The 46,290-nt window shown below is 63.1% G+C and carries 42 protein-coding genes and 1 pseudogene; 20 read left to right on the plus strand and 23 right to left on the minus strand.

The features are described from left to right. Nucleotides 1-28 precede the first annotated feature (28 nt). The 6 genes from P8014_RS14150 to htpX all read left to right on the plus strand — a co-directional run bounded on the left by P8014_RS14150 (nucleotide 29) and on the right by htpX (nucleotide 6,777). Complete coding sequence (locus P8014_RS14150) at nucleotides 29-361, plus strand: DUF455 family protein (RefSeq protein ID WP_337818012.1); 333 nt, start codon at nucleotides 29-31, stop codon at nucleotides 359-361. Continuing rightward, a complete protein-coding gene (locus P8014_RS14155; protein WP_337818013.1) occupies nucleotides 262-471 on the plus strand; it encodes a DUF455 family protein in 210 nt (69 codons plus the stop codon). The genes P8014_RS14150 and P8014_RS14155 overlap by 100 nt, the downstream gene beginning before the upstream one ends. Nucleotides 472-504: 33 nt before the next feature. Next, nucleotides 505-2,391, plus strand: coding sequence for a DNA topoisomerase IV subunit B (parE, locus tag P8014_RS14160; protein WP_337817975.1), 1,887 nt, complete (start codon nucleotides 505-507; stop codon nucleotides 2,389-2,391). 193 nt (nucleotides 2,392-2,584) lie between these two features. Then, on the plus strand, nucleotides 2,585-3,517 hold the full coding sequence (locus P8014_RS14165; RefSeq protein ID WP_337817976.1) for an HAD family hydrolase: 933 nt from the start codon (nucleotides 2,585-2,587) through the stop codon (nucleotides 3,515-3,517). A gap of 16 nt (nucleotides 3,518-3,533) precedes the next feature. Then, on the plus strand, nucleotides 3,534-5,777 hold the full coding sequence (gene parC, locus P8014_RS14170) for a DNA topoisomerase IV subunit A (protein WP_337817977.1): 2,244 nt from the start codon (nucleotides 3,534-3,536) through the stop codon (nucleotides 5,775-5,777). 106 nt (nucleotides 5,778-5,883) lie between these two features. Next, nucleotides 5,884-6,777 carry a protease HtpX gene (htpX, locus tag P8014_RS14175; protein WP_337817978.1) on the plus strand — a complete coding sequence of 298 codons (894 nt, stop codon included), beginning with the start codon at nucleotides 5,884-5,886 and terminating at the stop codon, nucleotides 6,775-6,777. A gap of 104 nt (nucleotides 6,778-6,881) precedes the next feature. Here htpX and P8014_RS14180 read toward each other — a convergent pair whose 3' ends face one another. From P8014_RS14180 to epmB, 4 genes are all read right to left on the minus strand, one after another. After that, the gene (locus P8014_RS14180) at nucleotides 6,882-7,760 is read right to left on the minus strand and encodes an oxygenase MpaB family protein (protein ID WP_337817979.1); all 879 of its coding nucleotides are present in this window, start codon (nucleotides 7,758-7,760) and stop codon (nucleotides 6,882-6,884) included. A gap of 121 nt (nucleotides 7,761-7,881) precedes the next feature. Continuing rightward, complete coding sequence (locus P8014_RS14185; protein ID WP_337817980.1) at nucleotides 7,882-9,960, minus strand: EAL domain-containing protein; 2,079 nt, start codon at nucleotides 9,958-9,960, stop codon at nucleotides 7,882-7,884. A 75-nt stretch (nucleotides 9,961-10,035) separates the two neighbouring features. Further along, on the minus strand, nucleotides 10,036-11,841 hold the full coding sequence (locus P8014_RS14190; protein ID WP_337817981.1) for a hypothetical protein: 1,806 nt from the start codon (nucleotides 11,839-11,841) through the stop codon (nucleotides 10,036-10,038). 136 nt (nucleotides 11,842-11,977) lie between these two features. Next, nucleotides 11,978-12,991 carry an EF-P beta-lysylation protein EpmB gene (gene epmB / locus P8014_RS14195; RefSeq protein ID WP_337817982.1) on the minus strand — a complete coding sequence of 338 codons (1,014 nt, stop codon included), beginning with the start codon at nucleotides 12,989-12,991 and terminating at the stop codon, nucleotides 11,978-11,980. Between the two features lie 120 nt (nucleotides 12,992-13,111). Between epmB and efp the strand changes: the two genes are divergently transcribed. Both efp and epmA read left to right on the plus strand, forming a co-directional pair. Then, nucleotides 13,112-13,678: an elongation factor P gene (gene efp / locus P8014_RS14200; RefSeq protein ID WP_337818014.1), complete on the plus strand. Its 567-nt coding sequence runs from the start codon at nucleotides 13,112-13,114 to the stop codon at nucleotides 13,676-13,678. Nucleotides 13,679-13,690: 12 nt separating this feature from the next. Further along, a complete protein-coding gene (gene epmA, locus P8014_RS14205; protein ID WP_337817983.1) occupies nucleotides 13,691-14,662 on the plus strand; it encodes an EF-P lysine aminoacylase EpmA in 972 nt (323 codons plus the stop codon). Between the two features lie 170 nt (nucleotides 14,663-14,832). On the opposite strand, the gene asd is transcribed toward epmA, so the two are convergent. Next, nucleotides 14,833-15,780, minus strand: coding sequence for an archaetidylserine decarboxylase (gene asd / locus P8014_RS14210; protein ID WP_337817984.1), 948 nt, complete (start codon nucleotides 15,778-15,780; stop codon nucleotides 14,833-14,835). A 58-nt stretch (nucleotides 15,781-15,838) separates the two neighbouring features. On the opposite strand from asd, the gene prmB reads away from it, so the two are divergent. Beyond that, a complete protein-coding gene (gene prmB / locus P8014_RS14215) occupies nucleotides 15,839-16,741 on the plus strand; it encodes a 50S ribosomal protein L3 N(5)-glutamine methyltransferase (protein ID WP_337817985.1) in 903 nt (300 codons plus the stop codon). A gap of 55 nt (nucleotides 16,742-16,796) precedes the next feature. Here prmB and P8014_RS14220 read toward each other — a convergent pair whose 3' ends face one another. The 6 genes from P8014_RS14220 to purB form a co-directional block, all read right to left on the minus strand. Continuing rightward, nucleotides 16,797-17,072, minus strand: coding sequence for a hypothetical protein (locus P8014_RS14220; protein WP_337817986.1), 276 nt, complete (start codon nucleotides 17,070-17,072; stop codon nucleotides 16,797-16,799). 83 nt (nucleotides 17,073-17,155) lie between these two features. Beyond that, nucleotides 17,156-17,527, minus strand: coding sequence for a peptidylprolyl isomerase (locus tag P8014_RS14225; RefSeq protein WP_337818015.1), 372 nt, complete (start codon nucleotides 17,525-17,527; stop codon nucleotides 17,156-17,158). Further along, the gene (locus P8014_RS14230; RefSeq protein ID WP_337818016.1) at nucleotides 17,419-17,928 is read right to left on the minus strand and encodes a hypothetical protein; all 510 of its coding nucleotides are present in this window, start codon (nucleotides 17,926-17,928) and stop codon (nucleotides 17,419-17,421) included. The genes P8014_RS14225 and P8014_RS14230 overlap by 109 nt, the downstream gene beginning before the upstream one ends. 88 nt (nucleotides 17,929-18,016) lie before the next feature. Further along, a complete protein-coding gene (locus tag P8014_RS14235; protein ID WP_337817987.1) occupies nucleotides 18,017-18,460 on the minus strand; it encodes a GNAT family N-acetyltransferase in 444 nt (147 codons plus the stop codon). Next, nucleotides 18,453-19,628 carry a cupin domain-containing protein gene (locus tag P8014_RS14240; RefSeq protein WP_337817988.1) on the minus strand — a complete coding sequence of 392 codons (1,176 nt, stop codon included), beginning with the start codon at nucleotides 19,626-19,628 and terminating at the stop codon, nucleotides 18,453-18,455. The genes P8014_RS14235 and P8014_RS14240 overlap by 8 nt, the downstream gene beginning before the upstream one ends. After that, a complete protein-coding gene (gene purB / locus P8014_RS14245; protein ID WP_337817989.1) occupies nucleotides 19,628-20,995 on the minus strand; it encodes an adenylosuccinate lyase in 1,368 nt (455 codons plus the stop codon). The genes P8014_RS14240 and purB overlap by 1 nt, the downstream gene beginning before the upstream one ends. Nucleotides 20,996-21,228: 233 nt before the next feature. Between purB and P8014_RS14250 the strand changes: the two genes are divergently transcribed. The 6 genes from P8014_RS14250 to P8014_RS14275 all read left to right on the plus strand — a co-directional run bounded on the left by P8014_RS14250 (nucleotide 21,229) and on the right by P8014_RS14275 (nucleotide 26,912). Then, a complete protein-coding gene (locus tag P8014_RS14250; protein ID WP_337817990.1) occupies nucleotides 21,229-22,614 on the plus strand; it encodes a class II fumarate hydratase in 1,386 nt (461 codons plus the stop codon). Nucleotides 22,615-22,687: 73 nt separating this feature from the next. Further along, the gene (gene kch, locus P8014_RS14255; protein ID WP_337817991.1) at nucleotides 22,688-23,911 is read left to right on the plus strand and encodes a voltage-gated potassium channel protein; all 1,224 of its coding nucleotides are present in this window, start codon (nucleotides 22,688-22,690) and stop codon (nucleotides 23,909-23,911) included. 17 nt (nucleotides 23,912-23,928) lie between these two features. After that, nucleotides 23,929-25,020 (plus strand): magnesium/cobalt transporter CorA, encoded by a 1,092-nt coding sequence (gene corA / locus P8014_RS14260; RefSeq protein ID WP_337817992.1) that lies wholly within the window; start codon nucleotides 23,929-23,931, stop codon nucleotides 25,018-25,020. Nucleotides 25,021-25,278: 258 nt separating this feature from the next. Continuing rightward, nucleotides 25,279-25,713, plus strand: coding sequence for a TlpA disulfide reductase family protein (locus tag P8014_RS14265; RefSeq protein WP_337817993.1), 435 nt, complete (start codon nucleotides 25,279-25,281; stop codon nucleotides 25,711-25,713). Nucleotides 25,714-25,738: 25 nt separating this feature from the next. Then, nucleotides 25,739-26,389: an SCO family protein gene (locus P8014_RS14270; protein ID WP_337817994.1), complete on the plus strand. Its 651-nt coding sequence runs from the start codon at nucleotides 25,739-25,741 to the stop codon at nucleotides 26,387-26,389. Between the two features lie 82 nt (nucleotides 26,390-26,471). Beyond that, nucleotides 26,472-26,912 carry a copper chaperone PCu(A)C gene (locus tag P8014_RS14275; protein WP_337817995.1) on the plus strand — a complete coding sequence of 147 codons (441 nt, stop codon included), beginning with the start codon at nucleotides 26,472-26,474 and terminating at the stop codon, nucleotides 26,910-26,912. Nucleotides 26,913-27,163: 251 nt separating this feature from the next. Here the strand turns inward: P8014_RS14275 and P8014_RS14280 are convergent, their stop codons facing one another. The 10 genes from P8014_RS14280 to cyoA form a co-directional block, all read right to left on the minus strand. Beyond that, on the minus strand, nucleotides 27,164-28,135 hold the full coding sequence (locus P8014_RS14280) for a heme o synthase (protein ID WP_337817996.1): 972 nt from the start codon (nucleotides 28,133-28,135) through the stop codon (nucleotides 27,164-27,166). 57 nt (nucleotides 28,136-28,192) lie between these two features. Further along, on the minus strand, nucleotides 28,193-29,128 hold the full coding sequence (locus P8014_RS14285) for a cytochrome C oxidase assembly protein (RefSeq protein ID WP_337817997.1): 936 nt from the start codon (nucleotides 29,126-29,128) through the stop codon (nucleotides 28,193-28,195). A gap of 42 nt (nucleotides 29,129-29,170) precedes the next feature. Beyond that, nucleotides 29,171-29,527, minus strand: coding sequence for a hypothetical protein (locus tag P8014_RS14290; RefSeq protein ID WP_337817998.1), 357 nt, complete (start codon nucleotides 29,525-29,527; stop codon nucleotides 29,171-29,173). After that, nucleotides 29,527-30,156: a cytochrome c oxidase subunit 3 gene (locus P8014_RS14295; protein WP_337817999.1), complete on the minus strand. Its 630-nt coding sequence runs from the start codon at nucleotides 30,154-30,156 to the stop codon at nucleotides 29,527-29,529. The genes P8014_RS14290 and P8014_RS14295 overlap by 1 nt, the downstream gene beginning before the upstream one ends. A 78-nt stretch (nucleotides 30,157-30,234) precedes the next feature. Beyond that, on the minus strand, nucleotides 30,235-32,340 hold the full coding sequence (locus tag P8014_RS14300; RefSeq protein WP_337818000.1) for a cbb3-type cytochrome c oxidase subunit I: 2,106 nt from the start codon (nucleotides 32,338-32,340) through the stop codon (nucleotides 30,235-30,237). A gap of 18 nt (nucleotides 32,341-32,358) precedes the next feature. Next, nucleotides 32,359-33,312 carry a hypothetical protein gene (locus P8014_RS14305; protein WP_337818001.1) on the minus strand — a complete coding sequence of 318 codons (954 nt, stop codon included), beginning with the start codon at nucleotides 33,310-33,312 and terminating at the stop codon, nucleotides 32,359-32,361. 365 nt (nucleotides 33,313-33,677) lie between these two features. Next, nucleotides 33,678-34,004, minus strand: coding sequence for a cytochrome o ubiquinol oxidase subunit IV (gene cyoD / locus P8014_RS14310; RefSeq protein ID WP_337818002.1), 327 nt, complete (start codon nucleotides 34,002-34,004; stop codon nucleotides 33,678-33,680). After that, on the minus strand, nucleotides 34,004-34,621 hold the full coding sequence (gene cyoC, locus P8014_RS14315; protein WP_337818003.1) for a cytochrome o ubiquinol oxidase subunit III: 618 nt from the start codon (nucleotides 34,619-34,621) through the stop codon (nucleotides 34,004-34,006). Before cyoC ends, cyoD begins: the two co-directional genes overlap by 1 nt. Then, nucleotides 34,618-36,660 carry a cytochrome o ubiquinol oxidase subunit I gene (gene cyoB, locus P8014_RS14320; RefSeq protein WP_337818004.1) on the minus strand — a complete coding sequence of 681 codons (2,043 nt, stop codon included), beginning with the start codon at nucleotides 36,658-36,660 and terminating at the stop codon, nucleotides 34,618-34,620. Before cyoB ends, cyoC begins: the two co-directional genes overlap by 4 nt. 13 nt (nucleotides 36,661-36,673) lie before the next feature. Further along, on the minus strand, nucleotides 36,674-37,525 hold the full coding sequence (gene cyoA, locus P8014_RS14325; protein ID WP_337818005.1) for a ubiquinol oxidase subunit II: 852 nt from the start codon (nucleotides 37,523-37,525) through the stop codon (nucleotides 36,674-36,676). Nucleotides 37,526-38,183: 658 nt separating this feature from the next. On the opposite strand from cyoA, the gene P8014_RS14330 reads away from it, so the two are divergent. Next, nucleotides 38,184-39,254, plus strand: coding sequence for an HD domain-containing phosphohydrolase (locus tag P8014_RS14330; RefSeq protein ID WP_337818006.1), 1,071 nt, complete (start codon nucleotides 38,184-38,186; stop codon nucleotides 39,252-39,254). Nucleotides 39,255-39,320: 66 nt separating this feature from the next. Here P8014_RS14330 and P8014_RS14335 read toward each other — a convergent pair whose 3' ends face one another. After that, the gene (locus tag P8014_RS14335; protein ID WP_337818007.1) at nucleotides 39,321-40,319 is read right to left on the minus strand and encodes an aldo/keto reductase; all 999 of its coding nucleotides are present in this window, start codon (nucleotides 40,317-40,319) and stop codon (nucleotides 39,321-39,323) included. 218 nt (nucleotides 40,320-40,537) lie between these two features. Here P8014_RS14335 and P8014_RS14340 point away from each other — a divergent pair, with 218 nt between their 5' ends. Then, nucleotides 40,538-41,167 carry a MarC family protein gene (locus tag P8014_RS14340; RefSeq protein ID WP_337818008.1) on the plus strand — a complete coding sequence of 210 codons (630 nt, stop codon included), beginning with the start codon at nucleotides 40,538-40,540 and terminating at the stop codon, nucleotides 41,165-41,167. A 138-nt stretch (nucleotides 41,168-41,305) separates the two neighbouring features. Here P8014_RS14340 and P8014_RS14345 read toward each other — a convergent pair whose 3' ends face one another. Then, nucleotides 41,306-42,262 (minus strand): D-2-hydroxyacid dehydrogenase, encoded by a 957-nt coding sequence (locus P8014_RS14345; protein WP_337818009.1) that lies wholly within the window; start codon nucleotides 42,260-42,262, stop codon nucleotides 41,306-41,308. Nucleotides 42,263-42,508: 246 nt separating this feature from the next. Here P8014_RS14345 and P8014_RS14350 point away from each other — a divergent pair. From P8014_RS14350 to recJ, 3 genes and pseudogenes are all read left to right on the plus strand, one after another. Next, nucleotides 42,509-43,119: pseudogene (locus P8014_RS14350) on the plus strand (DUF72 domain-containing protein). A gap of 102 nt (nucleotides 43,120-43,221) precedes the next feature. Then, nucleotides 43,222-44,223, plus strand: coding sequence for a hypothetical protein (locus P8014_RS14355; protein ID WP_337818010.1), 1,002 nt, complete (start codon nucleotides 43,222-43,224; stop codon nucleotides 44,221-44,223). Then, nucleotides 44,223-45,974, plus strand: coding sequence for a single-stranded-DNA-specific exonuclease RecJ (gene recJ / locus P8014_RS14360; protein ID WP_337818011.1), 1,752 nt, complete (start codon nucleotides 44,223-44,225; stop codon nucleotides 45,972-45,974). The genes P8014_RS14355 and recJ overlap by 1 nt, the downstream gene beginning before the upstream one ends. The last annotated feature ends 316 nt before the right edge of the window (nucleotides 45,975-46,290 follow it).

The raw sequence follows: 46,290 nt of genomic DNA on the forward strand, positions 1-46,290 counted from the left end.
GGCGGGCCTGTTCGAATCGGCTCTGCAGGTGCTGCGTCTGAGCGACCCCGGCGAGAAAACGGCTGCCGCGCGGCGTTTGCGGCGTGATTGGCTCGACGGGCGCCTGGAATTGGATGAGATGACCCCGGTGGTTGCCCTGCCGATTCCGGGCCGACCGCCTCAGCCGCTTTTGGTGGCCCCGCGCGAGGTGCCGCGCCGCGGGTTGGGAACTCGGGAGGGACGCGCCGCACTGGTGCACGCGGTGAGGTCGGGCATGTGGCGATCGGTTCGCGCTGGTTCGAGGAAGCCTGCGCACAGCGCGGTCTCGAGCCCGAGGAGACGTTCAAGAGTCTTATCAGGGAGTATGCGCCGGGGCAGGTGATGGGTATGCTGCATCGCGAGGCACGCCTGGAGGCGGGTTTCAGCGTAAACGAACTGGACGCGCTGGAGGCGCTGGCGCGCGAGCGCAGGGCCGCCTCCCGCTCTGAGTGACAAGCACAGGAACAGGATGAGGGCAGGGCAAGGATGAGTACGGCCTACAACGCTTCCGACATCGAGGTATTGAGCGGGTTGGACCCGGTGCGCAAGCGCCCGGGTATGTATACCGACACCGCGCGGCCGAACCATCTGGCGCAGGAAGTCGTCGACAACAGCGTGGACGAGGCCATCGCCGGCCATGCCTCGCGCATCGAGGTGATACTGCACGCCGACGGCTCGCTGGAGGTCGCCGACGACGGCCGGGGCATGCCGGTCGACATCCATCCCGATCAGGGGCGGCCGGGCGTCGAGGTGATCCTGTCCACGCTGCACGCCGGCGGCAAGTTCTCCAACAAGAACTATCAGTTTTCCGGCGGGCTGCACGGCGTCGGTGTATCCGTGGTGAACGCGCTGTCCAAGCATCTGGAAATCTGGGTGCGGCGCGACGGGCACGAGTACAACATGGCCTTCGCCGGGGGCGAGAAGGTGTCCGACCTCGAGGTGATCGGCGACGTCGCCAAGCGGCGCACGGGCACCACGCTGCGCTTCTGGCCCGACGCGCAGTATTTCGATTCGGTGAAGTTCAGCGTACCGCGACTCAAGCACGTGCTGCGCGCCAAGGCGGTGCTATGTCCCGGCCTGCAGGTCACGCTGTTCGACGAGGCGGCCGACGAGCGCACCGAATGGTGCTACCAGGATGGTCTGCGTGATTACCTGATGGAGGCGGTGGCCGATGCCGAGCGTCTGCCCGCCGAACCCTTTCTGGGGCGCATGAGCGGCGAGCGCGAGGCGGTCGAGTGGGCGCTGGTGTGGCTGCCCGAGGGCGGCGAGGGCGTGACCGAGAGCTACGTCAACCTGATCCCCACCGCGCAGGGCGGCACGCACGTCAACGGCCTGCGTTCGGGCCTGACCGATGCGGTGCGCGAGTTCTGCGAGTTCCGCAACCTGCTGCCGCGCGGCGTCAAGCTCGCGCCGGAGGACGTCTGGGAGCGCGTCAGTTATGTGCTGTCTCTCAAACTCGGCGATCCTCAGTTCTCGGGGCAGACCAAGGAACGCCTGTCCTCGCGCGAGGCGGCGGTCTTCGTCTCGGGCGTGGTCAAGGACGCCTTCAGTCTGTGGCTCAACCAGCACGTTACCGAGGGCGAGCAACTCGCTGAATTGGTCATCAATGCGGCCACCCGCCGCTCGCGCGCGGGCAAGAAGGTGGTGCGCAAGAAGGTCACCAGCGGGCCGGCACTACCGGGTAAGCTTGCCGACTGCGCCTCGCAGGATCTTGTGCGCACCGAGCTGTTTTTGGTCGAGGGCGATTCGGCCGGCGGTTCGGCCAAGCAGGCGCGCGACCGTGAATTCCAGGCCATCCTGCCGCTGCGCGGCAAGATCCTGAACACCTGGGAGGTCGACTCGGCGCAGGTGCTGGGCTCGCAGGAGGTGCACGACATCGCCGTCGCACTGGGCGTCGAGCCCGGTTCGGGCAACCTCGGCGGACTGCGCTACGGCAAGGTGTGCATTCTGGCCGATGCCGATTCGGACGGCGCGCATATCGCCACGCTGCTGTGCGCGTTGTTCGTGCGCCACTTCCGGCCGCTGGTGGCGCAGGGGCATGTGTTCGTCGCCATGCCGCCGCTGTATCGCATCGATATCGGCAAGGAAGTCTATTACGCGCTGGACGAGGGCGAGCGCGAGGGTGTGATCGACCGGCTGCGCGCCGAGGGCAAGCGGGGCAAGATCGCGGTGACCCGCTTCAAGGGCTTGGGTGAAATGAATCCGCTGCAGCTGCGCGAGACCACCATGGCGCCCGATACGCGGCGTCTGGTGCAGCTCACCCTCGACGATGTCGAGGAGACCGACGGTCTGCTCGACATGCTGCTCGGCAAGCGCCGCGCCTCCGACCGGCGCACGTGGCTGGAGCGCAAGGGCAATCTGGCGGAGGTATGAGTGCCGTGACCCGGGTGTTCGTCACAGTTCAGCGCGCCCGAGCGGGTGGGCACGCGTGGAAAAGCGCGTTTTCTTCCGCTTCGCCTCGGTACTACCGAGCGTCGGCACAGCCGCGCCTACGGGGAGATTCGTACGCAGTTCAATGCTGCGTGCGAACCTCTGAAACGCAACGAACACCCGGATCACGACACTGATGTCCGTATCGCCGTTCACCCAGAACATCATTGCGGTGGTCTGGGATTTCGACAAGACGCTGATTCCCGGCTACATGCAGGCGCCGCTGTTTCGCCGCTACGGGGTGGACGAGAAAGGCTTCTGGAGCGAGGTCAACGCGCTGGAAGAGCAATACCGGGCGCGCGGCTGCGAGCAGGTGGCGGGCGAGATGGCCTATCTCAACCATGTGCTCGCCTACGTGCGCCGGGGCATCTTCAAGGAACTGAGCAATGCCGTGCTCGAGGAACTCGGCAGCGAACTCGAGTTCTATCCCGGCTTGCCGGATTTCTTCGCCGAGCTGCGCGCGCTGGTCAAGGACGATCCGCGTTTCGCGCAGCACGACATCACACTCGAGCACTACGTGGTCAGCACCGGCTTCACCCGCACCATCCGCGGCAGCGCCATCGCCGGCGAGCTGAGCGGCGTGTGGGGCTGCGAGTTCGTCGAAGACCTGGACAACGACAGCGACGAGATCGCGCAGATCGGTTACGTGCTGGACAACACCACCAAGACCCGCGCGCTGTTCGAGATCAACAAGGGCGTGAACAAGTATCCCGACGAAATCAAGGTCAACTCGAACATCGACGAGGCCGAGCGGCGCATACCGTTCCGCAACATCATCTACATCGCGGATGGGCCTTCCGACGTGCCGGTGTTCTCCGTGGTCAAGCGCAGCGGCGGACGCACCTACGGCGTGTACAACTCCGGGCACAAGGACGAATTCCGCCAGATCAACGAGCTGCAGCGCCAGGGGCGCGTGCAGTCCATCGGTCCGGCCGACTACAGGTCCGGTACGCAAACCCACATGTGGCTGAGCGAAGCGGTCAGCGAGATCGCAGACGCCATCGTGCGCGCCCGCGAGGCGGCTCTTGGCGACCGCGTCGGGCAGGCCCCGCGCCACATCAACGATTAGCTGAAGACGATCACGAATGGCTTACGCGAACCACGAAGGCGCAGAGCGCCAGCCGCTCTCGGCGTTCACCGAAAAGGCGTACCTGGACTACTCCATGTACGTCATTCTCGACCGCGCGCTGCCGCACATCGGCGACGGGCTCAAGCCGGTGCAGCGGCGCATCGTCTACGCGATGTCGGAGCTTGGGCTGGCGGCCACCGCCAAGTACAAGAAGTCCGCGCGCACCGTCGGCGACGTGCTCGGCAAGTTCCATCCGCACGGCGACACCGCCTGCTACGAGGCCATGGTGCTGATGGCGCAGCCCTTTTCCTACCGCTATCCGCTGGTCGACGGGCAGGGCAACTGGGGCTCGCAGGACGACCCCAAGAGCTTCGCCGCGATGCGTTATACCGAATCGCGTCTGGCGCCCTACGCGCAGTCGCTACTCTCGGAACTGGGGCAGGGCACGGTGGACTGGCAGCCCAACTTCGACGGCACGCTGGATGAGCCGGTGGTGCTGCCGGCCCGGCTGCCCAACGTACTGCTCAACGGCGGTACCGGCATTGCCGTGGGCATGGCCACGGACATCCCGCCGCACAATCTGCGCGAGGTGGCCGCGGCCTGCGTGCGTCTGCTGGACGAGCCCGATGCGCCGCTGGAGGCGCTGTGCGAGCACATCCAGGGCCCGGATTTCCCGACCGACGCTGAGATCATCACGCCGCGCGAGGAACTGCTGGCGATGTACCGCAGCGGCAACGGCTCGCTGCGCCAGCGCGCGCGCTGGCGGCGCGAGAACGGTGATCTTATCGTCGACGCACTGCCGTACCAGGTCTCGGGCGCCAAGGTGCTGGAGCAGATCGCCGGCCAGATGCAGGCCAAGAAGCTGCCGCTGGTCGAGGACCTGCGCGACGAGTCCGACCACGAACATCCCACGCGCCTGGTGATCACGCCGCGTTCGGCGCGGGTCGACGTCGAGGCCCTGATGGCGCATCTGTTCGCCACCACCGATCTGGAGCGCAGCTACCGCGTCAACCTCAACATGATCGGCCTGGACGGGCGGCCGCAGGTCAAGGTTCTGCGCGGCCTGCTGAGCGAATGGCTGAGTTTTCGCACCGAGACGGTGCGCCGGCGCCTGCAGTGGCGCCTGGACAAGGTCAACCGCCGCCTGCACCTGTTGGACGGCCTGCTGATCGCCTTCCTCAGCCTCGACGAGGTGATCCGCATCATCCGCACCGAGGATGAGCCCAAGCAGGTGCTGATGGCGCGTTTCGCGCTCAGCGAGGAACAGGCCGACTACATCCTCGATACCCGCCTGCGCCAGTTGGCGCGGCTGGAGGAGATGAAGATCCGCGCCGAGCAGGAAGCGCTGCAGAAGGAGCGCGCGGAACTGGAGCAGACGCTCGGCTCCAAGGCGCGGCTCAAGACCCTGATCAAGCGCGAGATCATGGCCGATGCGGAGACCTATGGCGACGAGCGCCGCTCGCCCATCGTCGCCCGCGCCGCTGCCCATGCGCTGGACGAAACCGCGCTGGTGCCGTCCGAGCCGGTGACCGTGGTGCTGTCGAAGATGGGGTGGGTGCGCGCCGCCAAGGGGCAAGACATCGATGCGGCCAATTTACAGTACAAAAGCGGTGACGGCTTCCTCGCTGCGATGCCAGGTCGCAGCAATCAGATGGTCGTGTTCATTGACTCGACCGGACGCTGCTACAGTCTCCAGGCGCACAGCCTGCCGTCGGCGCGTGGTCAGGGCGAACCGCTGACGGGCCGCTTCACGCCACCTTCCGGGGCGCAGTTCGTGGGTATGGTGCTGGGATCCGACGATGATCGCTTCCTGCTCGGCACCGACCAGGGGTATGGTTTCGTGTGTCGTTTCGCCGATCTGGTGTCGCGTAACAAGGCCGGCAAAGCCGTGCTCAGCGTGCCGCAGGGCGCTAAGGTGCTGACGCCTGTCGCGGTGCCCGGCGGCGAGGATTCGCGGCTGGTCACGGTAAGTACGGCCGGCCACATGCTCGTCTTCCCGCTGTCGGACGTGCCCGAAATGGCGCGCGGCAAGGGCAACAAGCTATTGGGCATCCCGTCGGCCAAGCTCAAGTCCGGCGAGGAGCGTCTGGCGGCGCTGACGGTGGTACGCTCTGATCAGGCGGCGGTCGCCCATTCCGGCCAGCGGCATATGACGCTCAAGCCGGCGACGCTGGACGAGTACGCGGGCGAGCGGGGACGGCGTGGAAACAAGCTACCCCGTGGCTTCCAGCGGGTTGATATGCTGCGGCCGGAGGAGTGATAGGATGCTTTTCCGGGCTTTGTAAGCGAGTGTAAAAACGCTTGAAATTCATCTTCCCGACCGCATCATCTGCAGTCGTAACTACTATTCGAGGCACTGGGGATCTATGAAACGCATTCTGTTGTTCCTAGGGACCAACATAGCCGTTCTGGTCGTGTTGAGCGTGGTGCTCAACGTGATCATGGCAGCCACCGGTATCCACGGTATTCAGACCCAGAGCGGGGCGATCAACTTCCAGGGTCTGCTATTGCTCGCCGCTGTGTTCGGTTTCGGCGGTGCGTTCATTTCGCTGCTCCTGTCCAAGTGGATGGCGAAGATGAGTATGGGCGTGCAGGTCATCGACCAGCCGCGCTCGCAGAGCGAGGTCTGGCTGATGGAGACGGTGCAGCGCCTGTCGCGCGAAGCCGGCCTGCCGATGCCCGAGGTCGGTATCTTCGACAGCCCGCAGATGAACGCCTTCGCCACCGGCGCGACCAAGAAGAGTTCTCTGGTGGCCGTAAGCACCGGCCTGCTGCACGGCATGGGCAAGGACGAGGTTGAGGCCGTGCTGGCGCACGAGATCAGCCATGTGGCCAACGGCGACATGGTGACGCTGACGCTGATCCAGGGCGTGATCAACACCTTCGTCATCTTCATTGCGCGCGTAGTGGGACATATCGTCGACCGCGCGGTGTTCAAGAGCGAACGGGACTACGGGCCAGGTTATTTCATCACCGTGATCGTGACGGAAATCTTCCTCGCGATTCTGGCCTCGATGATCGTGATGTGGTTCTCGCGTCAGCGCGAGTTCCGTGCCGACGCGGGCAGTGCCAAGCTGGTTGGCCGCGGCAAGATGATCGCCGCTCTGCGCCGCCTGCAGGCCGAGTACGAGCCCGAGGAGATGCCTGGACAGCTGGCGGCATTCGGTATCAACGGCGGCAGGGGCGGCGGTCTGCGCAAGCTGTTCATGAGCCATCCTCCGCTGGAGGAGCGCATTGCGGCCCTGGAAGCCATGCGTTGATGTTTTGAGGTTCGCCGGCAGCGAGGGCTGCCGTGGTTCGGAGAAGGCCGCGTTTATCGCGGCCTTCTTTTTGGGGCGACCCGCTCTGTTGTCGCGGCGTACTGCTATGCCGAGGGGGTGTTCCGCACCCTGCGCAAGGCCCGATTCGAGGCTCCATTGCGTATCGACCAGCGCAATGTGCGCGCCAGTGCATGCATCCCTGAGCGGGCTGCCGCACGCTGGACGGCGGACTGTTCCAATCCGTTCATGCTTCGTACCCAGTCCGGTAGGAGATCGACAGCGGCTTTCGACATCAGCGAACGGGCCAGATCGGCCATGCGGCCGGGGGCCGGTGCTGACAGCACCAAGCTGAGTACCTCCGAGGTTCGTTCGTCATAGAGTAGGGACGGACGCATTCGCTCGAGATAGGCGTCCACCTGATGCCGGGTACGCGGTACCTCTTCGGCGCCAAGGGCTTCGGCGACCCTGGCTACTTCGTCCAGATAGCGGTTCTGGTCAGTCTCGCTCAAAAAGGGATCCCTGTAGCGCATGTAGGCTGCGAGGAAGCTCCTGACCTCGGCGACATGGACCCAGGTGAGCAGTTCAGGGTCTTCCGCCGAGTAGGGGCGGCCGTCCGGCGCGACCCCGACAACGGTGGTGTGAATGGCGCGTACGCGTTCGTTTAGACGCTGGGCATCGGCCGTGGAGGCGAAGGTAGTCGCGGCGATGAATTGGCTCGTGCGGCGCAGACGCCCAAGCATATCCTCGCGGAAATTGGAGTGGTCCCAGACGCCGGCCAGTGCCAGCGGGTGCATCATCTGTAATATCAGTGCGCTGATACCGCCGCACAGCATGGATGGGAAGTCCGAATGGATTCTCCAGCACAGGCTTCCGGGACCGAACAGGCCCGGATCGCCTCGGGGGTGTTCATAGTCGATATTGTTGAGTGCCAGTCCGGTCAGGCCGAATATCTGCTGCTCTATTCGCCGTCTTATGAACTCCATTCATTACCGTCCGGTGCTGTTCGACAATTCGTTGACAAACGAATGTCCCCTCGGCCGATCAGAGGTGGGTAACGAGAAGCATGCCTGAAGCCGAGGCAGCGGCAGTAGGGGGACGTGGCCCCTAGCCCATGGCCGTAAAATCGTAATCCATCCGCTCAGACGGCACCTGCAGGAAATTGCCCTGGACGTAGTTCACGCCCATACCCCAGAGAATGGGCATGCAGTTGGGATCCTCGACGCGCTGGGCGACGACCATACGACCCTCGCCGTGTGCCTGGGCTGTGATGGTCTTGATGGTCTCCTGGTTTTCCGGGCTGTTGGAGAGATCATCCATGAACGCCGAGTCGAGCTTGAGGAAGTCGGCTGGGATCTGTTTGAGCAGCTGGAAGGGGTTGGCGCCGGCGCCGAAGTCGTCGAGCACGAGTCGGCTGTGGAGCTGGTGGACGCCTTTGAGGAACTCGCGCGTCTGGCGCAGGTAGTTGACGGCCACGGTAGTTTTGAGTTCGAACACCAGGCGGTCGCCGGGAATACGGATTTCCTTGAGCTGGTCGGCCAGCCACGGCAGGATCTCCGGGTCCTGCAGCGAGCCGGAAGTCAGCTTCACGAAGAGGTTGAGTGGGCAGCCTTCCTGGCCGTGAGCAGCGAGATGCTTCAGGGCGTTGTGGATGACCCAGCGGTCCAGCATCTTGGCGATGCCGGTGCGTTCCGCGCTGGGCATGAAATCGCGTGCGGCGACGGGCTGGCCGCGCTCATCGAGCATGCGCATGTAGACGTTGTACTGCTCGCCGGAATCGCCGTGCAGGCTGACGATAGGTTGGAACAGAAGCCGCAGATGCCCGTTTTTGATGGCCTTGCGCAGTCTCTGGCTCCATAGCTCGTCGAGCTGTTTCTGGCTCATTTCACCCTCGCGCGGACGGTAAATCTGCTCCCGCGCGCCGCCGGCCGTCAGGGCCTGCTTGAAGGCGCGTTCGGCACGGGACAGGACTTCATTGGGGTCGGGAGCGTTCTCGTCAATGATGGCGGCGCCCATCGTCGCGGTGGTGGTGACCGAACGTCCGTCGAGTTCGTACAGGTGGTTGCTGAACGTATCCAGTAGGCCACCCATCAACTCGGTGAGCTGTTTCGTTTCCCACGTGTGGCTGAGGACGGTAAAGCGGTTGCCCTCGAAGCGGCAGGCGATGTCGCCTTCGGGCAGGGATTGATCCAGCAGCTTGCCGAAGTCGGCGAGAATCAGGTCGCTGCCGGAAATTCCGAAGCTCTCCTTGAGCTGGTCGAAGCGGTCGACCACGATATGGATAACCGAGCGGTTCTCGCGCCCCTGGGTGGCCAGAGCAATGGACTCCTTGAGCTGGTCCATGAAAAACTGCCGGTTGTAGAGGCCGGTCATCAGGTCGCGCTGGCTAAGGTAGCTGATCTGCTTTTCCAGCTCCTTGGCGTCGCCCTGCTGCTGGATGACGATCTGGGTGCAGGCCTCGCCATCGATGGTTGCCGGGCTGAAGGCGAGTTCCGCTTCGAAGTGCTCGCCGCTGACCGTTACCAGGTTGACCCGCAGGCTCTGTTCGGTCTCCTCCTCGCGCGCGTAGTTGCGGAGGAAGGTCTTCATGCGCCCTTGATCTTCGCGCGCCACCAGATCCATCAGCGGCGTGCCTTCGATATCTTCGGTGTCGCTGAAGCCGAATACGTCGAGATAGGGCGGGTTTGCAAAGATGTGCATGCCGTCGGTGACGTAGGCGATGGCGTCCTTGGAGCTGGTCAGCAGTGTCTGGCAGCGTTTCTCGGCCTCACGTACTGCCGCTTCGGCGCGCTTGAGTTGGCGCCAGTTGGTCTGCGCGGTGGCGGTGCGCTTGACGACGTGCTGGAAATGATTACGGTTGGTGGTCGCGATCACGTCCTCGGCGCCCTCGGCGAGATAGGGCGAGATATCGGCCGGAGGTTCCTTGAGCAGGGCGATGACTGGAATGTGGCGTCCGGCGGCTTCGATCTGCCCGAACAATGCCGGCAGATCGAGACCGACTTCGTCGAGCGCGATCACGATGAGATCAGGGCTGTTGCGCTTGATCTCCTCATCTAGATCTTCCCCTGAGGTGGAGCTGAACGGTCTGACGGCATAGCCGGCGCTCTTGATCGCACTGATGAGTTCCTCGGCCCGGTTCAGATCGGGGTCGACGATGAGTGGTCTCAGGAGCTTGTTGTCTGCCATGCCGTTGTTGTACCTGTTTTGCGGGGAGTTCGATAAGCGCCTAGGGTCTGTCAGAGTGTTGGGCAGGCCCTAAAGCTAAAGTTTTTCCCAAAGCGAATCGAAGCCGTTGTTGCCAGGCGTCGGTGGTGGGGGTTGATCGTCGTTCGTGGACAGGCTGCATTGGTACTGGTATTGCGTGAAGGAGTGCGAGTATTCCATACGTTCCTGCAGTCGCAGGCGGGTGGTCGTTTCGCCCACGGTCGCGACGACGGCCTGTCCGATGCGGAATTGCCCGTGGGGTACCACCAGCGACCCCGGCCGGTCGCGGCTGTCGAGTTCGGGCAGCAGCAGCGCGTCGATGAGGTTTTCCTGGTTCGAGTCGGTGCTATCTGCCCGCAGGCTTGCGCGGACGCATTGTGCGGCGAGCAGTTGTACGCCGACTTCCAGTCCGCGCTCGGAGACGAAATGCATCCAGCGGATGACGCCGATGCGCCAGGCCGAATGTGAGCCCTCGCGCTCGCGCAGGGCGATGATTTCTCCGACCTGGGCGCGCGCCGGCTGGTCGCTGTCCCAACGGATGCCGAAGCCCCCGGGGCTGGCATTGCACAGCTGCCAGGTCGACCAGGCGCTGGGGGTGGCAAAGTCGTCCAGCGGCACGACCGGCTGGCGATTTTGCACAAGTCTTTCGGTGCGATCCTGTTCCCAGATCGAGTCGTTGACCACCAGGCCCCAGATATCTTCGCTGGTCGCGTTGGGATCGTAATAGTCATCCCGTTTGTCGCCACCACGTAATTCATTGTCGATGGTCTGGAGGTTGAAGATGCCCGATGATATTTCCATGCCGGGGGCGGTCAGGCGCAGGCCGCGCGGTGGTAGATCCTGATCGGCGTCGATCGCCCGGTTGATCTGGTTGAGGCCGATGGCGACATAGATGGTTTCGTCACGGTCGTTGCGGGCGAAGCGCCGCTTGCTGTTGCTGGTCAGGTTCTTGTAGATGCGCCGGATGAGGTCGGGCGTGAGGCCTTCCTTGCCGCCGGCGCTGTCGGTCTGAATCCTCTCACGCAAATAGCCGAGCAGGTTGCCCAGGTTGAAGGCGCGCACGCTGTGCATCGCCGGCGTCTCGCTGAGCACCATGTAGGCCGGTGGCCGGTCGAGTTCCAGATTGGCGAGATAGACGCCGTTGCGTGCATCGGGCGTCGGCTGGCGGGAGATCGTGACCAGGCTCGAATGCTTGGCGAAAAAGGCGTTGAGGCGCTCAATTTCACCTTGACGCAGGGTGCGCGGAAGGCACAGGGCCGACAGCAGGATGCGGATATAGGTCTGGGCAACGCTGCTGTCCGGTGCGGCGCCGCGCTTGCCGGAACCGATCGGGCTTTCTGAGACGCCGCGCTCCTCCGCGAAAGCGTAGAGCAGGTGAATGTCGTGCCATAGACCTGCCGGCTCGGGTTCATACATCTGGACGGAACGCAGGAATATCTCGCCCATGTAATACATGGCGCGCTGCGTGGCCAGCGCCGTCAGAGAGGGGTCGATGGTGCCGGCCTTTGCGCTGTCACGCATGGCCAATTTGTAGCCGGCCGAGAGTTCCTTGTGCAACGTGAGCATGAGGCGCAGGATCTTGCGCCCTTTTGGGGGCAACGGCAGCGAACGAGCGACGAACTGTTTGTTCAGGTGACGCAACACGGTCTGCGCGGCTTCGCGCATCAACTCCATGTCTTCGATACGCTGCTGGGGAGGCAATTCGCTGCGGTTGAGTTCGAGCAGGCCGTTGTAGAAGCGCCGCGCCGTTTCGCCCATGTCGACCAGCGGCAGGTCCTTGATCCAGCGCCGCAGTGCGCGCGGGCTGGTTGGAATGGTGCCGTCTTCGTTTGCGTTCTTTCGTTTGAGCGATGGCCAGAGCATCAATATCGTGTCCCGCAGACGTTATGCATTTCTTTATCGGGCTTTATGACGGTAATGTTAGCTATAAGCATACCGCGGTTGAAGCCATAAGCCCGTATGTCGGCTGTTTATTTCTTCGAGTTGTGACATGTTCGGCTTAGTAAATGGCCGGGGTCTTTGCCGGTGCGCCGGGTTCCTCCCTGACCAGCCGCGGCACCAGATAGCCTGACAGCCGGGAGCGCAGTTCCTGCATGATGGCGCGCGCCTCACTGTCGTCGACATGAAAATGGGCGGCGCCAGCGACGGGATCGAGCAGATGTAGATAATACGGTAGCACGCCGCAGGCGAACAGGCGTTCGCTGAGTCGCTCCAGAGCTTGCGCCGAGTCGTTGACTGCGCGCAGCAAAACGCTTTGGTTCAGCAGTTCGACGCCGCCGTCCCGCAGCCGCCGCAAAGCTCGTTCGACCGAGTCGTCGAGTTCGTTGGCGTGGTTGGCATGCACGACGCAGACGATCTGCAGTCGGCTGCGGTGCATCCACCCCAGCAGGGCATCGTCGATGCGTTCGGGCAGCACGATCGGCAGCCGCGTATGCAGCCGCAGGCGGCGCAAGTGCGGTACGTGCTCCAATTCGCCTGCCAGGGCGGCGAGCTTGTCGTCGTCGAGCACCAGCGGGTCGCCGCCGCTGAGGATCACTTCCTCGACCTCGGGATGCGCGTGCAGATACTCGAGGGCTTCGCGCCAGGTGTCGCGCGCCGGATTGGATGCGGAGTAGGGGAAATGGCGGCGGAAGCAGTAGCGGCAGTGCACGGCGCAGGCGCCGGTGGTGATCAGCAGCACGCGGCCGTGGTACTTGTGCAGCACGCCGGGCGTGGCCTCGGCGGCGAGGTCGCCGACGGGGTCGCTGACGTAGCCGGAAGCGGCGATCAGTTCCCGCCCTTGGGGTAGCACCTGCAGCAGCAGTGGGTCGTGCGGATCGCCGGGGCGCATGCGCGCGACATAGCCGCGCGGTGCCAGCAGACGGAAGTCCTCGGCCGCGGCGCAGGCGGCCTCGAGCAGCGTTTCGGGCAGGCCGAGAAGGACGAGAAGCTCGCGTGGATCGCGGATGGCGCTACGCAGTGCGGCCTGCCAATCGGAGGCGGTGTTCAGCGGGAGGGCGCTTACGGGTATCATATGCGGCTTATTTTAACGGGCATCGCCGGAAACCGTCACGATTCGCCGCAGGATCGCGGCCGTTCGGGCGCGCAGGCGCAGATGCCCAACGCAACTATCTCGCCTTATCGAGAGGACATCATGGCGACCTACAGCACCAATGAATTTCGCAGCGGCCTCAAAATCATGCTCGATGGGGATCCCTACACCATCGTCGACAACGAGTTCGTCAAGCCCGGCAAGGGACAGGCCTTCAACCGCGTCAAGATCCGCAATCTGAGAAGCGGACGCGTCATCGACAAGACCTTCAAGTCGGGCGACAGCGTGGAAGCGGCGGACGTGCTCGACGTCGACATGCAGTACCTGTACACCGACGGCGAGTTCTGGCACTTCATGGTGCCGGATACGTTCGAGCAGTACGCGGCCGGAGACGCCGCGGTGGCCGACGCCAAGCAGTGGCTCAAGGAGCAGGATGTCTGCGTGGTTACGCTGTGGAACAACCAGCCGCTCAGCGTGACGCCGCCGAACTTCGTCGAACTCAAGATCGTGGAAACCGATCCGGGCGTGCGCGGCGACACCGCCACCGGCGGCACCAAGCCCGCCGTGCTGGAGACCGGTGCCGTGGTCAAGGTGCCGCTGTTCATCGAAGAAGGCGAAGTGCTCAAGGTCGATACCCGTACCGGCGAATACGTCTCCCGCGTCAAGTAGGGATCTGCGCGGGTGACGCAGGCGCAGGACTGGCCGCCGACGGCCTCGCTCGAGGCGTTGCGGCAGAGAGCCCGTATGCTGGCCGGCATACGGGCTTTTTTCGCGCACGCAGGTGTGCTGGAAGTCGAAACGCCGGCGCTGTCGCAGGCTGCCGCGACGGATGTGCAGATCGAGAGCTTCGCTGTTCCGGCGGGGCCGGGGATGCGCTATCTGCACACTTCTCCCGAGTTTCCGATGAAGCGTCTGCTGGCAGCCGGCAGCGGGGATATCTATCAGATCTGCCGCGTATTCCGGGAAGACGAGGCCGGTCGTTACCACAATCCCGAGTTCACCCTGTTGGAATGGTATCGCCTTGGCTGGGACGCGGAGCGTCTGGCGCAGGAAGTGGTCGAATTGATCGGTGCCGTGGCGCAGGCTCTGGAACGTCCAGCGCCGGCCGTGGTGCGGCGGTTGAGCTATGCGCAGGCTTTCGGCGAGGCGCTGGGGCTGGATCCCCATGCTGCGACCAGCACCGAACTGAATGCCGTTGCGCGCGCCCAGGGCTTGCATGTGGTCGGCGATCTCGGGCGCGACGGTTGGCTGGATTTGCTGTTCAGCGAGAGCGTGGCGGCGGCATTTGCGCCCGAAACGCTGACGGTGATCGACGACTATCCGGCCAGTCAGGCCGCGCTCGCGCGGGTGCGGCCCGGCACGCCGCCGGTCGCCGAGCGCTTCGAGGTCTTCGCGGGACCGGTGGAACTGGCGAACGGATTTCACGAGCTGACCGATGCGCGCGAGCAGGCGGCGCGTTTCGAGGCGGACAATCGCGAACGTGATTTGCGCGGGCAGGGCAGCGTGCCTGCGGATGGGCGTCTGGTGGCGGCGCTGGAGGCCGATCTGCCGGATTGCGCGGGTGTGGCGCTGGGCTTGGACCGTCTGCTTATGTGGTTGGGTGGCTGGGAGCGTATCGACCAGGTGGTGGCTTTCCCCTGGGCACGCGCGTGAGGGTCATTGCTCTGAACCAAGGTGTAGCTTGGGGTAAGCGAAGCGCACCCCAACGCGGGCGGTGCAGGTCATGTTGGGGTTCGCGGCGCTCAGCCCAACCTACGGGAACCGAGCAACTCCTACGGGTTCGGTAAACAGCGAACTGACGAATCGGGGGCGTGAATGGCCTGTCAGGACGCGTCGCCAACGGCGTTGCCGATCGTCTCGCCCATGCGCAGCGGCGAGCCGGTGCGCAGTTCCTCATCCCATTCCATGGTGTTCGGCGGGAAAACCAGGATCACCGTCGAGCCCATGTTGAAGCGGCCGAGTTCGGCGCCGCGCTCCAGCCGTACGGCGCCCTCGCCCTGAACCACGTATTCGGTCTCGCGCATGGTCTTGCCGGGCGGCGGCGTGACCAGGCCGGCCCAGACGGTTTCGATGGCCGCGACGTTTATCGCCCCGACCAGGATTACGGCCATCGGGCCCAGTGCGGTGTCGAAATGGGCGATTACGCGTTCGTTGCGGGCGAACAGCCGGGGGATGGTCGCGACGGTGTGCGGCGCGACGCTGAACAGCCGGCCGGGAACGTAGGTCATCCGTGTGAGCGTGCCGTCCGCCGGCATGTGGATACGGTGATAGTCGCGGGGCGACAGGTACAGTGTGGCGAAATGGCCGTTGCGGTAGGGCGCCGCGTTGCGCTCCCCGCCCAGCAGCTCGACGAGCGAATAGTCGCGCCCCTTGGCCTGCAACACGCGCGCACCGTCCAAGGCGCCGATCGCGCTGACCGTGCCGTCCACCGGGCAGGCGATGGCTCTCTCGGATTCCGGCAGCGGCCGAGCGCCTGGGTGCAGGGCGCGGGTGAAGAATGTATTGAAGGTCGAATAGGAGCGTGGATCCGGATTTTCAGCATCGCCCAGCTCGACCCGGTAGCGCTTCACGAACCAGCGAATGACGGGAACGACCAGCGGAGAACGGATGCGCGTAGCACGGAAGATCAGCCGCGATAGCGCATGGTGGGGCAGGGCGTAAAGCGGCCAGGATTTGAGATAGGCAAGCATGTCGGGGTCGTATCCGGTCTGGCGGGTGGGGCGAGTGCGGTCCGGCGCCGCAAAGCGGCCGGTATTATTCCACAGCGACATGCAATAACCTACCGCGCCGGCCGCGGGCGGCCGGATCGTCGAAATCGAGGACAACACGATGGCAGTAGCGGATATCGAGGAATTGACTACTTTGCGCGATCTGATGCGCTGGGGTGCCAGCCGTTTCGGGGAGAGCGGACTGGGTTTCGGACATGGGATGGGCGGCGCGCTGGACGAGGCGGTATACCTGACGCTGCACGCGTTGCACCTGCCGCCCGATACCTCCGCTTCCTGGTTCGACGCACGGGTGACGCCGGCCGAACGTGAGGCGGTGTTGAGTCTGCTACGCCGACGGGTCGACGAGCGTCTGCCTTCGGCCTATTTGACCCGAGAGGCTTGGTTTGCGGGTCTGTCGTTCTATGTCGATCAGCGCGTGCTGGTGCCGCGTTCGCCGATTGCCGAATTGATCGAGCAGGGTTTCGAACCCTGGGTCGAGCCGGAGGCGGTGCGGCGCGTGCTTGACATCGGCACCGGAAGCGGTTGCATCGGCATTGCATGCGCGTATGCGTTTCCGGAAGCGGAAGTGGATCTGGTCGACGTTTCGCCCGATGCGCTGGCGGTGGCTGAGATCAACATCGCCCGGCACGATCTCAAGGAGCGGGTGCGTGCGGTCCGTTCGGATCTCTTCTCATCCCTGGCCGGCGAGCGGTATGACCTTATCGTGAGCAATCCGCCTTACGTCGACCGTGAGGATATGGATGCCTTGGAGCAGGAATACCGGCACGAGCCCGAACTCGGGCTGGCAGCCGGCGAGCAGGGGTTGGACGTGGTGCTGCCGATGCTCAGAGAGGCGGCGGCGCATCTCAATCCGGGTGGCGTACTGGTCGTCGAGGTGGGCAACAGTGCGGCCGCGCTTTGCGAGCGGCAGCCACAGTGCGCGTTTACCTGGCTGGATTTCGAGCGGGGTGGGCTCGGCGTGTTTGCGTTGACGCGCGAGCAGTTGCTCGAAGGCTGCGAATAAAAGGTGCGCCGGACAGAGCATGTCGCAGCGCACCGTGCAATAGCGTAATTCGGCCCTAAGGTTGGCCGGCGGCCTCGGAGGATGCTGCGTTAGCGTTCTCTTGGGTCGATTCGCGGTCTTGTTCCTGCGCCGCGGCAGCCAGCGCCGCAGCGTTCTCCGCCGCGACTCTGTCCCCATGTTTCCACATGAAATAGAGCACGATGGGTCCGAGCGGGATGACGAACATCACGAACAGCGTTATCCAGAACACCGTCGTCTTGAAGATTCTTCCGCGGCGTGTGCGGGCCAGGAATATCTTCTGGACCGCACTTGCCAGTTGCTGGTCTTCCATCGAAATCTTCCTCGGCGCTATCCGCACTTTCGCCCGTCCCCGGTCGGTGGTTGCACCGGGGGGAGGGCGAAATTCAGCTAGAGCTACTTGGTCGTGTCTTTCGACACGGCCGGGGGCGTTGATCCGGTGGTATTGGCCGGCGGCACAGCAGGCGCGTCGATCTTGATGTCGGCCTTGTCGCGCAGATCCGTGACGTACTTCTGAATCGCCTGCTGGGTCAGCATGGCGCGGATGCGCGACTTGACCTGATCGAAGGGCGGCGGATTCATCTTGCGCGTGTCCTGGAGCAGGATCACGTGCCAGCCGAAGCGGGTATGCACCGGGGTCTTGGTGTATTCACCCTTCTTCAACTTTTCGACGGCCTGCGAGAAGGGGGCGACCATGGTCTGGGCGGTAAACCAGCCGAGTTCGCCGCCCTTGGGCGCGGACGGGGCGATGGAGTCCTTCTTGGCCAGCTCGGCGAAGTTGGAGCGCCGAATTTCTCGCGCAACAGCGCCTGAATCAGGATGTTCGCGCGGTTTTGATCGATCTGGGCCTTGATCTGCGGTTTGTCCGCCATGCCTTCCTTGACCGCAGCCTGTTCGAGCAGGCGCATGTCGACGAGTTCCTGGACCAGGGCCTTGTTGCTGAGATCGACATTGGGCATCTGCCCGGCGCGCAGCATGCGATAGGCTGTCAAATCGGCCTCGGTGATCGTCTTGCCGTTGACGGTGGCCACGGCAGGCGAGGCGGGAGTGGAGGCGGTGGATGAGGTGCCGGCCGAGGTCTTGGCGTTGTCGGTCTGGACCTGGCAGCCGGTGAGCAGACCCAGGCCCAGCAGCAGGGCGAGGCTTGGGCGGGCAAGGCGTATCTTCATTGATTGAAATCCTAAATCCATGGTCTGGGGGCGTATCGCGCCGCAGCGCGCACAAAAGAACTAGCCTACAACGCGGTCCGTTTGTCGGCTAGCCGTTTTGCAAAGGTTTTCTCATCTCCTGGTGTTCGATACCTGCTTCCATGAACGGTTCGCTGCTAACGATGAAGCCGGCGCGCAGGTAGAAATCGAGGGCTTGGACCTGGGCATTGAGGACGGCTTGCTCATGCCCGTTTTGCCTTGCGGTATCGACGAGCGTGTCAAGCAGCACGCGTCCCAGGCCCAGACCACGCATTTCGGAGAGTACGGCGAGGCGGCCGATGTGTCCGTCAGGGAGCAGGCGGCCCGCTCCCACCGGCCGGCCCTCGGTGTCTTCGGCCAGCGCGTGCACCGCGGCGGCGTCATGTTCGTCGAGTTCGAGTTCGGGCGGTACGCCCTGTTCGTGAACGAAGACCGTTTCGCGTACATGGGACAGTGATGCGGCCTGCTCGTGCCAGGAGACCAGGCGGACGCGCACCTGCGGCCTTTCACTCATCGTCGTTTTCCGGGAGTTCGAGAATGCCGCGCTGCAGCAGCCAGATCAGCAGCGTTGCGCCGGTATCGTTCATGCGTTGGAGCAGTTCTGCGGCGGGATAGCGGTGTTCGAGGCTGAGGTATTCGACCAGAGGCTGGGCCGCGGGCGGCAGACTGCGCGCTTCGCCGTCGGCGAAACAGTGCAGTTGCCGGTCGTCCCGGAACCACGCCAGGCGTGCGGCGGGGTTGCGCAGCAGCTCCGTGCCTTCCTGCAGGTGTCGGCGCAGGCCGGCGGAAGTCCATTCGCGGGCGGCCGGATACAGGCACGCCAGATCGACGTGCGGTTCGGTGACATAGCAGCCGAACCAGTGCGCAAGCGCGTCGTCGTCGGCCGCCAGGGCTTCGCGCAGCAGCGCAACCGCGCGGGAACGCGCCTGCCGGTTGATCTCGCCAGGATTGCCTTGGGGGGAGAGCCCGGGATCGGCGTAGCGGCGCTCGGGGTCGAGTGCGGCGACTCTGTCGTCCAGCCAGGCGCCGAGGAGATCCTTCTGGCTGGGGGCGCGGAAGCCGATGGAGGCGGTCATGCAGTCGTCCTGCGCAACGCCATAGTGCGCGACGTTGGGCGGGAGGTAGAGCATGTCGCCGGGGGCGAGCAGCCATTCCTGCTCGGCTTCGAATTCGCGCATGATGCTGAGCGGCGTGTCCGGCAGGCGGTTGTCCGCGGCGACCGGGCGGGTGTCGATCTGCCAGCGGCGGTGGCCGTGGAGCTGCAGCAGGAAGACGTCGTAGGCGTCGGTATGCGGGCCGACCGAACCCTGTGGCGGCGCGTAGCTGATCATCAGGTCGTCGATGCGCCAGTCCGGGACGAAGCGAAACGGTTCGACCAGGCTGCCCAGTTCGGGAACAAATTTCTCCAGGTCCGTGACCAGCAGGCTCCAATGCGTCGGCGGCAGTTGGGCGAAGTCCTGCTCGGTGAACGGCCCGTAGCGGACTTCCCAGGGCGTGGCGCCGTGTTCCAGCACCAGGCGCGAAGGAATTTCGGACTCCAGCGCGAGGCCGGCCAGTTCGTCAGGGCTGAGCGGCGATGCCAGGTCAGGCATCGCCTGCCTTACCAGCAGCGGGCGATGCTGCCAGTAGTCTCGCAGGAACTCGGCGGGATCGAGACCGCCGAGCAGGGCGGCGCCGGACATCAGATGTCGCGTGCCAGGGCCGCGGCCGTGCCGGTGTACAGCACCGGGGTCAGCGTGCGCAGTGCGGCCCTGGCTTCCTCCGGCAGGTCGAGATCCTCGATGAAGGCACTGAGCGCCTCGGCGTCAACGCGCTGGCCGCGGGTGAGCGCCTTGAGCTGCTCGTAGGGGTTGGGCAGGCCGTAGCGACGCATCACCGTCTGGACCGGTTCGGCCAGTACCTCCCAGTTGGCTTCGAGGTCGGCGGCCAGGCGTGCCTCGTCGATTTCCAGCTTGCCCAGGCCCTTGAGCAGGGCGCGGTAGGCGATAAGGCTGTGCGCCAGGCCGACGCCGAGGTTGCGCAGCACCGTGGAATCGGTGAGGTCGCGCTGCCAGCGGGACACGGGCAGTTTGCGCGCCAGGTGTTCCAGCACCGCGTTGGCCACGCCGATGTTGCCCTCGGCGTTCTCGAAGTCGATCGGGTTGACCTTGTGCGGCATGGTGGAGGAGCCGACTTCGCCCTCGATCACGCGCTGGCGGAAGTAGCCGACCGAGATGTAACCCCAGATGTCGCGCGCCAGGTCGAGCAGCACGGTGTTGAAGCGCACCACCGCGTCGAATAGCTCGGCGACGTAGTCGTGCGGTTCGATCTGCGTGGTGTAGGCGTTCCACTTCAGGCCCAGGCCGGTGACGAAGCGCTCTGCGAAGGCGGTCCAGTCGACTTCGGGATAGGTCACGGTGTGTGCGTTGTAGTTGCCGACTGCGCCGTTGATCTTGCCGAGGATCGGCGCGCCGGCGACTTGCTCGCGCTGGCGCTCGAGTCGGGCGACGACGTTGGCCAGTTCCTTGCCCAGCGTGGTGGGGCTGGCCGGCTGGCCGTGGGTGCGCGAGAGCATGGGCTGGTCGGCGAAGCGGTGCGCCATATCGCGCAACAGGCCGACGATCTCGTCCATCACCGGCAGCAGCACCTCGTCGCGTCCGCGCTTGAGCATGATGCCGTAGGCAAGGTTGTTGATGTCTTCCGAGGTGCAGGCGAAATGCACGAACTCCTTCACTGCGGCCAGATCGGGCTGTTCGGAAATGCGCTGCTTGATGTAGTACTCGACCGCCTTGACGTCATGGTTGGTGGTGCGTTCGATTTCCTTTACCGCAGCGGCCTCGTCGGGGCTGAAGCGATCCAGCAGGGATTCGAGGACTTCGATGGCGCCGGACGGCAGGGCCGGGACTTCGGCGATGCCCTGTTCGTCAGCCAGCGCCTGCAGCCAGCGCACTTCGACCTGGATGCGAGCGGCGATCAGGCCGTATTCGCTGAACACGGCACGCAGCGGTTCGGTCTGGGCGGCGTAGCGGCCATCGGCGGGGGATAGGGCGGTGAGCGGGCTGAGTTCCATCAGCGGGCCTCGTTTGTCTGTAGATGGAGTTGAGGGGGCAGAATTATACCTGAGGCTATCAGCGGTTGTTTTGTGCGTGATCCGAAGGTCTGCGGGTTTCGGTTGGCGGTCCCTTCGGGTTTCCCGTTCTGTGGATGGGACGAGCCCGGATTGCCCTATACTTGCCCACAGCGGCGCCGCTACAGCCCGCGGTCGCCAGTACGCAAACAGTCCAAGCACGGAGGCGAAGACCGGTGAGCGAACAGGACTATCGCATCGAACACGACAGCATGGGTGAACTGCGCGTGCCGGCGTTGGCGCTTTGGGGCGCACAGACGCAGCGTGCGGTCGACAATTTCCCGGTCAGCGGCCAGCGCATGCCGCGCGGTTTCATCCGCGCGCTGGGACTGGTCAAGGCCGCCTGCGCCGAGGCCAATCGGCAGCTCGGCACGCTGGACGAAACGCGCGCCGAGGCCATCTGCACGGCGGCATTGGCGGTCGCCGCCGGCGAATACGACGAACATTTCCCGATCGACGTGTTCCAGACCGGTTCCGGCACCAGCAGCAACATGAACGCCAACGAGGTGATCGCGCATCTGGCATCGGCGGACTGCGGACAGGAGGTTCATCCAAACGACCACGTCAACTACGGCCAAAGCTCCAACGACGTCATTCCGACTGCGCTCCACGTGGGGGCGGCGCTGCTGGTGCACGAAAACCTGCTGCCGGCTCTGGAACACCTGGAGCGGTCCATCCTGGCCCGGGCAGAGGAACTCAAGGGCTATACCAAGACCGGCCGTACGCATCTGATGGATGCAATGCCACTGCGCCTGGATCAGGAGCTTAGCGGTTGGGTGGCGCAGGTTCGCAACGCGCGCTTGCGCATTGCCTACGCTGCCGAAGGCTTGCAGGCCCTGGCATTGGGCGGCACTGCGGTCGGTACCGGCATCAATGCCGCGCCGGGCGGCGCCAAGGTCGCCATCGCCTGGCTGGCAGCCCGGACGGGCGTGGCGTTCCACGCCAATGACAACCGTTTCGAGGGGCTCAGTTCGCAGGATGCGGCGGTGGCCGCGAGCGGGGCGCTGAAGTCGCTGGCTACGGCGCTGATGAAGATCGCCAACGACCTGCGCTGGATGAACTCGGGGCCGCTGGCGGGCCTGGGCGAGATCCGTCTGCCGGCATTGCAGCCGGGCAGCAGCATCATGCCGGGCAAGGTCAATCCCGTGATCCCGGAAGCGGTCTGCCAGGTCGCCGCCCAGGTCATCGGCAATGATGCCGCAATCACCATCGGCGGGCAGGCCGGAAATTTCCAGCTCAACGTCATGCTGCCGATGATTGCCGACAATCTGCTGCGGAGCATCCGTCTGTCGGCCAACGTGTCTCGCCTGTTGGCGGACAAGGCCATTGCCGGCTTCACGGTGAACGCCGAACGCCTGAGCGAGGCGCTGAATCGCAATCCGATCCTGGTGACGGCCCTGAACGCCGTGATCGGCTACGAACGTGGGGCCGCGATCGCCAAGCGCGCCTACGCCGAGGGGCGGCCGGTGGCCGAAGTGGCGCGCGAGATGACCGATCTGGATGCGGACGAGCTGTCGCGCATGCTCGATCCGGAAGCGCTGACGCGCCCGGAGGAAGGCTGAGGGTGCGGAGATACGGCGTGTTTGAGGCGCGATCGCGGCACGGCACTGGCGCCGCCCGCAGGACATCGAGCGCATGAGTCCCAAGGCGCAGCTGCGCAGTGCGGGCGTTCAGCGCATACGGCAGCTGTGGCTCAGGCTGTATCGCACGGCACGCATGGAGAACTGGTTTCCGCACGTGCCGCTGGCGCTGGCGGTAGGTCTCGCCGGCCTGGTGCAGACGGTTCCTTCTATCGGGAGACTGCAGCAGCTCATCACCTTCCCGTCGCAGGAGCTTGGCGGACTTTCCGATGGCTACAGTCTGCTGGCCATACGGGGGGTACCGCAGGACGTCATCGGCGTTCTACTGCTGATCATGTCGCTGGGCCTGCTATGGCGTTCGCGCCTGGCCTGGGTCATCACGCTGTTGATGACGCTCGCCACGCTGGCCTTGGAGCTGACGCCGCTGTCGCATCCGCGGCCGTCGGTGCTGGCGTACAACGGTGTGCTCTTTGTGCTGCTGCTGGCGACGCGGCGGTATTTCCAGCGTGCCAGTCTGGCCACGGGCACCTTGTTCGCCGTGACGGGAATTCTTCTCACGCTGGGCTACGGCGTGTTGGGCGCCTATGTGTTGGGCGCGGGGTTTTCCCCCAGAATCAACGATTTCACTTCCGCGCTGTATTTCGCTGTGGTCACCATGTCGACGGTCGGCTATGGCGACATTACGCCGCATACTTCCGAGGCGCGGCTGTTCACGGTTTCACTCATCGTGCTTGGTCTGGTGGTGTTCGCAACCTCGCTGAGCGTGACCCTCGGGCCGATCGTGAACCAGCGTCTGATGAACCTGTTGCAACCCCAGAGGAAGAGCATGAAGCGCAAGGACCATATCATTGTCGTGGGTGATAACCCACTGGCACGCAATGCGATCAAGGCGCTGTCCTCGCGCGGCCTGCCGGTGACTGCCGTGTGGTCCTCGCGCCCGCCCGAGGGCGCCGAGGCGCCGCCGGATCTGGTGGTCGGTGACGGAGGGGATACCGATGTGCTTAGCAGTGCCGGCGTCGGCTCGGCACGCGCGGTGCTGGCGCTCAGCGAGGACGATTCGGACAACGCCTTCGTCGTGCTCGCGGCCAAGGAGGTCAATGAAAAGGTCAGGACGGTGGTGGCGGTGAGCGACGCACACAATCTAGTGCGGGTGCGTCGGGTGCATCCGGACGTCGTTCTGGCCTTGCCGGTGATCGGCGGTGAACTCCTGGCCATGGCGCTCAGCGGAGAGGAGATCAAGGCCGACGCATTGGTCGAACAACTTTTGAAACTGAGCTGACAAGACGGGAGACCGGCATGTTGCACACCAACCGAGCCCATCGAGCCGGCCTGCCGCCCGGCACCCTGATCGACGAGGTCGGAGCCGCGCCACCGCGCTTGAGCCTCGTCCATTACCATGACGGCAGCCTGTACGAGCCGGAGCAGGCTAGACTTGATGATATGCAGAAGTTGGTGGCGAACCACGAAGGCGTGACCTGGCTGCATATTCAGGGGCAGCCGGAAAAGGCTCTGCTGGAGGAACTGGGGGAACGTTTCGATATTCATCCACTGGTGTTGGAGGATATTCAGTCGCGCGGTCAGCGGCCGAAGCTGGACGAATATCCGGAACAGGTGTTCGTGGTGCTGGCGGCGGCGCGCTGGCAACACGATGCGGTGCGGCTCGAGCAGTTCAATCTGATTCTGGGCGAAGGCTACGTCATCAGTATCCATGCCGCGGATGAGGATCGCACCGGCGTGCTGCGCGAGCGCCTTTCCCTGTCCCGAACGCGGCTGCGGACGCACGGGGCGGATTATCTGCTGTACGCGCTGATGGATCTTGTGGTCGACCAGGCGTTCCCGGTGCTGGAAACCTTCGGCAACAGTGTGGAACAGTTGGAGGAGCGTCTGGTGGCCGCGCCCGACCGCGACGCCCTGCCGGCGATTCAGAGTGCCAAACGTACGCTGATGCATCTGCGCCGCCAGCTGTGGCCGACACGCGAGGTGATCAGTCGCTTGATCCGCGGCGTGCAGGACGAGCCGCTGCTGGACGAAGAACTCAGACCCTACCTCAGCGATCTCTACGATCACACGATCCACGTCATGGATCTTCTGGAAACCTATCGCGATGTGGTTTCCGGCCTGATGGATATCTATCTGTCCAGCGTCAGCAACCGGCTCAACGAGATCATGCGTACGCTGACGATCATCTCCACGCTGTTCATTCCGCTCACGTTCATCACCGGGGTGTACGGGATGAATTTCGGCAACAACGACCACAGCCCCTGGGCGATGCCGGAGCTGCGCTGGTATTATGGCTATCCCCTGATCTGGCTGCTTATCATCGCGGTGGTCATAGGTATGTTGCTGTTCTTCAAGCGTCGCGGATGGATCCTGTCGGGCAGGCGCTGAATCAATTTCCGCATCCGGACGGCTCTGATACCGCTTTCAACAACCGGTTAATGAAGGCTTCAATCCTGTTGATTGGTAGAGGTCGAGAGCCCCTGCTATCATCTGTGTCCACTAAAGCGGTATTGGCTGATCAAGATAGGTTAGATGGGGCGCATTTCTCTGATATTGGCCGGTGTCGCGGTTGCCGCCGCAGCTGGCTACGGCGGCTATTACTACGCTTCGCGGCCACCGGTTCGACCCGCTACTGCAAATGTTCCCGTGAGCACAGCCCGATGTTCGCTGAAGGACACGGCACTGAGCGACGCGTCGGATCGGTCGCTTGCGGCATCGTCGTGGCAGGGGCGGGTGGTGCTGCTGAACTTTTGGGCGAGCTGGTGCGAACCCTGCCGGCATGAAATGCCTGCGTTGCAGGCCGTGGCTCAGCGCTATGCCTCCCAGGGCCTGCGCGTGATCGGCATAGCGGTCGACAATCCGGCCGCCGCGCAGAGGTTCGCTCGTATCGCTGGCGTCAGCTACCCGTTGCTCTACGGTATGAGCGCAGCCGATCGGCTGCACCAGGCCTGTGGTGCAAAGCTGCAGGGCTTGCCCATGAGCATCGTGCTCGATCGCCAGGGGCACGTCTGTGCCCGTCATGCCGGCGCGCTGGATGAAAAAGGTTTCGCCGAGCTTTTGAGTTCGTGCCTCGTTCAATGAATTTCTACCACTGGGCCCCAGCAACATGAGTAAGCCATTACGTATCTTTCTTGTTCTGCTTGGCGTGGCAGTCGTGGCAGGTGGAGTGGGTGTTCTCACGGCGTATATCAGCCGCATCAACGCGCCCTCGCAGACCGGTGAAACGCTCTACATCGACGCCAAGCACCCGCATGGCGTAGCGATGCCCGCGTTCAAGCTGCAGACGGCGAACGGCGGTGTATTCGACAACGCCGATCTGCGTAAGCGTTGGACCTTCATGTTCTTCGGGTACACGCATTGCCCGGACGTATGCCCGTTGACGCTGGGGCGCCTGGCTGTCGTCATGGGCGATCTGAAAAAAGCGCATCGCGCCGGAGACTTACAGGTGCTATTCACCTCCGTGGACCCGCAGCGCGACACACCGGCCAAGGTGGCGGCCTATGCCGCGTACTTCGATCCGCGATTTGTCGGTGCGACGGCTTCGCCGGCCGAGATCAAGCGTCTTACCGGCGAACTCGGCATCTATTTCAAGCGTGAACCTGACCCTTTTGACGCCAAGAACTATCTCATACAACACAGCGCGAGCATTCTCATCGTCGCGCCGAACGGCCATTTGGTGGCGCGCCTGGAACCGCCGCACTACCCGAAGCTGATCGAGTCGGAGCTGAAAGAAATACGTCGTCTGTATGAGAAATAGGGTATGGATGGGCGGGCACATTCGCTGCGTTATAATCCACTGAATTTATTAATTATTTGGCCTGTTAAGGAGATATATCGTGGTGTTCAAACCCGTTAGACGTTTCTTTTTGATTTCCCTTTTCGCCTTGTTGCCCGTATCCGCTTTCGCCGCCGGCGGTCTGAGCGCCGACGGAGCATGGATTCGGCAGGCTCCCCCTGGGATGAAGATGCTGGCCGGTTATCTCACCGTGAGCAATCACGGGGCGAAACCACGCAGCGTCGTGGCCGCGTCGAGTCCCGCATTCGGGCATATCGAACTGCATCGTTCGGTGATCCAGAACGGCGTTGCGAAGATGATCCCGCAGATGAGCATCACCATTCCGGCGCATGGCGAGCTGCACTTTGCCCCGGGCGGCTACCATCTCATGCTGATGAAGCCGAAGCGTGCGTTCAAGCTGGGTGAGATGGTGCCGTTGACCCTACGTTTCGCCAATGGACAGACGATAACGGTGCAGGCGGTGGTCAAGCGCGGGGAGATGTAGCCAGCGATTCGGATTATCGGGCGATTCCGGCCGCGGGCGGTGTGTGGGTTCATGCATCGCACGCTGCCGCGTGGTGCCCCTGCAGCGGGGCACAACAAAGAGCATGCCTATCAATCTCTGCCATCGTAGGGGACATCAGCTTTACGGCCACTGTTATCCCCGGCTTCAGCCGAGAGAACAGCGTCTGACAACTCAGTCAGGGAGGAGGACGCCGGCGAGGGGCCAACGTGGCCTCTCGATGCCGTCCGCGCTTACATCCAGGCCGGCAGCAATCCTGTCAGTTCCAGCAGGTGGTCGACGATCAGCGCCGCATAGAGCACGAAGAGATACGTGATGGAGTGTCCGAACACGCGCCGCGCGTACTGATCCATCTTGCGATTCACCGGCATGCGCTGCAGGTGTACGGTCAGCCCCAGATACCATAGACCGCTGGCCGCGGCGACCGCTCCGTACACGAGCCCGGTCTCGCCGAATGCCGTCGGCAGCAGGCTGATCACTAGCGTGGCCACGGCGTACTTGACGATTTCCTTGCGGGTGCGCTCGACACCATGGGTCACCGGCAGCATGGGAATCTTGGCCTTGGCGTAGTCCTCGCGATAATAGAGCGCCAGCGGCCAGAAGTGCGCCGGCGTCCACACAAAGATCAGCAGTACCAGCAGCACGGGCAAGGCAGTGATCGACGCACCGACTGCCGTCCAACCTATGATCGGAGGTAGCGCGCCGGCGATGCCGCCCCAGACGATGTTCCAGGGCGTGCTGGGCTTGAGATAGAGCGTGTAGACGACGCCGTAGCCGACGGTGCCGAGCAGGGTCAGCAGGAGTGTTGTGGGATTGGTCCAGATGCTCAGAATGAGCACGGCGGCGCTGAACAGCACAGCCGCGTAGAGCATGGCCCCGGTGCGGGTTATGCGACCGTTGACCAGGGGACGCAGGTGAGTGCGCCGCATGTGCTGGTCCAGCACGGGTTCGACCAGTTGGTTGAGCACGCCGCCGGCGCCTCCGGCCAGGGCAATGCCGGCCAGGCCGGCGAGCGAGCCGGCCCAGTTCTTCCAGAACTCGGGGGCCAATAGCTCGCCGACGATGGCGGTGAACACGAGCAGCGAGACAACCTTGGCCTTGGCCAGGGTGAGCAGATCCTTGATCAGACTGGGCGCGGAAGCAGGCGGCGCTGCGCCGATCAGTTCGTCCGTTTCTGTCTTGCTGGCGAGTTCGAGTTCACTCATATTTGCCTCTGGCCCGGTCGACGTGGGCTTTAGTCGTAATGTTGCTCGTATTGCGCCTTACCAATGCCATTGCCACTGTAAAACGGCTGCGGTGGTGATCAGCAGGGCCATCATCTGGTGGAACACCACCATCACGCCCGGGGTTTTCGGCTTCAGATTCACCGCGTGGAACAGGAAGAATCCGACGGCGGCCTGCAGCAGGGCGAAGCCGAACGCGACCGGGTAGATCGCGCTGTACCAGCCGAGCGTTCCGATCACGATCAGGGCCGCGATGCCGTGGATTACGAAAATCCACTGCGAAGTGCGCTTGGGGTGCAGGAAAGGCTCGATGGCCGTGCCGAAACCGCGTTGTCCCGTGACCATGCCGCCCATGAAGATGGCGAACAGAATGGAATGCAGCGCCGCCGTGACCTTGAGGTACGGAAGGAGTTCGACGCCCGGGTAGTTCAGCCCCAACAGGAAGTTGAGGAAGACCAGGTAGGCGAGCAGGCCATGCGTGCCGTGGACGAACGCGGGGGCCCGCCCAGCAAGCACGTACAGCGTACCCATGCCGAACAGGGCGGTGATGACGATCAGCCCAAGTCCCATGAAGGTGGTGTAGCCGGGCGCCAGGATGGCGAGCGCCAGGGCGCAGAGCCCGACGGCGGTCGCCAGTACCCGGTGTGCGGCTTCAGGGTCGCCGCGCAGCATCAGGACGACGATGTTGCGCGTATAGGGCCAGCGCGTGCCCAGCGACAGCCCGTAGCCGAAGCCCTCTACGATACTGCCCAGCAGGATGAGCGCTGCGGCGAACACTACTTCCGATAGCATCAGACCATCCACCAGCGCGGCCTTGCCCACCTCGGCGGTGCTGAAGCCGCGCCATATTCCCAGCGCGATCGCGAGCACGACCATGCTCGCGATGAGTATGCCGATGATGCGTACCGCGAGGGTCATTTCCCCCTCGACGACGTGTTTGGTTTCGGCAGCGTTGGGCGGCAGATTGGGATTCATGCTGGGCTGTTCTCTGTGCTGGTGACTAATCTGTGTCAGTGACTAGAAGGTGCACACGCCCGGTAGCATCGTACGTTCCATCAGAGTGTGGAACATCCAGATGGTGAGCCCGACCGACATGACGAATAGCGGGGCGGTCATGACGAACGACACGGTATGCCAGATCTGTGTGCTCGAAAGGTCTAGTTTGAACAGAAAGTATAGCTGCACGATCACGGCAACCAGTGCGATGAGCGAAATGACGGTGGTCAGCGAGACGGGCGACAGCGTGTGGCCGACGACCATCCACAGTGCGATCAGCATGGCGCCGAGGCCGACGACGAAGGCGATCAGATAGCCGCCCATGCTCGCGAGCTGGACTTCGGGGTGTTCGATAGGGTTATGGTGACCATGCGACATCAGATGCCTCCCATGAGGTAAACGAAGGTGAACACGCAGACCCAGATGACCGCCTGGAAGTGCCAGAAGATCTTGAGGTTGAGCAGACGATAGACGTTGTTCTGGCTGAAACCGTTGCGCGCGATCTGCACGATCATCACGGCCATCCAGAGCAGACCGAAGAATACGTGCGCGGCGTGAGTCAGCACGATGACCCAGAAATCGGACAGGAAGCCGCTAACCTGGGGGACCGCGCCCATTGCGGCGAGTTCGGAAAATTCGCGCCATTCCATGAACAGGAAGCCAACGCCCAGGATGAAGGACAGCAGCAGGGCGTTGATGACGCCGGAGCGGCTGCCTTTCTTGAGCGCGACCATGCCGAAGCCGTAGATCAGTACGCTGGTGAGGATGAACAGCGTCGGCCACAGCGCGTTCAGCGGGTGGATCACTTCCTTGGCGGTGAAGCCGCCGGCGAAGTTGTGCACGTAGACGCCATGCGCCGCGAACAGCCCGGCGAAGATCATCGCGTCGCTCATCATGTACAGCCAGAACCCGATCGAGCGGGTGCCGATGAAGTCGTGGCCGTGGTCGTCGTAGTCCCAGAGACGAACGTTACTCGGATCGACGTTCTCGACGGAATGTGAACTCATTGTCGATGCTCCAAACAGTCTTTAATCGGATGACGATTCGCCGCGGGGGAGAGTGTCCCCGCCCGCGGCGAAGTCCGTTCAGTCGCCGTCGCGCTTGCGCGGGCTTGCCAGCGCACCACCGGCACCGCCGCCGATGGGGGCGTCGGAGGTTTCATCCGCGGCACCGCGGTTGAGAATCTCCGCTTCCATGCGTTCGATGTCGGCAGCCGGAATGATGTAGTCGGTGTCCTTGTCGAACGAACGGATGATGATCACGACGATGATCGCCAGCAGCGACACCCCGGCCAGCCACCAGATGCGCCAGATCATGGCGAAGCCGAAGAACAGGGACAGCGCGCCGATCAGCAGCGGCACAGCCGTGTTCTTGGGCATGTGGACGTCCAGGTAACGGTCCGGGACCAGGCTGATCAGGCCGTGCTCGCGGCGCCAGGCCCATTCGTCGCGGTCGTGCACTACCGGAGTGACGGCAAAGTTGTAGAACGGCGGAGGGCAGTGCGTCGCCCACTCCAGCGAACGCGAGGTGCCCCAGGCGTCCGGGCCGGTCACGCGGTTCTTCTCGCGGTCGCGGATGCTCACGGCAAGCTGCGCCAGGAAGAACACCACCGACAGCGAGTACAAGGCGATGCCGAACAGTTCGAGCAGCAGCAAGGGCTGCCAGCTGGTGTGCGAGACGTAGTCCAGGCGTCGGGTCATGCCCATGAAGCCGAGGGTGTACATGGGTATGAACACGAACAGCGTGCCGGCCGTGAAGAACCAGAAGAACAACTTGCCCAGCTTCTCGTCGAGCTTGAAGCCGAATACCTTGGGCCACCAGAAGGTGACGGCGCCGAAGGTTGCATAGGCGATCAGCAGGAACATGTTGTGGAAGTGCGCGATCACGAACACGCTGTTGTGCACGAGATAGTTGATCGCGGGCACTGACAGCATCATGCCGGTCGTGCCGCCGGTGATGAGCAGGAACAGCGAGCCCATCGCCCACAGCATGGGGGTTGGGAAACGGAGGCGTCCACGGTACATGGTGAACGCCCAGTTGAAGACCTTCACGCCGGTGGGAATGCCGACCAGCATGGTGGCGATACTGAAGTAACTGTTCACGCCGGGGCTGGCGCCCATGGTGAAGAAGTGATGCAGCCACACGGTCCAGGACACCAGGCCGATCGCCATCGAGGCCAGCACCATAGTGACGTAGCCGAAGATGGGCTTCTCGGAGAAGACCGGGATGATTTCCGACAGGAAGCCAAAGGCCGGCAGCACGACGAAGTACACTTCCGGGTGGCCCCAGATCCAGAACAGGTTGGTGTACATCATCAGATTGCCGCCCAGATCCGCAGTGAAGAAGTGCGTTCCGATGTATCGGTCGAAGGTCAGCAGCGCCAACGCGACACCGAGGACCGGGAAGGAGGTCAGGGCGATGATGTTGCTGGCCAGGGTGGTCCAGCTGAAGATCGGCAGGCGGCCCCAGGTCATGCCGGGCGCACGCATCTTGATGATAGTGGCGATCAGGTTGACGGCGCCCAGCGTGGTGCCGATGCTGCCGATCTGGATGGACCAGATGTAATAGTCGACGCCTACGCCGGGACTGTACGGCAGTTCCGTCAGCGGTGTCAGGCCGACCCAGCCGGCGTGCGAGAAGTCACCGACGAACAGCGCGATCATGACCAGCGCGGCGGCCACTGCGGTCAGCCACAGGCCCAGCGCGTTCAGATAGGGGTAGGCCATGTCGCGCGCGCCGATCTGGATCGGTACGACGATGTTCATCAGGCCGACCAGCATCGGGGTCACCGCCAGCAGGATCATGATCATGCCGTGCGCGGTGAACACCTGGTCGAAGTGGTAGGGGGGCAGATAGCCATGTGCCGCGCCGAGCACCCCGGGAGAATCCGGACCGACGGCGATGGCCTGCTGGGTGCGGATCATGAGCGCGTCGAAAAAGCCGCGGAAGAGCATGACCAAGCCGACCAGCACGTACATGACGCCGATCTTCTTGTGATCGACGGTGGTCAGCCATTCACGCCAGAGCCAGCCCCAGCGGTTGGCGCAGGTCAGCCAGAACAGGGCGATTGCGCCACCGACCACCACGAGCTGGAAAGCGAAGAAAATGACGGGGTTGTTGTAGTGAACGTCCAATAGCAAGCCCAGACGCCCGAATATCGGACTCCATGGTCCCTGTAGATCGACAAGCATTTCGGTAGCTCTCCCGCGTCAGTTCGCGTGTTTCTTGAATTCGTCGGACAGCATGTTCTCGGTCAGGAACATGGGGGTCTTGTAACGGAGTTTTCCGTCCCTCACGTTCTGAATGACCTGCACCAGGAGCCCAGGTTGAATGTTCGTGAATAGTTGCACCTTGTTGCCGACATTGACCGTCGGCCTGGCGAACTTCTTGAATTCGGCGTACGAGAGTTTGGAGGCGCTTTGCTGTGCGATGCCGACCCAGGACTTGAAGCTCTGCTCGGTGACCGCCTTGACCTTGAAATTCATCCAGGAGAAGCCGCCGCCGCTCAATGCCGCAGACAGGCCGTGATACTCGCCGGTATGTGCGGCGACCATGCTCTGTTTGCTGCGCATGCCCGGCATTACGTAGACCTGGCCCACGAGTTGCGGAATGAAGAAGTTGTTGGTCACAGAGGCGGAGGTCAGCCGGAAATGCACGAGGCGGTTCACCGGCACCACGAGTTCGTTGGAAACCGCGACGTTCTGTTTGGGATAGACGAACAGCCACTGCCAGTCGGTAGTGATGACGTCGATCTCCAGCGGCTGTTCCTTGGCGTATTTCGAATGCTGTGTGATGACCGTCGGGTTCCAGGGGTTGACCTGGTGGGTTCCGATGAAGGAGTAGTAGGCAAGTATGGCGACGATGACGATCGGCACGCCCCACACCACGACTTCGAGCACGTTGGAGTGCGACCACTTAGGTGCGTAGGCGCCCTTGCCGCTGGAAGCGCGGTAGCGGTAGATGACCCAGATGGTCAGCAGGATGGTCGGGACGACGACGATCAGCATGACCGCCACGTCCAGAATCATGTAGTACAGCTCAGTGGCAGCGATCGGCCCCTTCGGGTTGAATAGCCAGAAATGTTCGGAGCTGCATCCCCCAAGAAGCAGTAGGGGAATCAGGGCCAGGTAGCGGAAAAGGTTTGGGAATTTTTTCCTCGTCATCTTCGGTGGCGTCTCCCTGAGCAGGTGAGTTTTGAGCTATTAAAAGCCGCATCGTGACGTGTCATCACTGCGTTCTTGTCGCTATTTTTGGTTAAAAATTCTTTAAAAACAGCCGGTTGATGCGTATTTTTCGCGGATTGATTGGGCGGTGGAAACAGAGTTTATATGTGTTGGGTGGTTTTGAGCAAAAAAACACGCGGAAAGTTTGATTGAAATTTATTTGCCAAACATTAATTACTATAATTCTTTTATTTTGAATATTATAATTTACTTATGTATCTATATTTATGTGATTTCGATAGCGAATGCGTTTTGCGGGTTATTCGGAGAAAAGAGCCGCCGCCGTGAGGCGACGGCTCGATGCGTTACATCATACGTGTGTGCAGAGTGAACATGATCCACAGCGATCCGGCGATTAGGATTACGATGATCAGGAAAGTGAATAGAATCGCTTGCAGGTTCCAGCTTTGCTCGGAGGAGCGGTCGAGATGCAGGAAGTAATGCAGGTGCACTACGATCTGCACGATGGCCGCCAGGGCGATGCCGGCCAGAATGAAGGGGCGCGAGCCCAGGCCGAACATCACCATGGCGAACGGAATGATCGTCAGCGCCATGGATAGTGCGAAGCCGATAACGTACGACTTGAGGCTGGCGTGGCTGATGCCCGGGATCTGGATTGCTTCGTGTGCCATTACATAACCCCTATCAGGTAGACGACCGTGAAGACGCCGATCCACACGATGTCGAGAAAGTGCCAGAACATGCTCAGCCGGACCAGGCGTGATTGCACCTGAGTGGTGAGGCCCTTGCGCATGACCTGGATCATCATGATCAGCATCCAGATCAGGCCCAGCGAGACGTGCGTTCCATGCGTGCCGACCAGCGTGAAGAAAGCCGACAGAAAGCCGCTGCGATCCGGCCCGCGGCCTTCGAGGATCATGTGATGGAACTCGTTGACCTCCATGCTGATGAAGCCGAGCCCGAGCAGGAAGGTGACGAACAGCCAGCCCAGCACCTGTTGGCGCTGCATGCGGTTCATCGCCAGCACGGCGAAACCGTAGGTCACGCTGCTGCACAGCAGGAACATGGTTTCACCGAACACGTAGGGCAGGTCGAACAGCTCCTTGCCCGTGGGGCCGCCGGCGTAGTTGTGGCTCAGGACCGCGAAGGTCGCGAAGATCGACGCGAACAGGATGCAGTCGCTCATGATGTAGAGCCAGAACCCGTAAACCGTGTTGGAGACGGTTTCGGCGTGTCCATGCCCGTCGTGGGCATGGACTTCGTCGTGAGTCATTGCGTCGGTCGTCATGATTGCACCTGGTGAACGAGGATGATGGGGGTCTGGTTGGAGTCGCCGCCCTGGCCGCCTTGCTGAGCCTCGGCCAGTTGCGCATAGCGCTGCTCCTCGATCCGTCTGACCTCGTCGGCGGGAACGTAGTAGTCGACGTCGTCGCTCATCGCGCGGGCGATGAGAGTGCCGAGTATGCCGAGCGCGCTGACGGCGGCGAGCCACCAGATGTACCAGATCAGCGAGAAGCCGAGCACGAAGGCGAACACGCCGATGACGAATCCGGCGCCGGTGTTCTTCGGCATGTGAATGTCCTCATATTCGGTTGGCTGTTCGTAGGCAGTGCCCTGTTCCTTTCGAGCCATGAACTCATCGCGTTCGGTCACGACCGGAGTGTGTGCGAAGTTATAGAAAGGCGGCGGCGATGCGGTTGCCCATTCCAGCGTGCGGCCGTTCTGCCAGTAGTCGCCGCTCAGGTCGCGCGTCTTTTCGCGATCACGGATGCTGACGAAGAGCTGTATGGCCTGGAAGATAATGCCGAACAGGATCATTACCGCACCGACTTCGGCCAGCACCAGCCAGGGATGCCAGGCTGGGTTGGTGTAGTGGTCGAGGCGGCGCGGCATGCCCAGGAAGCCAAGTACGTACAGCGGCATGAAGGCGACGTAGAAGCCGATGCTCCAGGCCCAGAAGGCACGCTTGCCCCATTTCTCGTTGAGCGCGAAGCCGAACGCTTTGGGGAACCAATAGGAGTAGCCGGCGAACATGCCGAACAAGGTCCCGGGGATCAGCACGTTATGGAAATGCGCGACCAGGAACTCGCTGTTGTGCAGTACGTAGTCGGCGCCGGGGATGGCGAGCATGACGCCCGTCATGCCGCCGATGACGAAGGTCACCAGGAACGACAGCGTCCACAGCATCGGCGTGTCGAAGTGGATACGCCCGCGGTACATGGTGAACAGCCAGTTGAAGATCTTCACGCCCGTGGGGATCGCTATGAGCATCGTGGCGATACCGAAGACCGCATTTACTGTCGCGGAGTTGCCCATGGTGAAGAAGTGGTGCAGCCATACGGAGAAGGACAGTACGGTGATCACCGCGGTGGCCCACACCATGGTCGTGTAGCCGAACAGTTTCTTGCCGCTTAGGGTCGGTACCACTTCGGAGAACACGCCGAAGGCCGGCAGGATGACGATGTAGACTTCCGGGTGGCCCCAGATCCAGAACAGGTTGGCATACATCATCATGTTGCCGCCCATTCCGTTGGTGAAGAAATGCATGTCCATATAGCGGTCGAGCGACAGCAGCCCGAGCGTTACCGTCAGGACGGGGAAGGCGAGGATGATCAGGATGCTGGTGCACAGGATCGCCCAGGTGAAAACCGGCATGCGCATCAAGGTCATCCCGGGGGCACGCATTCGCAGGATGGTGGTGGTGAAGTTGATGCCGGTCATCAATGTACCCAGACCGCTTAACTGTATGGACCATATCCAGTAGTCGACGCCGCTGTCGGGACTGAAATTGAGGCCGCTCAGGGGCGGGTAGCCGGTCCAGCCTGCGCGTGAGAAATCCCCGATGCCGAGTGAGACCATGATGAGCATCGCGCTGATGACCGTCAGCCACAGGCTGACCGAGTTCATGAACGGGAAGGCGACGTCACGGGCACCGATCTGCAGCGGGACCACGATGTTCATCAGGCCGACGATGAACGGCATGGCCATGAACAGGATCATGATGGTGCCGTGCGCACTGAATATCTGTTGGTAGTGCTCCGGTGGCAGGTAGCCGTGATTCGGGCCGAAGGCTATGGCCTGCTGCGTGCGCATCATGATCGCGTCGGCGAAGCCGCGCAGCAGCATGATCAGCGCCAGTACGATGTACATCACGCCGATCTTCTTGTGGTCGACGGAGGTCAGCCATTCCCTCCACAGGTAGCCCCACCTGCCGTAATACGTGATCAGGCCGAGCACGACGATGGCTCCCAGCAAGCTGAAGCCGACCGCGCCCATGACGATCGGCACATTGAATGGTATGGCCGACAGAGTCAGTTTTCCGAACATCAGTGCTTCCTCCTTACTTGCTGGATTCCGAAAGCGTGTGCGCCGTCATGCTGCCCGCGTGTGTCGGCCCATGCATGTATTTGCTGATGACCTGCGCGAACAGATCATTCGGTTGAACCTGTGAGTAGTAGGTCACCGGGGTGTGGCTGCTGGGCTTCGCCAGTTGTTCGTAGGTCAGCGAGTCGAGCGCCTTCGGTGACTGCCGGACCTTCTCAAGCCAGGTCTTGTAGTTCGCTTCGCTGGTCGCGATGGTCTTGAAATGCATGCCCGAGAAGCCTTCGCCGCTCAGCTGCGAATTCCAGCCCGTGTAGGTGCCGGATTTATCGGCCATGAGATGCAGGCGGGTCGTCATGCCGGCCATGGCGTAGATTTGGGTGCCTAGGCGCGGTATGAAGAAGGACGTCATGACGGTGTCGGAGGTGAGTCGGAAACTCACCGGGACGTTGGTGGGGATGACCAGTTCGTTCACGCTCGCCACATGCTCGTCCGGATAGATGAACAGCCATTTCCAGTTCAGGGCAATGGCTTCCACGCGAACTGGCTGCTCCTGGGTTGCGATCGGTTTGTACGGATCAAGCTGATGTGAGGTGACCCAGGTCAGGACGGCGAGCACGGCGACGATGAGTATCGGCACGGACCAGACGACGGCCTCGATCTTGTTGGAATGCCCCCATTTGGGCGCATAAGTCGCTTTTTCGTTGGACGCTCGGTAGCGCCGCGCGAACCACAGAGTCATCACGATGACCGGCACCACCGGTATCAGCATGAGCAGGAAGGAGATCAGGATCAGGTGGTACTCCTGCTGCCCGATCGGTCCTGCGGAGTCGATCAGGGGGAATTTGGCGAGACTGCACCCCCCCAGCAAGAGCAACGTTAGGGACGAAAGGCGCCTGATGAATTTGACAACGCTATTGATTGACACAAAACACCCCCGTGTTGCTGGTCAGAATTGGTAGCTTGGATGTCGCTATGGACGTGATTCGTTTGTTCGTTCTGGTTGCTCGCATGGTTATATTCAGAATGGATCAGGCGTATTTCTACGTTAGAAATTGCTTAAATTATTGAATTTTGAAAGGAATTTCCTTGGGGTGAATAAAATCGCTTGATTTGACTCGGCGTTATGATTGCGAGAATTATTCATAACTCATTGAAGTTTGATGTGTTATTACAACCTCACCCATGCCGGTCTCCTCTCCCTTCGATCTTCTTTTCGGAACGGGTTGTCGGGGTTTTCTCAGTGGGTTTTTTATTCGTTCCGTGCGATGAGTTTACATTAATATAAAAAAATCTTTACCTAAATTAACTATAAAAATTAATTGGAGTCGATCAATTAAATTATTGAAAATATTTTCTTATTTTATTAAATAATTCTTATCTTATTCGCTGTGGTTCTGGTTTGCGATGGGCCAGCAGTGGCTGTGTGGCGTTGTCGACGAGCCATGCCGAACGGGCGGACTACGCTTTTCCAGGGTGGGGCTACAGTTGATAGCCGTGGAGCGATTCCCGATCCAAGCGGAAAGCCCGTGCTGCGACCCGTCTATATCGAGCCCGAAATGATCGGCCATGCTTTGCCATGGGACGTCTATACCGAGACGGGAGTGCTCGTGGCTCCGGCCGGCGCGGTGATCGCAGATGAGCGGCATTACCTGAACCTGACCGAACGCCTGCTGTTCCGTGATGCCGGTGCCCTTGATAACGGGGAAAATCCGCTACTGCGTTTGTCCGAAATGGGAGAGGAGGCGGAAGAGATTCTGACGGCACCGGAACCGGAGCGCCTGACCGAATTGCTGGAGGGCCTGCTGTCGGTCTACGACGCTGACCCGGATGCGTGTTTGGGCTACGTACTGCGCGTGCCGCTGGCTCGCCCAAGTGTCAGGCATAGCCTGCATGTTCTGTTCGTCGCCGTGTCTCTCGCTCAGCATCTGGATTTTGGCGAAGCGGAGCAGCTAAGCCTGGCCGGAGCCGCATTGACCATGAACCTGGGAGCGTTGGACCTGCACGACAGTTTGTACGGGCGGCGTGGACCGCCGTTAGTCACCGATCGCGAAACCCTGCAGTCCCATCCGCTACGGGCCGCTGAGTTGCTGGATGGAGCGGGCATCGATGATGAGACGTGGCTGGAGAGCGTGCGTCAGCACCACGAGAATGTCGATGGCAGCGGCTACCCTGCGGCGCTGGCGGGAGCGGACATCGGTAAGGGTGCCCGCATACTGCGTGTCGCGGACATCTATTGCGCCAAGGTCACGGGGCGCTACTATCGTCCGCCGCGCTCGCCTCGTTACGCGCTGGAGGAGATTTTCGGCAGTGAACGCAGGTGCCTGGATGCCATGGTGACGAACGTGCTCCTGCGGCGCATGGGAATCTATCCGCCAGGTACGCTGGTGCGCCTGGCCAACTTCGAGCGGGCCTGCGTCGCGCGCCGTGTGCGTGACGGTGTGGTACGTCGGGTGGTGAGCTTTCTCGACGCCCACGACATGCCGATGGATCCGCCGCGGGAACGCAACGTGACGCGCCGCGCGACCGCGATACGCGGTTTCGTCGAGGAGGAGCGGCGCTGGCCGAGGATCAACTGGCCCGCCGTGTGGGGGTACTGAGGACCCACTGATGTGCGACGGACGAAGGCCGCGGAGCGGCAAGCGCTCCACGGCATATGAACATGCTCAGGTTGCAGAGTTGTCCGGTGGCGCCATGAATTCCGGACCCACCGGATCAGTCACGCATTCGGCGAGAATGGCGTCTATGGCTTGCATGTCAGTGCTGTTCAGCGACCAACCCATGACTTCGTCGACCGGATCGAGTTGAGCGGGGCGGCGGGCGCCCCATAGCGCCGTGGCCACGCCGGGCTGGTCGATCAGCCAGCGTAGGGCGAGGTGAATGACGCGTTTGCCGTAGTGTTCGCGGGCATAGGCCTCGAGGCGTTCGACGGCTTGCAGATACTGGGCGAAGCGGGGTTGCTTGAACTTGGGATCGAACTGGCGCAGGTCGTCGCCTTGGAAGCTGCGTTCGGTGCTCATGCGTCCTGATAGCAGGCCCCGGCACAGCGCGCCGTAGGCGATGATGCCGATGCCCTTGTCCGCACAGTAAGGCTGTACGTCGGCCTCGATGCCGCGTTCGAACAAGTTGTAGGGCGGCTGGTCGGTGGCCAGCGGCGCAGCATCGCGAAAGGCGTCCATCTGCTCAGGGCTGTAGTTGCTCACGCCGAGGGCCCGAATCTTGCCTTCGCGCCGCAGGTCCTCGAGCGCGCGGGCGGTCTCCTCGAACGGCACGGCGCCGTCCGGCCAGTGCACCTGATAGAGGTCGATGTGGTCCGTGCCCAGCCGGCGCAGCGAGTCTTCGATTTCCTGCCGGATACGGGCCGGTGAACTGTCGCGCCGGACCTTGCCCTGATCGTCCCAGGCCAGGCCCAGTTTGGTGGCGAGCACGACTTCGTCACGCCGCCCGAATGCGGCCAGCGCCTTGCCGACGATTTCCTCGGAGCGGCCAAAGCCGTAGACGGGAGCGGTGTCGATCAGACTGATGCCGCGTTCCAGTGCGCTGACGATGGTGTCGATCGCTTGCTGTTCGTCGGTGCCGCCCCACATCCAGCCTCCGATGGCCCAGGTACCCAGGCCGATGCGTGGGACGGTCAAGTCGGCGTGCTGAAGTCTGACGTATTCCATGTGAACCTTTCTCCTCTCGGCGTTGGGTCTAGTTTACCGATGCATTGGTCTGTTGAGACATAAGGACTCAGCCAAGGTTGCATGGGCGCGAGGATCGCAAGACCTCGAGGCGGGTGGGGTGGGTTGGCGGCGACGTCGGCTGTATACTCCGCGCCCTGTCTTCATATGCGCCGAGATGCAACGTCCCGCGCGGCGCGAATTCACTCCCGGGAGGCGCCGTGATCGACGCATATCTCAAGGCATTCATGGTGTTGTTCGTGGTGGTGGACCCGGTGAGCATGGCGCCGGTTTTCATGGCGCTGACGCACGGCGCCGACGCAGCCTACCGCAAGCGCATGGCGGTCAAGGGCACGCTCATCGCAGGCGGTATCCTGTTTTTCTTTCTGCTCATCGGCGATGGATTGCTAAGCGTGCTCGGCGTGAGCCTGAGCGCATTCCGCATCGCTGGCGGCTTGCTGATGTTCCTGCTCGCCGTGGATATGGTGTTCCCGAAAACGTTGGGCATGCGTTCGCCGAATCAGGTCGAGCGCATCGAGGCTGAGCACCGGCAGGACATCTCAGTGTTCCCACTGGCGTTCCCTCTGCTGGCCGGCCCTGGGGCATTGACCACCCTGATGCTGATGCTGCCGGCGAACGAGCGCGGTGATCCGCTGCATTACGCCTTCGTCGCCACGGTGATCCTCGGCGTGCTGCTGATCACGCTGGTCTCGCTGCTGCTTTCCGTGCGCATCACCGCCTGGATGGGCGAGACCGGGGCCAATCTGCTGAGCCGCCTGCTTGGGCTGGTGTTGGCGGCGCTGTCGGTGCAGTTCGTGCTGGATGGGTTGCGCAGCGTGCTGGGGAGTTAGGGGCACGCTGATCGAATGGTTGCACAGGCGATCTGTGGCGTTGCGCGCTGCTCGCTTCCTCGCCTATCCACTTAATGTGTTTCGGGCGCTGCGTGTGCCATGTTGCTCGTCGCGCTCGCTCATCTGATCAAGTGCGCCCTAAACCACTCGGTGAGGATGATCCTCGCTATTCAGGAATGCCTTCAGCGCACTCGCCATCTGCTGCACCACGGTCTGTCGGGCGCGCAGGCTGGCCCAGGCTACGTGCGGGGTTACGATCAGGTTGGGAATGTCATTGGCCAGCAGCGGATGATCGGCAGGCGGGGGCTCGGAATCCAGTACGTCCAAGCCAGCGCCGCCCAGGCGGCCCTCGCGCAAGGCGTCGGCCAGCGCCTGCGAGTCGACCAGACCGCCGCGCGCCGTATTGATCAACAGCGCGTCGGGCCCCAGCAGGTCGATCTCGGCAGCACCGATCAGGTTGCGGGTTTCCGGCGTCAGCGGGCAGTGCAGGCTGAGCACGTCGGCCGACTTCAACGCCTCCTCGAACGCCACGCGGCCTTCGCGCGGCGCCATGCCGCGGCGCTCGGCGACGATCACGTCCATGCCGAAGCACTCGGCCATGCGCGCCACCGTGCTGCCCAGCGCGCCGCGGCCGACGATGGCGAGGCGCTTGCCGTACAGCTCGCCGATGGGATAATCGAGCAGGAAGGGCATGTGACTCTGGCTCCAACGCCCGGCGCCCACCGCGAGATGGTAGTCGGCCAGGCGGCGCACCAGCGCCAGCATCAGCGAAACGGCGTGTTCCCCAACCGACTGCGAGCCGTAGTCGCGCACGTTGTAGACCGGTACGCCGCGTGCCTTGGCCGCTTCCAGGTCGACATTGTCCGTACCCGTGGCGGCCATGCAGATGCAGCGCAGTTCCGGAGCGCGCCGGATGACGTCCTCGGTTAGCTGCACCTTGTTCAGCAGCACGACCTGCGCATTGCCGATGCGTTCCAGCGCCTGTGCGTCGTCGGTATACGGATGAAACATCGTGCCCGGCAGCAGATCGTGCAGCGGCGACAGGTCCAGGTCGCCGCAGTTCACGGTGTCGAGATCCAGAAATACGCCTTGCATCGTGCGGTGCTCTCCATCAAAAACTGGTGGCCGGCGCTGCGCCGGGACTCGGAGCGAGGGTAGCAGGCGTCGCCGAATGACGGTACCCGGGACTGCGCACGATGCGAAAGGACAGGGCAGACAGGGCCAGGCTGTATCTGGGGGCACGTCTGGCTGGGCGTACCCCCGCATTGGCGTGTCTCCGTCTACCCGGAGGGGCTTGCCGAATCTGCATGGTTGGGGCGCTACGCCGCGCGTCTACGGAGCGTGGGGGTCAACAGCAGCTTCTATCGCCTGCCGGTGACGAACGTTCTGCGGGCTTGGTGTGCAACCGTGCCAGAAGACTTCGTCTTCGCGTTCAAGGCCAGTGCCTACGTCACCCATCGCAAGAAACTGCGCGAGCCGGAGCGCACGCTGCCGCCGTTACTCGAGTGCGCCGAGCAACCGGGTGGCGGCTTGGTCCGCTGCTGTTCCAGCTGCCGCCGCGCTGGCATGTCAATGCCGAGCGCCTGGAGGCCTTTCTGCAGGCTCTGCCCACAAGTTTGCGCTGCGTCTTCGAATTTCGCGATCCAAGCTGGTTCTGCGAGCAGGCGTACGTGCTGCTGCGTCGATACGGTGTGGCGCTGTGCCGCTACGACCTGGATGGGCGACGTTCGCCCGGGGTCGAGACCGCCGATTTTGCCTACCTGCGTCTGCACGGGCCGGGCGAGGCTTATCGCGGTTTCTATGCCGACGAGAATTTGCGCGAGTGGGTCGCGAAGATCGGCGACCGGCTCGCCCGTAGTGGCGACGTGTACTGCTATTTCGACAACGACGAGTCCGGTCATGCATTCCATGACGCGCTGCGCCTGCGCAGCATGATCCAGAGCGCGAGTTGACGCTTGTGCGGGCGGGACCGGACAATCCCGCTTTTGAATCCGTGCACGTGGGAAAGGTTCCTGCAGCGCGTTTCGCACTTCCTATTGGATGTATCCCCACCGATGTTGTTGCATCTCCTCGTGCCAGGGCTGTACTCGCGCCTGCCGGAATGGCAGCGAAGCTACGGCTGGAGCCCCCAGGTGCCCGGGCTGCAGAGACTGTTGGCCGCCGCGCGGCGGACTTCGGGGGATGATGGTGGGTTGACTGTCGCGGGCGACCTGCTGGGCCCCACGGGTACTGCGGCCGGTTTCCGCCGTCGTACGCACGGGTTCGTCGACGAGCCGGGTTGGCTGTGCGCCGATCCGGTGTATCTGCGCGCGGATGTCGACTCGGCAATTCTGGTCGAGGCCGAACATCTGCAACTGGAGGAAAGCGAGGCGCGGGCGCTCGTGGCCGACCTGCAGGCGATGTTCGCCGGGGACGGCTGGTGCTTCGAAGTGGCTGACGCCGTGTGTTGGTACGCTCTGCCGCCGAGCGCTGTCGTGCCGCCGGAGCTGCCCGGCACGCGTGAGGCGGCCGGCCGGGATGTCGGCCTCCATTTCCGCGATGCCGATCAATCGGCGCAATGGAAGCGCTTCTACGCCGAGCTGCAGATGGTGCTGGTCCAGTCCGAGGTCAACCGCCGGCGCGAGGCGCGGGGTATGACGCCGGTCAACGCGCTGTGGTTCTGGGGCGCCGCCGCGCGCGCAACTGCGGGACGGCGAGCCGTGAACGTGGTGCAGGGCGGCGATGCCGTGCTGGTCGGCATGGCGCAGGCGGCCGGACTGACGCCGTCCGTCCCCGACTTGAATGCGGCGCTGGACAGCGGTGGCGCCGCCCTGGTCTGGCTGGACGCGCTGCGCCGGGCCGCCGCCTACGACGACATCGAAGCCTTCCAGGAGGCCTTGGCGGAAATCGACGCCGCCTGGTTCGCGCCGCTCGTGCAGGCCTTGGAGGAACGCCGCTTGGAATCCGTGCTGCTGTATGCGGACGGGCGGCGCTGGGATGCCCGCCGGCGCCGGGGACTGGCGCGCTGGCGGCGCGAAGCAGCGTTGCCGCAAGCGCTGGGATTGGAGAGACCGTGATGCACGTACGCCCCGTTCTGCGGCGCCGTCCGGCGCTGCCGCACACCTTGCCCGACGAGCTGCCGTCGCTGCTGCAGCGGATCTACGCGGCGCGAGGAGTCACCTGCGGGGACGACCTGGTGCGCGAACTCGGCGGGCTGGCCGACTATCGCCCGCTGGGCGGCGTCGAAGCTGCCGTCGAGTTGCTGCACCGCGCGCTGCGCGAGCAATGGCGCATCGTTCTGGTGGGCGACTACGACGCCGACGGCGCCACCAGCACGGCGCTGGCGATCGAGGCCTTGCGGGCCTGCGGCGCCCGCCACGTCGACTATCTGGTGCCGAACCGTTTCACCCAAGGTTACGGCCTTTCGCCGGCGCTGGTCGCCGAGGCGTCGGCGCGCGAGGCACAGTTGCTGATCACCGTGGACAACGGCGTCGCCGCGCATGCCGGCGTACAGGCGGCGCGCGAGGCGGGCATCGCGGTACTGGTCACCGATCACCATCTGCCCGGCGAGACGCTGCCGCCGGCGGATGCGATGGTCAACCCGAACCTGTCCGGCGACGGCTTTCCCAGCAAGGCCTTGGCCGGCGTCGGCGTGATCTTCTACGTCATGCTGGCGCTGCGTGCGCGCCTGCGCGAGGCGGGGTGGTTCGAGGCGGCGGGGATGGCTGTGCCCAACTTCGCCGAGCTGCTGGATCTGGTGGCCGTGGGTACGGTCGCCGACGTGGTCGCGCTGGACGCCAACAACCGCATCCTGGTCGAGCAGGGTTTGCGCCGTATCCGCGCCGGGCGCGCCCGCCCGGGTTTGCGCGCGCTGCTGCGCGTGGCCGGCCGCGATCCCGCGCGGATCGTCGCCAGCGATCTCGGCTTCGCCGTCGGTCCGCGCCTGAACGCCGCAGGCCGGCTGCAGGACATGGCTCTGGGCATCGAGTGCCTGCTGGCCGCCGACGAGGGACGGGCGCTCGAGCTGGCGCAGCGCCTGGATGCGCTCAACCGCGAGCGGCGCGAACTGGAACAGGGCATGCGCGAACAGGCCATGGCGACCGTCGAGGAGGCCTTCGCGCGCCTGGACGGCGACGCCGTGCCGGATGGGCTGTGTCTGTTCGATCCCGAGTGGCACGAAGGCGTGGTCGGGCTGGTGGCGGGGCGCTTGAAGGAACGTTTCCATCGCCCGGCCGCGGTTTTCGCGCCCGGTGGCGACGGCCGGCTCAAGGGCTCGGTGCGTTCCGTACCCGGTATCCACATACGCGACGTGCTGGCCGACATCGCCGCCCGCCATCCGTATCTGCTGCCGCGCTTCGGCGGCCATGCCATGGCCGCGGGACTGACGCTCGAGGCCGCCCGGCTCGACGAGTTCGCCGACTTGTTCGCCGCGGGGGTGAGAAGCCATGCCGATGCCGAGGCTTTGCAGCCGGTGCTGTGGAGCGACGGCGAACTCGCACCGGGCGAGTTGGGCCTGGATTTTGCCGAGGCGCTGCGCGCCGGCGGGCCGTGGGGACAGGGTTTTCCCGAGCCACTGTTCGACGGCGTGTTCGCGGTGCAGTCAGCGCGCGAGGTGGGGCAGGGACATCTGAAGCTGCGGTTGCGCGATCCGCGCGACGGCGCGGTGCACGACGCCATCGCCTTCAACTATGCCGAGTTGGGCATGGAGCTGGATTGTGGCTCTGGCGAGGAGCGGTTCGCCTTTCGTCTGGACGTCAACGAGTATCGTGGCGAGCGGCGGGCGCAGTTGATGGTGCAGGGGTATGGGTTGGAGTTGGTAGTTTCCTGATAAAGGCTTCGTAGTCTGTTGATAATTTGGTGGTTTTTTGTTTTTAATCGGCGCTTCCGTTAAGTGCTTTGGGTTGGTTTCGGGCGCGATTTGAGGGTTGAGGATTCGCTCCGAATCGGTGACGCGCCCGAGCCGATTTGTTCGACGCATCGCTGCGCCTCACCCCTTCGGGGCTGGCGCGAAAAATCGCTCCCGACGATTTTTTCTTTGAGTGCGCAAAGAAACCGGCGAAAGAAACGCACCCTCAAAGCACTCTGCTCCTGAGCCATTCGCGACTGTAGTGGACTGGTGTGCGTTCAGGGCAAGGCGCGGCGCG

Origin of the sequence: Acidihalobacter sp. (genome assembly GCF_037381185.1) — a bacterium.
Lineage (GTDB): Bacteria > Pseudomonadota > Gammaproteobacteria > DSM-5130 > Acidihalobacteraceae > Acidihalobacter_A.

What these genes read in the sequence shown, in the direction of transcription:
- parE (WP_337817975.1), top strand. Translation starts at nt 505, where the DNA reads ATGAGTACGGCCTACAACGCTTCCGACATCGAGGTATTGAGCGGGTTG.
- P8014_RS14165 (WP_337817976.1), top strand. Translation starts at nt 2,585, where the DNA reads ATGTCCGTATCGCCGTTCACCCAGAACATCATTGCGGTGGTCTGGGAT.
- parC (WP_337817977.1), top strand. Translation starts at nt 3,534, where the DNA reads ATGGCTTACGCGAACCACGAAGGCGCAGAGCGCCAGCCGCTCTCGGCG.
- htpX (WP_337817978.1), top strand. Translation starts at nt 5,884, where the DNA reads ATGAAACGCATTCTGTTGTTCCTAGGGACCAACATAGCCGTTCTGGTC.
- P8014_RS14180 (WP_337817979.1), bottom strand. Translation starts at nt 7,760, where the DNA reads ATGGAGTTCATAAGACGGCGAATAGAGCAGCAGATATTCGGCCTGACC.
- P8014_RS14185 (WP_337817980.1), bottom strand. Translation starts at nt 9,960, where the DNA reads ATGGCAGACAACAAGCTCCTGAGACCACTCATCGTCGACCCCGATCTG.
- P8014_RS14190 (WP_337817981.1), bottom strand. Translation starts at nt 11,841, where the DNA reads ATGCTCTGGCCATCGCTCAAACGAAAGAACGCAAACGAAGACGGCACC.
- epmB (WP_337817982.1), bottom strand. Translation starts at nt 12,991, where the DNA reads ATGATACCCGTAAGCGCCCTCCCGCTGAACACCGCCTCCGATTGGCAG.
- efp (WP_337818014.1), top strand. Translation starts at nt 13,112, where the DNA reads ATGGCGACCTACAGCACCAATGAATTTCGCAGCGGCCTCAAAATCATG.
- asd (WP_337817984.1), bottom strand. Translation starts at nt 15,780, where the DNA reads ATGTCGCTGTGGAATAATACCGGCCGCTTTGCGGCGCCGGACCGCACT.
- prmB (WP_337817985.1), top strand. Translation starts at nt 15,839, where the DNA reads ATGGCAGTAGCGGATATCGAGGAATTGACTACTTTGCGCGATCTGATG.
- P8014_RS14220 (WP_337817986.1), bottom strand. Translation starts at nt 17,072, where the DNA reads ATGGAAGACCAGCAACTGGCAAGTGCGGTCCAGAAGATATTCCTGGCC.
- P8014_RS14230 (WP_337818016.1), bottom strand. Translation starts at nt 17,928, where the DNA reads ATGAAGATACGCCTTGCCCGCCCAAGCCTCGCCCTGCTGCTGGGCCTG.
- P8014_RS14235 (WP_337817987.1), bottom strand. Translation starts at nt 18,460, where the DNA reads ATGAGTGAAAGGCCGCAGGTGCGCGTCCGCCTGGTCTCCTGGCACGAG.
- P8014_RS14240 (WP_337817988.1), bottom strand. Translation starts at nt 19,628, where the DNA reads ATGTCCGGCGCCGCCCTGCTCGGCGGTCTCGATCCCGCCGAGTTCCTG.
- purB (WP_337817989.1), bottom strand. Translation starts at nt 20,995, where the DNA reads ATGGAACTCAGCCCGCTCACCGCCCTATCCCCCGCCGATGGCCGCTAC.
- kch (WP_337817991.1), top strand. Translation starts at nt 22,688, where the DNA reads ATGAGTCCCAAGGCGCAGCTGCGCAGTGCGGGCGTTCAGCGCATACGG.
- corA (WP_337817992.1), top strand. Translation starts at nt 23,929, where the DNA reads ATGTTGCACACCAACCGAGCCCATCGAGCCGGCCTGCCGCCCGGCACC.
- P8014_RS14270 (WP_337817994.1), top strand. Translation starts at nt 25,739, where the DNA reads ATGAGTAAGCCATTACGTATCTTTCTTGTTCTGCTTGGCGTGGCAGTC.
- P8014_RS14280 (WP_337817996.1), bottom strand. Translation starts at nt 28,135, where the DNA reads ATGAGTGAACTCGAACTCGCCAGCAAGACAGAAACGGACGAACTGATC.
- P8014_RS14285 (WP_337817997.1), bottom strand. Translation starts at nt 29,128, where the DNA reads ATGAATCCCAATCTGCCGCCCAACGCTGCCGAAACCAAACACGTCGTC.
- P8014_RS14290 (WP_337817998.1), bottom strand. Translation starts at nt 29,527, where the DNA reads ATGTCGCATGGTCACCATAACCCTATCGAACACCCCGAAGTCCAGCTC.
- P8014_RS14295 (WP_337817999.1), bottom strand. Translation starts at nt 30,156, where the DNA reads ATGAGTTCACATTCCGTCGAGAACGTCGATCCGAGTAACGTTCGTCTC.
- P8014_RS14300 (WP_337818000.1), bottom strand. Translation starts at nt 32,340, where the DNA reads ATGCTTGTCGATCTACAGGGACCATGGAGTCCGATATTCGGGCGTCTG.
- P8014_RS14305 (WP_337818001.1), bottom strand. Translation starts at nt 33,312, where the DNA reads ATGACGAGGAAAAAATTCCCAAACCTTTTCCGCTACCTGGCCCTGATT.
- cyoD (WP_337818002.1), bottom strand. Translation starts at nt 34,004, where the DNA reads ATGGCACACGAAGCAATCCAGATCCCGGGCATCAGCCACGCCAGCCTC.
- cyoC (WP_337818003.1), bottom strand. Translation starts at nt 34,621, where the DNA reads ATGACGACCGACGCAATGACTCACGACGAAGTCCATGCCCACGACGGG.
- cyoB (WP_337818004.1), bottom strand. Translation starts at nt 36,660, where the DNA reads ATGTTCGGAAAACTGACTCTGTCGGCCATACCATTCAATGTGCCGATC.
- P8014_RS14335 (WP_337818007.1), bottom strand. Translation starts at nt 40,319, where the DNA reads ATGGAATACGTCAGACTTCAGCACGCCGACTTGACCGTCCCACGCATC.
- P8014_RS14345 (WP_337818009.1), bottom strand. Translation starts at nt 42,262, where the DNA reads ATGCAAGGCGTATTTCTGGATCTCGACACCGTGAACTGCGGCGACCTG.
- P8014_RS14355 (WP_337818010.1), top strand. Translation starts at nt 43,222, where the DNA reads ATGTTGTTGCATCTCCTCGTGCCAGGGCTGTACTCGCGCCTGCCGGAA.
- recJ (WP_337818011.1), top strand. Translation starts at nt 44,223, where the DNA reads ATGCACGTACGCCCCGTTCTGCGGCGCCGTCCGGCGCTGCCGCACACC.